The organism is Streptomyces sp. NPDC005533, from assembly GCF_042871845.1.
Lineage (GTDB): Bacteria > Actinomycetota > Actinomycetes > Streptomycetales > Streptomycetaceae > Streptomyces.
In genome coordinates this window covers 1-54,062 of sequence record NZ_JBIAJH010000039.1, presented here as the reverse complement: position 1 = coordinate 54,062, position 54,062 = coordinate 1, and the positions used below count along the sequence as shown (strand labels likewise).

55 protein-coding genes (1 of these 55 running past the window's edge) are annotated in these 54,062 nt (G+C 73.6%); 30 read left to right on the top strand and 25 right to left on the bottom strand.

Features of this window, described 5'->3' with window-relative positions; all coding sequences use genetic code 11:
- Positions 1 to 57: the 3' end of a DUF397 domain-containing protein gene (locus ACFYP3_RS29700; protein ID WP_376614895.1), read on the top strand. The gene continues 165 nt to the left of window position 1, outside the view; the window shows 57 of its 222 coding nt (coding positions 166-222); the start codon falls outside the window, past its left edge; its stop codon occupies positions 55 to 57.
- 7 nt (positions 58 to 64) lie between these two features.
- Here ACFYP3_RS29700 and ACFYP3_RS29695 read toward each other — a convergent pair whose 3' ends face one another.
- Positions 65 to 1,237, bottom strand: a complete 1,173-nt coding sequence (locus ACFYP3_RS29695; RefSeq protein ID WP_388839011.1) for an 8-amino-7-oxononanoate synthase — start codon at positions 1,235 to 1,237, stop codon at positions 65 to 67.
- 156 nt (positions 1,238 to 1,393) lie between these two features.
- On the opposite strand from ACFYP3_RS29695, the gene bioB reads away from it, so the two are divergent.
- The 4 genes from bioB (at position 1,394) to ACFYP3_RS29675 (ending at position 5,886) form a co-directional block, all read left to right on the top strand.
- Positions 1,394 to 2,647, top strand: coding sequence for a biotin synthase BioB (gene bioB / locus ACFYP3_RS29690; protein ID WP_388839008.1), 1,254 nt, complete (start codon positions 1,394 to 1,396; stop codon positions 2,645 to 2,647).
- Positions 2,640 to 3,971 (top strand): adenosylmethionine--8-amino-7-oxononanoate transaminase, encoded by a 1,332-nt coding sequence (locus ACFYP3_RS29685; protein WP_388839005.1) that lies wholly within the window; start codon positions 2,640 to 2,642, stop codon positions 3,969 to 3,971. Before bioB ends, ACFYP3_RS29685 begins: the two co-directional genes overlap by 8 nt.
- A gap of 1 nt (position 3,972) precedes the next feature.
- Entirely contained in the window at positions 3,973 to 4,716 is a 744-nt protein-coding gene (gene bioD, locus ACFYP3_RS29680; protein WP_388839002.1) for a dethiobiotin synthase, read from the top strand.
- Positions 4,717 to 5,199: 483 nt separating this feature from the next.
- Entirely contained in the window at positions 5,200 to 5,886 is a 687-nt protein-coding gene (locus tag ACFYP3_RS29675; protein WP_388838999.1) for a class I SAM-dependent methyltransferase, read from the top strand.
- Here ACFYP3_RS29675 and ACFYP3_RS29670 read toward each other — a convergent pair.
- Positions 5,858 to 6,292: a GNAT family N-acetyltransferase gene (locus tag ACFYP3_RS29670; RefSeq protein WP_388838996.1), complete on the bottom strand. Its 435-nt coding sequence runs from the start codon at positions 6,290 to 6,292 to the stop codon at positions 5,858 to 5,860. The genes ACFYP3_RS29675 and ACFYP3_RS29670 overlap by 29 nt on opposite strands.
- A 206-nt stretch (positions 6,293 to 6,498) precedes the next feature.
- On the opposite strand from ACFYP3_RS29670, the gene ACFYP3_RS29665 reads away from it, so the two are divergent.
- The 5 genes from ACFYP3_RS29665 (at position 6,499) to mug (ending at position 11,760) form a co-directional block, all read left to right on the top strand.
- Entirely contained in the window at positions 6,499 to 7,833 is a 1,335-nt protein-coding gene (locus tag ACFYP3_RS29665; RefSeq protein WP_388838993.1) for a hemolysin family protein, read from the top strand.
- Positions 7,830 to 8,855 (top strand): hemolysin family protein, encoded by a 1,026-nt coding sequence (locus ACFYP3_RS29660; RefSeq protein WP_388838990.1) that lies wholly within the window; start codon positions 7,830 to 7,832, stop codon positions 8,853 to 8,855. The genes ACFYP3_RS29665 and ACFYP3_RS29660 overlap by 4 nt, the downstream gene beginning before the upstream one ends.
- 66 nt (positions 8,856 to 8,921) lie before the next feature.
- Entirely contained in the window at positions 8,922 to 9,704 is a 783-nt protein-coding gene (locus ACFYP3_RS29655) for an SGNH/GDSL hydrolase family protein (protein ID WP_388838987.1), read from the top strand.
- Positions 9,705 to 9,775: 71 nt separating this feature from the next.
- Complete coding sequence (gene purB, locus ACFYP3_RS29650; protein ID WP_388838984.1) at positions 9,776 to 11,209, top strand: adenylosuccinate lyase; 1,434 nt, start codon at positions 9,776 to 9,778, stop codon at positions 11,207 to 11,209.
- A complete protein-coding gene (mug, locus tag ACFYP3_RS29645; protein WP_388839037.1) occupies positions 11,206 to 11,760 on the top strand; it encodes a G/U mismatch-specific DNA glycosylase in 555 nt (184 codons plus the stop codon). Before purB ends, mug begins: the two co-directional genes overlap by 4 nt.
- Positions 11,761 to 11,819: 59 nt before the next feature.
- Here the strand turns inward: mug and ACFYP3_RS29640 are convergent, their stop codons facing one another.
- The 3 genes from ACFYP3_RS29640 to ACFYP3_RS29630 are packed head-to-tail and all read right to left on the bottom strand — an operon-like array spanning position 11,820 to position 13,991.
- Positions 11,820 to 12,257 (bottom strand): hypothetical protein, encoded by a 438-nt coding sequence (locus tag ACFYP3_RS29640; RefSeq protein WP_388838981.1) that lies wholly within the window; start codon positions 12,255 to 12,257, stop codon positions 11,820 to 11,822.
- 40 nt (positions 12,258 to 12,297) lie between these two features.
- Positions 12,298 to 13,047 carry an ABC transporter permease subunit gene (locus ACFYP3_RS29635; RefSeq protein WP_388838978.1) on the bottom strand — a complete coding sequence of 250 codons (750 nt, stop codon included), beginning with the start codon at positions 13,045 to 13,047 and terminating at the stop codon, positions 12,298 to 12,300.
- A 32-nt stretch (positions 13,048 to 13,079) separates the two neighbouring features.
- Positions 13,080 to 13,991, bottom strand: coding sequence for an ABC transporter ATP-binding protein (locus ACFYP3_RS29630; protein WP_388838975.1), 912 nt, complete (start codon positions 13,989 to 13,991; stop codon positions 13,080 to 13,082).
- Between the two features lie 108 nt (positions 13,992 to 14,099).
- Between ACFYP3_RS29630 and ACFYP3_RS29625 the strand changes: the two genes are divergently transcribed.
- The 3 genes from ACFYP3_RS29625 (at position 14,100) to ACFYP3_RS29615 (ending at position 17,184) form a co-directional block, all read left to right on the top strand.
- Positions 14,100 to 15,275: a sensor histidine kinase gene (locus tag ACFYP3_RS29625; protein WP_388838972.1), complete on the top strand. Its 1,176-nt coding sequence runs from the start codon at positions 14,100 to 14,102 to the stop codon at positions 15,273 to 15,275.
- Between the two features lie 4 nt (positions 15,276 to 15,279).
- Positions 15,280 to 15,930: a response regulator transcription factor gene (locus ACFYP3_RS29620; RefSeq protein ID WP_030711480.1), complete on the top strand. Its 651-nt coding sequence runs from the start codon at positions 15,280 to 15,282 to the stop codon at positions 15,928 to 15,930.
- A 99-nt stretch (positions 15,931 to 16,029) separates the two neighbouring features.
- On the top strand, positions 16,030 to 17,184 hold the full coding sequence (locus ACFYP3_RS29615; protein ID WP_388469996.1) for an ROK family transcriptional regulator: 1,155 nt from the start codon (positions 16,030 to 16,032) through the stop codon (positions 17,182 to 17,184).
- Positions 17,185 to 17,257: 73 nt separating this feature from the next.
- On the opposite strand, the gene ACFYP3_RS29610 is transcribed toward ACFYP3_RS29615, so the two are convergent.
- Positions 17,258 to 18,028 (bottom strand): GntR family transcriptional regulator, encoded by a 771-nt coding sequence (locus tag ACFYP3_RS29610; RefSeq protein WP_388838968.1) that lies wholly within the window; start codon positions 18,026 to 18,028, stop codon positions 17,258 to 17,260.
- Positions 18,029 to 18,328: 300 nt separating this feature from the next.
- Between ACFYP3_RS29610 and ACFYP3_RS29605 the strand changes: the two genes are divergently transcribed.
- The 4 genes from ACFYP3_RS29605 (at position 18,329) to ACFYP3_RS29590 (ending at position 24,400) form a co-directional block, all read left to right on the top strand.
- On the top strand, positions 18,329 to 19,180 hold the full coding sequence (locus ACFYP3_RS29605; RefSeq protein WP_388838965.1) for an alpha/beta fold hydrolase: 852 nt from the start codon (positions 18,329 to 18,331) through the stop codon (positions 19,178 to 19,180).
- A gap of 190 nt (positions 19,181 to 19,370) precedes the next feature.
- Positions 19,371 to 20,939 (top strand): alkaline phosphatase D family protein, encoded by a 1,569-nt coding sequence (locus ACFYP3_RS29600; protein WP_388838962.1) that lies wholly within the window; start codon positions 19,371 to 19,373, stop codon positions 20,937 to 20,939.
- 167 nt (positions 20,940 to 21,106) lie between these two features.
- Positions 21,107 to 22,567 (top strand): GNAT family N-acetyltransferase, encoded by a 1,461-nt coding sequence (locus ACFYP3_RS29595; protein ID WP_388838959.1) that lies wholly within the window; start codon positions 21,107 to 21,109, stop codon positions 22,565 to 22,567.
- A 129-nt stretch (positions 22,568 to 22,696) separates the two neighbouring features.
- Positions 22,697 to 24,400 (top strand): DUF885 domain-containing protein, encoded by a 1,704-nt coding sequence (locus ACFYP3_RS29590; RefSeq protein ID WP_388838956.1) that lies wholly within the window; start codon positions 22,697 to 22,699, stop codon positions 24,398 to 24,400.
- A 153-nt stretch (positions 24,401 to 24,553) separates the two neighbouring features.
- On the opposite strand, the gene ACFYP3_RS29585 is transcribed toward ACFYP3_RS29590, so the two are convergent.
- Positions 24,554 to 25,069: a rhodanese-like domain-containing protein gene (locus ACFYP3_RS29585; protein ID WP_388838953.1), complete on the bottom strand. Its 516-nt coding sequence runs from the start codon at positions 25,067 to 25,069 to the stop codon at positions 24,554 to 24,556.
- A gap of 95 nt (positions 25,070 to 25,164) precedes the next feature.
- Here ACFYP3_RS29585 and ACFYP3_RS29580 point away from each other — a divergent pair, with 95 nt between their 5' ends.
- The gene (locus ACFYP3_RS29580; RefSeq protein ID WP_388838950.1) at positions 25,165 to 25,611 is read left to right on the top strand and encodes an Lrp/AsnC family transcriptional regulator; all 447 of its coding nucleotides are present in this window, start codon (positions 25,165 to 25,167) and stop codon (positions 25,609 to 25,611) included.
- Here ACFYP3_RS29580 and ACFYP3_RS29575 read toward each other — a convergent pair.
- The 3 genes from ACFYP3_RS29575 to ACFYP3_RS29565 all read right to left on the bottom strand — a co-directional run bounded on the left by ACFYP3_RS29575 (position 25,601) and on the right by ACFYP3_RS29565 (position 30,490).
- Positions 25,601 to 28,612: an AAA family ATPase gene (locus ACFYP3_RS29575; protein ID WP_388838947.1), complete on the bottom strand. Its 3,012-nt coding sequence runs from the start codon at positions 28,610 to 28,612 to the stop codon at positions 25,601 to 25,603. The two genes, ACFYP3_RS29580 and ACFYP3_RS29575, sit on opposite strands and share 11 nt — an antisense overlap.
- Positions 28,609 to 29,778: an exonuclease SbcCD subunit D gene (locus ACFYP3_RS29570; protein ID WP_388838944.1), complete on the bottom strand. Its 1,170-nt coding sequence runs from the start codon at positions 29,776 to 29,778 to the stop codon at positions 28,609 to 28,611. Before ACFYP3_RS29570 ends, ACFYP3_RS29575 begins: the two co-directional genes overlap by 4 nt.
- Positions 29,779 to 29,863: 85 nt before the next feature.
- Entirely contained in the window at positions 29,864 to 30,490 is a 627-nt protein-coding gene (locus ACFYP3_RS29565) for a YigZ family protein (RefSeq protein ID WP_388838941.1), read from the bottom strand.
- A 106-nt stretch (positions 30,491 to 30,596) separates the two neighbouring features.
- Here ACFYP3_RS29565 and ACFYP3_RS29560 point away from each other — a divergent pair, with 106 nt between their 5' ends.
- Positions 30,597 to 31,001, top strand: coding sequence for a CoA-binding protein (locus tag ACFYP3_RS29560; RefSeq protein ID WP_388838939.1), 405 nt, complete (start codon positions 30,597 to 30,599; stop codon positions 30,999 to 31,001).
- Here ACFYP3_RS29560 and ACFYP3_RS29555 read toward each other — a convergent pair.
- A complete protein-coding gene (locus tag ACFYP3_RS29555; protein ID WP_388838936.1) occupies positions 30,998 to 31,591 on the bottom strand; it encodes a helix-turn-helix domain-containing protein in 594 nt (197 codons plus the stop codon). The two genes, ACFYP3_RS29560 and ACFYP3_RS29555, sit on opposite strands and share 4 nt — an antisense overlap.
- 118 nt (positions 31,592 to 31,709) lie before the next feature.
- On the opposite strand from ACFYP3_RS29555, the gene ACFYP3_RS29550 reads away from it, so the two are divergent.
- Positions 31,710 to 32,576 (top strand): EamA family transporter, encoded by an 867-nt coding sequence (locus ACFYP3_RS29550; RefSeq protein WP_388838933.1) that lies wholly within the window; start codon positions 31,710 to 31,712, stop codon positions 32,574 to 32,576.
- A gap of 15 nt (positions 32,577 to 32,591) precedes the next feature.
- On the opposite strand, the gene ACFYP3_RS29545 is transcribed toward ACFYP3_RS29550, so the two are convergent.
- Positions 32,592 to 33,353 (bottom strand): acyltransferase, encoded by a 762-nt coding sequence (locus ACFYP3_RS29545; protein WP_388838930.1) that lies wholly within the window; start codon positions 33,351 to 33,353, stop codon positions 32,592 to 32,594.
- 143 nt (positions 33,354 to 33,496) lie between these two features.
- Here ACFYP3_RS29545 and ACFYP3_RS29540 point away from each other — a divergent pair, with 143 nt between their 5' ends.
- Entirely contained in the window at positions 33,497 to 34,051 is a 555-nt protein-coding gene (locus ACFYP3_RS29540) for a gamma carbonic anhydrase family protein (protein ID WP_388838927.1), read from the top strand.
- Here the strand turns inward: ACFYP3_RS29540 and ACFYP3_RS29535 are convergent.
- From ACFYP3_RS29535 to ACFYP3_RS29515, 5 genes are all read right to left on the bottom strand, one after another.
- A complete protein-coding gene (locus tag ACFYP3_RS29535; RefSeq protein ID WP_388838924.1) occupies positions 34,048 to 34,749 on the bottom strand; it encodes an ankyrin repeat domain-containing protein in 702 nt (233 codons plus the stop codon). The two genes, ACFYP3_RS29540 and ACFYP3_RS29535, sit on opposite strands and share 4 nt — an antisense overlap.
- A complete protein-coding gene (locus ACFYP3_RS29530; RefSeq protein ID WP_388838921.1) occupies positions 34,746 to 35,417 on the bottom strand; it encodes a DedA family protein in 672 nt (223 codons plus the stop codon). Before ACFYP3_RS29530 ends, ACFYP3_RS29535 begins: the two co-directional genes overlap by 4 nt.
- Positions 35,418 to 35,474: 57 nt before the next feature.
- Positions 35,475 to 38,003 carry a beta-glucosidase gene (locus ACFYP3_RS29525; protein WP_388838918.1) on the bottom strand — a complete coding sequence of 843 codons (2,529 nt, stop codon included), beginning with the start codon at positions 38,001 to 38,003 and terminating at the stop codon, positions 35,475 to 35,477.
- A 116-nt stretch (positions 38,004 to 38,119) separates the two neighbouring features.
- Positions 38,120 to 38,320: a type II toxin-antitoxin system VapB family antitoxin gene (locus ACFYP3_RS29520; RefSeq protein ID WP_030711446.1), complete on the bottom strand. Its 201-nt coding sequence runs from the start codon at positions 38,318 to 38,320 to the stop codon at positions 38,120 to 38,122.
- A 162-nt stretch (positions 38,321 to 38,482) separates the two neighbouring features.
- A complete protein-coding gene (locus ACFYP3_RS29515; protein WP_181382609.1) occupies positions 38,483 to 38,935 on the bottom strand; it encodes a DUF4442 domain-containing protein in 453 nt (150 codons plus the stop codon).
- Between the two features lie 96 nt (positions 38,936 to 39,031).
- Between ACFYP3_RS29515 and ACFYP3_RS29510 the strand changes: the two genes are divergently transcribed.
- Together ACFYP3_RS29510 and ACFYP3_RS29505 are read left to right on the top strand one after the other, a co-directional pair.
- Complete coding sequence (locus ACFYP3_RS29510) at positions 39,032 to 40,051, top strand: hypothetical protein (RefSeq protein ID WP_388838915.1); 1,020 nt, start codon at positions 39,032 to 39,034, stop codon at positions 40,049 to 40,051.
- A gap of 71 nt (positions 40,052 to 40,122) precedes the next feature.
- Positions 40,123 to 41,472: an MFS transporter gene (locus tag ACFYP3_RS29505; RefSeq protein ID WP_388838912.1), complete on the top strand. Its 1,350-nt coding sequence runs from the start codon at positions 40,123 to 40,125 to the stop codon at positions 41,470 to 41,472.
- Positions 41,473 to 41,551: 79 nt separating this feature from the next.
- On the opposite strand, the gene ACFYP3_RS29500 is transcribed toward ACFYP3_RS29505, so the two are convergent.
- The 4 genes from ACFYP3_RS29500 to ACFYP3_RS29485 form a co-directional block, all read right to left on the bottom strand.
- Positions 41,552 to 42,343 (bottom strand): spermidine synthase, encoded by a 792-nt coding sequence (locus ACFYP3_RS29500; protein ID WP_388839034.1) that lies wholly within the window; start codon positions 42,341 to 42,343, stop codon positions 41,552 to 41,554.
- A 131-nt stretch (positions 42,344 to 42,474) separates the two neighbouring features.
- Positions 42,475 to 43,347, bottom strand: a complete 873-nt coding sequence (locus tag ACFYP3_RS29495; RefSeq protein ID WP_388838909.1) for a patatin-like phospholipase family protein — start codon at positions 43,345 to 43,347, stop codon at positions 42,475 to 42,477.
- 76 nt (positions 43,348 to 43,423) lie between these two features.
- The gene (gene tuf / locus ACFYP3_RS29490; protein ID WP_388838907.1) at positions 43,424 to 44,605 is read right to left on the bottom strand and encodes an elongation factor Tu; all 1,182 of its coding nucleotides are present in this window, start codon (positions 44,603 to 44,605) and stop codon (positions 43,424 to 43,426) included.
- Positions 44,606 to 44,903: 298 nt separating this feature from the next.
- Positions 44,904 to 45,629 carry a DNA alkylation repair protein gene (locus ACFYP3_RS29485; protein ID WP_388838904.1) on the bottom strand — a complete coding sequence of 242 codons (726 nt, stop codon included), beginning with the start codon at positions 45,627 to 45,629 and terminating at the stop codon, positions 44,904 to 44,906.
- Positions 45,630 to 45,678: 49 nt separating this feature from the next.
- Between ACFYP3_RS29485 and ACFYP3_RS29480 the strand changes: the two genes are divergently transcribed.
- The 5 genes from ACFYP3_RS29480 to lnt all read left to right on the top strand — a co-directional run bounded on the left by ACFYP3_RS29480 (position 45,679) and on the right by lnt (position 49,804).
- Complete coding sequence (locus ACFYP3_RS29480; protein ID WP_388838900.1) at positions 45,679 to 46,407, top strand: TVP38/TMEM64 family protein; 729 nt, start codon at positions 45,679 to 45,681, stop codon at positions 46,405 to 46,407.
- A gap of 48 nt (positions 46,408 to 46,455) precedes the next feature.
- Positions 46,456 to 47,334, top strand: coding sequence for an undecaprenyl-diphosphate phosphatase (locus ACFYP3_RS29475; protein WP_388838897.1), 879 nt, complete (start codon positions 46,456 to 46,458; stop codon positions 47,332 to 47,334).
- Between the two features lie 125 nt (positions 47,335 to 47,459).
- Positions 47,460 to 47,636 (top strand): hypothetical protein, encoded by a 177-nt coding sequence (locus ACFYP3_RS29470; RefSeq protein WP_319729209.1) that lies wholly within the window; start codon positions 47,460 to 47,462, stop codon positions 47,634 to 47,636.
- A 69-nt stretch (positions 47,637 to 47,705) separates the two neighbouring features.
- Positions 47,706 to 48,173 (top strand): nuclear transport factor 2 family protein, encoded by a 468-nt coding sequence (locus ACFYP3_RS29465; protein ID WP_388838893.1) that lies wholly within the window; start codon positions 47,706 to 47,708, stop codon positions 48,171 to 48,173.
- 44 nt (positions 48,174 to 48,217) lie between these two features.
- On the top strand, positions 48,218 to 49,804 hold the full coding sequence (gene lnt / locus ACFYP3_RS29460) for an apolipoprotein N-acyltransferase (protein WP_388838890.1): 1,587 nt from the start codon (positions 48,218 to 48,220) through the stop codon (positions 49,802 to 49,804).
- On the opposite strand, the gene ACFYP3_RS29455 is transcribed toward lnt, so the two are convergent.
- Complete coding sequence (locus tag ACFYP3_RS29455) at positions 49,749 to 50,654, bottom strand: Gfo/Idh/MocA family protein (RefSeq protein ID WP_388838888.1); 906 nt, start codon at positions 50,652 to 50,654, stop codon at positions 49,749 to 49,751. The two genes, lnt and ACFYP3_RS29455, sit on opposite strands and share 56 nt — an antisense overlap.
- An 85-nt stretch (positions 50,655 to 50,739) precedes the next feature.
- On the opposite strand from ACFYP3_RS29455, the gene ACFYP3_RS29450 reads away from it, so the two are divergent.
- Together ACFYP3_RS29450 and ACFYP3_RS29445 are read left to right on the top strand one after the other, a co-directional pair.
- Entirely contained in the window at positions 50,740 to 51,264 is a 525-nt protein-coding gene (locus tag ACFYP3_RS29450) for a DinB family protein (RefSeq protein WP_388838885.1), read from the top strand.
- A 97-nt stretch (positions 51,265 to 51,361) separates the two neighbouring features.
- The gene (locus tag ACFYP3_RS29445; RefSeq protein WP_388838882.1) at positions 51,362 to 51,880 is read left to right on the top strand and encodes a hypothetical protein; all 519 of its coding nucleotides are present in this window, start codon (positions 51,362 to 51,364) and stop codon (positions 51,878 to 51,880) included.
- A 17-nt stretch (positions 51,881 to 51,897) separates the two neighbouring features.
- Here ACFYP3_RS29445 and ACFYP3_RS29440 read toward each other — a convergent pair whose 3' ends face one another.
- The 3 genes from ACFYP3_RS29440 to ACFYP3_RS29430 all read right to left on the bottom strand — a co-directional run.
- Positions 51,898 to 52,434, bottom strand: coding sequence for a hypothetical protein (locus ACFYP3_RS29440; RefSeq protein WP_388838879.1), 537 nt, complete (start codon positions 52,432 to 52,434; stop codon positions 51,898 to 51,900).
- 96 nt (positions 52,435 to 52,530) lie between these two features.
- Complete coding sequence (locus tag ACFYP3_RS29435) at positions 52,531 to 53,199, bottom strand: uracil-DNA glycosylase (RefSeq protein WP_030722329.1); 669 nt, start codon at positions 53,197 to 53,199, stop codon at positions 52,531 to 52,533.
- Positions 53,200 to 53,309: 110 nt separating this feature from the next.
- A partial coding sequence (locus tag ACFYP3_RS29430) for an ABC transporter substrate-binding protein (RefSeq protein ID WP_388838876.1) occupies positions 53,310 to 54,062 on the bottom strand: 753 nt, incomplete at its 5' end.

The window sequence follows — 54,062 nt, the reverse complement described above, 5'->3', positions numbered from 1 at the left end:
ACCGGGCCGGCCTGGGACGGCTTCCTCGCCTCCGTACGGGCGGACGCCCGCGCCTAGCCCGGGCCTAGCGTTCCGTGGCTCCGGCCGGCGCGGTCCGCAGGATCGTCCCGACCGCCCGGTCGATCTCGTCCCCCGTGAGATCGGCCCGGGCGGTCAGCCGCAGCCGGGAGATGCCGTCCGGCACCGACGGCGGGCGGAAGCACCCCACGGACAGACCTGCCTCGCGGCAGTCGGCGGCCCAGCGCAGTGCCGCCGACGCCGACGGGGCCCGCACCGACACCACGGCCGCGTCCGGCCGGGCAGCGGTCAGGCCGGACGCGGTGAGCCGCCCGTACAGCCGGTCGGCCACCTCGCGGGCGCGGCCCGCCCGCTCCGGTTCCCGCCGCAGCAGGCGCAGGCTCGCCAGCGCCGCGCCCGCGGCGGCCGGGGCCAGCCCGGTGTCGAAGATGAAGGTGCGCGCCGTGTTGATCAGGTGTCGGATCACCTTGGCCGGACCGAGCACGGCTCCGCCCTGGCTCCCCAGGGACTTCGAGAGGGTCAGCGTCGCGACCACGTAGGGCGCGCCCGCGAGCCCGGCGGCGTGCAGCGCGCCGCGGCCGCCCTCGCCGAGCACGCCCAGTCCGTGGGCGTCGTCCACGATCAGGGCCGCGCCCTCGTCGCGGCAGGCGGCGGCGTACCCGGCGAGCGGGGCGGCGTCCCCGTCCACGGAGAACACCGAGTCGCTGACCAGCAGCGCCCGGCCGTCGTGCGCGGCGAGCGTCTTGCGCGCGGTGTCCGGGTCGGAGTGCGGGATCACCGCGGTCTCGGCGCGCGAGAGCCGGCAGCCGTCGACGATCGAGGCGTGGTTGCCGGCGTCGGAGACGACCAGCGTCCCCCAGTCGCCGAGCGCGGTGACGGCGGCGAGGTTGGCCGCGTACCCGGAGGAGAGGACCAGCGCGGCCTCGAAGCCGCAGAAGTCGGCGAGCTCCCGCTCCAGCTCCGCGTGCAGCTCCGTCGTCCCCGTCACCAGACGGGAACCGGTGGCTCCGGCGCCCCAGCGTTCGGCCGCCTCCCGCGCCCCGCGGATCGTCTCGGGGTGCCGGGACAGACCGAGGTAGTCGTTGCTCGCGAGGTCCAGGAGCGGCGACACCGGCGGCCGCGGGCGGAGCGTGCGGACCAGCCCCGCCTGTTCCCGCGCGCTCTCCGCGGCATCGATCCAGGCGAAGACATCCTCGGGCTCGGGGGTGTGCTGGGGCATCGGCATGTCCTCGTGTTTTGTCGGCAGTCCACAGACCTGCCCGACCCTAGCGGCCGTGACTTGTGCGCCAGGTGTGGTGATACACACACACCCATCCGGCCATGTTGTGCGATCTCTCCTTGGCCGGGATGGGTGGTGTGGTCCAGGATCGGGTGCATGGACCTGCTGAACACCCTGGTGGACAAGGGGCTGCGGCGCGAGCTGCCGACCCGCGAAGAAGCGCTCGCCGTACTGGCGACTTCTGACGACGAACTGCTCGACGTGGTGGCCGCGGCCGGCAAGGTGCGCCGCCAGTGGTTCGGGCGTCGGGTCAAGCTGAACTACCTGGTCAACCTGAAGTCGGGCCTGTGCCCGGAGGACTGCTCCTACTGCTCCCAGCGCCTGGGGTCGAAGGCGGAGATCCTCAAGTACACGTGGCTGAAGCCCGAAGAGGCCTCCGAGGCCGCCGCCGCCGGTGTCGCGGGCGGCGCGAAGCGGGTCTGCCTGGTCGCGAGCGGCCGCGGGCCGACGGACCGGGACGTGGACCGGGTCGGCAAGACCATCGAGGCGATCAAGGAGCAGAACGAGGGCATCGAGGTCTGCGCGTGCCTCGGACTGCTCTCGGACGGGCAGGCGGAGCGGCTGCGCGACGCGGGCGCGGACGCCTACAACCACAACCTCAACACGTCCGAGGCGACGTACGGGGCGATCACCAAGACCCACACCTACGCGGACCGGGTCGACACCGTACAGAAGGCGCACGCCGCCGGCCTGTCCGCGTGCTCCGGTCTGATCGCGGGCATGGGCGAGACCGACGAGGACCTGGTGGACGTCGTCTTCTCGCTGCGCGAGCTGGACGCGGACTCGGTCCCGGTCAACTTCCTGATCCCCTTCGAGGGCACCCCGCTGGCCAAGGAGTGGAACCTCACCCCGCAGCGCTGCCTGCGGATCCTGGCGATGGCGCGGTTCGTCTGCCCCGACGTCGAGGTCCGCCTCGCCGGCGGCCGCGAGGTGCACCTGCGTTCGCTGCAGCCGCTGGCCCTGCACGTGGTGAACTCGATCTTCCTGGGCGACTACCTGACCAGTGAGGGCCAGGCCGGTCAGGCCGACCTCGACATGATCGCGGACGCCGGTTTCGAGGTGGAGGGCGCCGGTACGTCGACCCTTCCCGCGCACCGCTCCGACGCGGCGGCCGCGGCCGCCACCGGAGGCTGCGGCTCGAACGGCGGCGCCTCGGTCTGCGGTTCGGGCGCGGCCCCGGCCGACGACGCCCAGGCGGCGGGCTGCGGCTCGGCGTGCGGCGGCTGCTCCGGGCACGGACCGGCGGAGGCGAAGCCCGTACCGGCCCAGGCCGAGGCCGGCGAGGTCCGGCCGGAGCTGGTGGCCGTACGCCGCCGCGGCGCGGGAACGGACATCGCCCCCAATGCCTGATCGGCTCCACCCGCTCGACGCGCCGTCGTCGGGCGCGGAACTGCTGGCACTGGACCGGCAGCACGTCTGGCATCCGTACGGTCCGATGCCCGGGCGGCAGGAGCCGCTGGTCATCGCCTCCGCCTCGGGGGTGCGGCTGCGCCTCGCCGAGCCCTCCCAGGGGGAGGGCCACGAGGAGCTGGTCGACGGCATGTCCTCCTGGTGGTCGGCCATCCACGGCTACAACCACCCGGTGCTCAACGAGGCCGTGACCGCGCAGCTGGGCCGCATGTCGCACGTGATGTTCGGCGGGCTCACCCATGAGCCCGCCGTCCGGCTCGCCACGAAGCTCGTCGAGATCACCCCGCCGGGGCTGGAGCACGTCTTCCTCTCCGACTCGGGCTCGGTGGCCGTCGAGGTCGCGGTCAAGATGTGCCTGCAGTACTGGCGTTCGCTGGGCCGGGCGGGCAAGACCCGGCTGCTGACCTGGCGCGGCGGGTACCACGGGGACACCTGGCAGCCGATGGCCGTCTGCGACCCCGAGGGCGGCATGCACGAGCTGTGGCAGGGTCACCTGCCGCGGCAGGTCTTCGCGGACGCGCCGCCCGGCGGTTTCGACACGCCCGTGGATCCGGCGTACGCCGACCACCTGCGGTCCCTGATCGCCGCGCACGCCGACGAACTGGCCGCCGTCATCGTGGAGCCGGTGGTGCAGGGCGCGGGCGGGATGCGCTTCCACCACCCCGCCCACCTCCGGGTGCTGCGCGAGCTGTGCGACGAGTACGGCGTCCTCCTGATCCTGGACGAGATCGCGACGGGCTTCGGCCGGACCGGCGCGCTCTTCGCCGCCGACCACGCCGGGATCACCCCGGACGTGATGTGCCTGGGCAAGTCGCTGACCGGCGGCTACCTCACCCTCGCGGCGACCCTGTGCACGGAACGGGTCGCCGACGGGATCTCGCAGGGCGAGGTGCCCGTCCTCGCGCACGGTCCGACCTTCATGGGCAACCCGCTCGCCTCGGCGGTGGCGCTCGCCTCGATCGACCTCCTCCTCGGGCAGGACTGGGCGGCCGACGTCAAGCGGATCGAGGCCGGGCTGCGCGAAGGCTTGGCCGACGCGGCCGCGATCCCCGGCGTGCGGGACGTACGCGTCCTGGGCGCCATCGGCGTGGTGCAGCTGGACCACGAGGTCGACGTGGCCGCCGCGACCCGGGCGGCGGTGCGCGAGGGCGTGTGGCTGCGCCCGTTCCGGGACCTGATCTATGTGATGCCGCCGTTCGTCACCGGCGAGGCGGATGTGACCCGTATCTGCCGCGCGGTGTGCGCGGCCGCGCAGGAAGGCTGAGATGTCCGTAGTGATGGTGTCCGGGACGGGCACCGAAATCGGCAAGACGGTGGTCACCTCGGCGATCGCGGCCGCCGCGCTCGCGGCCGGCCGCTCGGTGGCGGTGCTCAAGCCCGCGCAGACGGGCGTCGGTCCGCAGGAGCCCGGGGACGCCGCGGAGGCGGTCCGCCTGGCCGGCTCCGCGGTCACCGCCGTGGAACTGGCCCGCTACCCGGAGCCCTTGGCCCCGCACACGGCGGCCCGCCGCGCGGGGCTGCCGGCCCTCTCCCCGGCGCAGATCGCGGAGGCCGCGCGGCAGCTGTCCGAGGCGCACGACCTGGTCCTGGTGGAGGGCGCGGGCGGGCTGCTGGTGCACTTCGACGACGAGGGCAACACCCTGGCCGACGCGGCCCGGCTGCTCGGCGCACCGACCGTGATCGTCGCGCCGGCGGGCCTCGGTACCCTCAACGCCACCACCCTCACGGCGGAAGCCCTGCGGGCCCGCGACCTGACCCCGCTGGGCGTGGTCGTCGGCAGCTGGCCGCGGAACCCGGACCTGGCGGCCCGCTGCAACCTGGCGGACCTCCCGACGTCCTCGGCCGTGCCCCTGCTGGGCGCGATCCCCGAGGGCTCGGGCGCCCTGTCCCCCGCCGAGTTCCGCGCGTCGGCCCCCACCTGGCTGGCCCCGCCCCTCTCGGGCACCTGGTCGGCGCAGTCCTTCCTCACCACCTGGTCCCCCCCGGCCTACACCCTCACCCCCGCCTGACCCGGCCCCCGCCCCCGCGCCCCCAGCCCCGCCGGCTCATCCAGCCCCGCCGGCGCTTGAGGCGCGGGGCCAGGGGCGGAGCCCCGCTCTCTCACCTCAGCCACACACCCCACCCCCACCCGCCTCAACCAGCCCCGCCGGCACCATCCAGCCCCGCCGGCGTTTGAGGCGCGGGGCCCGGGGCGGAGCCCCGATCTCCCGCCCCGGCCACACAACCCACCGCCGCCAGCTCATCCACCCCACCCGCTCATCCAGCCCCGCCGGCGCTTGAGGCGCGGGGCCCGGGGCAGAGCCCCGCTCTCTCACCTCAGCCACACGACCCACCCCTGCAAACCTCATCCAGCCCAGCCGGCTCGTCCAGCCCCGCCGGCGCTTGAGGCGCGGGGCCCGGGGCCGAGCCCCGGCAGGCGAACCGCGAGGGATGAGGCCCCGCCGACCGGGCACGCTGAAGGTACCCGCACACCCGCCCCCGGGAGGTCCGTCATGCCGCGCCCCCGCAAGAACCGCCCCACCCACACCGCCCCACCCCACGACCCCGTCCACCACCCGGTCTTCGCCCGCTTCTACGCCCGCGCGAGCAAAACCGTCGAGACCCGCGCCGGCATCGCCCCCCTCCGCCGCGAGCTGCTGCACGGCGCCTCCGGCCGCGTCATCGAGATCGGCGCCGGCAATGGCCTGAACTTCCCGCACTACCCCCGCGCCGTCTCCGAGGTCGTCGCCGTCGAACCGGAACGCACCCTCCGCCGCCTCGCGGCCTCCGCCGCGCTCCGCTGCGAGGTCCCCGTGGACGTCGTACCGGCCGCCGCCGAGGCCCTCCCTGTCAAGAGCGAGGCCTTCGACGTCGCCGTCGCCTCGCTGGTGCTGTGCACCGTACGGGACCTGCACCGTTCCCTCGCCGAGCTGCACCGCGTGCTCCGCCCCGGAGCCGAGCTGCGCTTCTTCGAGCACGGCCGCGCACCCGGCCCCGGCATGGCCGCCGTCCAGCGCACCCTGGACCGGACCCTCTGGCCCCGCCTCTTCGGCGGCTGCCACACCGCGCGCGACCCGCTCGCCGCCATCGAGGCGGCCGGTTTCCGGATCGTCTCGCAGCGGCCCCTGCGGCTGCCCGAGCGCGGTCCGGCCCTGCCGACCTCCTACTGCGTCATCGGGTCGGCCCGTCGAGAGGCTTGACCCAGCGCCTCCATTGGTCCTGGGGCTCGTAGCCCGCGGCCTCCCAGGTCAGGTGGGCCCGCTCGTTGCGGACGAGCACCATGGCGTCCGCCCGCCGTCCGCCGAGCGCGACGAAGCGCTCCTCGGCGGCGGCCAGCAGCGCGGTCCCGATGCCCTGGCGCCGGTGGCCGGGGTGCACCGCGAGCCGGTAGAGGTGGCAGCGCCAGCCGTCGAACCCCGCGATCACCGTGCCGACGAGCTCTCCGTCACGCCGCGCGAGCAGCAGCGCCTGCGGATCGCGTTCGTGGAGGCGCTCGACCCCGGCGAGGTCGTCGCTGATACTCGTTCCTTCGGCGGCGGCCTTCCAGAAGTCCAGCACGGCGCCCAGGTCGGCGGCCGCCGCCGGTCCGATCTGAAGATCACTCATCTCCGGATCCCATCATCCGGCCACGCTCCACCAAAAGAATGATCCGTTCTCTTTGCCCGTCCTTTACCATGTGTGCAAAGGTCCCTCTTGAGTGAAAGGTGTGAGCGTCCGCCCATGGGCGAGCCTCCCGGTCCCCGACACAACCGTCCGCGACATCGCGCGGTCCCCCTCCTCCTGGCCGATCATGGGACGGAGGTGATCGACCGATGACCGAGGTGCTCCTGCTCGTCCTGGCACTGCTGCTCTGCATCGCCTGCGGAGTCTTCGTCGCGGCCGAGTTCTCGCTGACGACCGTGGAGCGGAGCGAGCTCGAGCGGGCCGTCGAGCGCGGTGAGCGCGGGGCCGACAGTGCCCTGGCCGCCGTCCGCACGCTGACGTTCCAGCTCTCCGGCGCCCAGCTCGGCATCACCGTGACCGGCCTGGTCATCGGCATGATCTCCAAGCCGTCGATCTCCACCCTGCTCCGGGGCCCGTTCGAGGCGATGGGCCTGTCGGCCGCCGCCGCCTCCTCCACCGCCCTGGTCCTCGGCACCATCGTGTCGACCGTGGTGCTGATGGTCGTCGGCGAGCTGGTGCCCAAGAACTGGGCCATCTCCTCCCCGCTGGCGATCGCCAAGCGGGTGGCGACGGCGCAGCGCGTCTTCAGCCGGGCCTTCCGGCCCCTGATCAGTCACCTCAACACCACCGCGAACCACATGGTGCGGCGCCTGGGCATGGAGCCGGCCGAGGAGCTGGCCTCCGCGCGCACCCCGCAGGAGCTGGTCGCCCTGGCGCGGCACTCCGCGAAGGAGGGCGCCCTGGAGAAGGACACCGCCGAGCTGTTCGTGCGGACCCTGAACCTGGCCGACCTGACCGCGGAGAACGTCATGACCCCGCGCGTCCAGGTCACCGCCCTCGACGTGCAGGCCACCGCCGAGGACGTGGCGAACGCGACGCTCGCCACCGGCCTGTCCCGCTTCCCGGTCTACCGGGGGAGCCTGGACACCGTCGTCGGCACCGTCCACATCAAGGACGTGCTGGCGCTGCCCGCCGAGGAGCGTCGCCTCACCCCGGTGTCGCAGCTGCTGCGCGAGCCCCTCCTCGTACCGGAGTCCCTGACCGTGGACCGGCTGCTGGACCGGCTGTCCGGCAAGCAGACGATGGCCGTGGTCATCGACGAGTACGGCGGGACGGCCGGCGTGGTCACGCTGGAGGACATCGTCGAGGAGGTCGTCGGCGAGGTCCGCGACGAGCACGACCCGCACGAGACCCCGGACCTGGCCCCGGCCGGTACGGACGAATCCGGCCGCCTCCTCTACTCCGCCGACGGCGCCGCGCGCACCGACCAGCTCCGGCGGATCGGCCTGCGGGTGCCGGACGGTCCGTACGAGACCCTCGCCGGTCTGATAGCGACCGAGCTGGGCCGGATCCCGGCCGTCGGCGACCAGCTGGAACTGGACGGCTGGCGTCTGGACGTGGTGGACGCCAACGGACGCCGTGCGGCGCGGGTGCTCCTGCACGCGCCGGCCGGGCGCGCCGGGGGGACGGAGGAGGCCCGATGACCGTCATCCAGCTGCTGATCGGCCTGGCGACCCTGGTCGTCAACGCCTTCTTCGTCGGTGCGGAGTTCGCGCTGATCTCGGTCCGGCGCAGCCAGATCGAATCGCACGCCGAGCAGGACGACCGGCGGGCCCGCGCCGTCCTGTGGGGCCTGGAGCACGTGTCGGCGCTGATGGCGGCGGCGCAGCTGGGCATCACGCTGTGCACCCTGGTGCTGGGTGTGGTGGCCGAGCCGGCCATCGCGCACCTGCTGACCCCGCTGTTCGACCTCGTCGGGGTACCCGAGGGGCTGACGCACGCGATCTCCTTCGCGGTGGCGCTGTCGCTGGCGACGTACCTGCACATGCTCTTCGGCGAAATGGTGCCCAAGAACGTGGCGCTGTCCGAGCCGGTGCGCACCGCGCTGCTGCTGGGGCCGCCGCTGGTGGCCCTCACCCGGGCGCTGCGGCCGGTGATCTTCGCGATCAACGCCTTCGCCAACGTCCTGCTGCGACTGCTGCGGGTGGAGGTGAAGGACGAGATCGCGGCGAGCTTCTCGGACGACGACCTGGCCCGGATGGTCAAGGACTCCAGTGACGCGGGTCTGCTCGACGACCGGGCGAGCGAGCGTCTGCACGACGCCCTGGAGCTGGGGCGCCGACCGGTGACCGATGTGGTGCTGCCCGCGGACCGGGTGGTGACGGCCCGGCTGGGCATCACTCCCGCGGGCCTGGAGCGGCTGTCGGCCGAGTCCGGGTACTCGCGGTTCCCCGTGGTCGACGAGCAGGACCGGATCCTGGGCTACCTGCACGTGAAGGACGCCCTGGACGCGGACGGGGACGCTCGGAACGAGCCGTTCCCGGTGTCGGAGCTGCGGCCGATCGCTCAGGTGCGGGCGGACACCCCGCTGGACGACGTACTGACCGCCATGCGGCGCAGCCGTACGCACCTGGCGGCGGTGCTCGGGGAGGACGGCGCCATGGCGGGCCTGGTGACGATGGAGGACGTGCTCAGGGAGCTGTTCGGGCGGGCCGCGTCCGCCTGATGCCGGCGTGAGGTGTGGTCCCCGGCCCCGCGCGGCCGGGGTACCACGCGGTAACATCACTCCGCCATGGAGATGAATGCCTCTTACACCAGTTTCGTCGCGGTCGGCGACTCCTTCACCGAGGGCATGTCGGACCTGCTGCCGGACGGCTCCTACCGGGGCTGGGCCGATCTGCTGGCCGCCCGCCTCGCCGCGCGCGAGCCGGGCTTCCGCTACGCCAACCTCGCGGTCCGCGGGAAGCTGATCGGCCAGATCGCCGAGGACCAGGCCCCGGTGGCGGCGGCGATGGGCGCCGACGTGGTGACCCTGGTGGGCGGGCTGAACGACGCGCTGCGCCCCAAGGTGGACATGGGCCGGGTCCGCGGCCACCTGGAGGCGGCGGTGGAGACCCTCGCGCCCTCCTGCAAACACCTCGTCCTCATGCGCTCCCCGGGACGCAACGGTCCGGTGATGGAACGCTTCCGGCCGCGCATGGAGGAGCTCTTCGTCATCATCGAGGAGCTCGCCGCCCGGCACGGAGCCCTGGTGGTCGACCTGTACGGGGCCTCCGCACTCGGCGATCAGCGGATGTGGGACGTGGACCGGCTGCACCTGACGGCGGAGGGGCACCGCCGGGTCGCCGAGGCCGTCTGGCAGACCCTGGGGCTGCCCGCCGAGGAGGACTGGCGCACGGAACTGCCCGCCGCCGCTCCCCCCGGCTGGACGGTGCGCCGGGCCCAGGACGTGAGCTTCGCCCGGCAGCACCTGATCCCCTGGATCGGCCGCCGTCTGACGGGCCGCTCCTCCGGGGACGGCCGCCCGGCCAAGCGCCCGGAGCTGCTGCCGTACGGGGACGCACCGCTCTCGTAGCAAGCCACAATCACGAGCGGGGGCCCTACCTGCGTAAACGCACAGCGGTAGCCCAAGTAGAATCCCTCCACGTGACTGCCAAGCCCCGCATCCCCAATGTCCTGGCCGGCCGCTACGCCTCCGCGGAGCTCGCCGTCCTGTGGTCCCCCGAGTACAAGGTGACGCTGGAGCGGCGGCTGTGGCTCGCCGTGCTGCGCGCCCAGAAGGACCTCGGTATCGAGGTCCCGGACGCGGCCCTCGCCGACTACGAGCGCGTCCTGGAGACCGTCGACCTCGCCTCCATCGCCGAGCGCGAGAAGGTCACCCGGCACGACGTGAAGGCCCGCATCGAGGAGTTCAACGCCCTCGCCGGTCACGAGCACGTCCACAAGGGCATGACCTCGCGCGACCTCACCGAGAACGTCGAGCAGCTGCAGATCCGGCTCTCGCTGGAGCTGGCCCGCGACCGCACGGTGGCGGTCCTCGCCCGCCTCGGCAAGCTGGCCGCTGAGCACGCCGAGCTGGTCATGGCCGGCCGCTCCCACAACGTGGCCGCGCAGGCCACCACGCTGGGCAAGCGCTTCGCCACCGCGGCCGACGAGCTCCTCGTGGCCTACGACCGCCTGGAGAACCTCCTCGGCCGCTACCCGCTGCGCGGGATCAAGGGCCCGGTCGGCACCGCCCAGGACATGCTCGACCTGCTCGGCGGCGACGCCGCCAAGCTCGCCGACCTGGAGCAGCGGATCGCCGCCCACCTCGGCTTCGCCCAGGCCTTTACCTCGGTCGGCCAGGTCTACCCGCGCTCGCTCGACTACGACGTCGTCACCGCGCTGGTGCAGCTGGCCGCGGCCCCCTCGTCGATCGCCAAGACGATCCGCCTGATGGCCGGCCACGAGCTGGTCACCGAGGGCTTCAAGCCCGGTCAGGTCGGCTCCTCCGCGATGCCGCACAAGATGAACACCCGCTCCTGCGAGCGCGTGAACGGCCTGATGGTCATCCTGCGCGGCTACGCCTCGATGACCGGCGAGCTGGCCGGCGACCAGTGGAACGAGGGCGACGTCTCCTGCTCCGTGGTCCGCCGGGTCGCCCTGCCGGACGCGTTCTTCGCCTTCGACGGCCTGCTGGAGACCTTCCTGACGATCCTCGACGAGTTCGGCGCCTTCCCGGCCGTCGTCGCCCGCGAACTGGACCGCTACCTGCCCTTCCTCGCGACCACCAAGGTCCTGATGGGCGCGGTGCGGGCGGGCGTCGGCCGCGAGGCCGCCCACGAGGTCATCAAGGAGCACGCGGTGGCCTCCGCGCTCGCCATGCGCGAGCAGGGCGCCGAGCGCAACGAGCTGCTGGACAAGCTGGCCGCCGACGAGCGGATGCCGCTGGACCGGGCCCAGCTCGACGCGCTCATGGCCGACAAGCTGTCCTTCACGGGCGCCGCGGGCGACCAGGTCGCGACCGTGGTCTCCCGGATCGAGGCGATCGCCAAGCAGCACCCGGAGGCCGCCGGGTACACGCCGGGGTCGATCCTCTGACCCCCGAAGAGCTGAGCGCCGCCCGTGACCGCGTCCTCCCGGACGTGGTCGCGGGCGGTCTGCGTGTGTTGTTCTGCGGGATCAACCCCGGCCTCCTCTCCGCCGCGACGGGCCACCACTTCGCCCGCCCCGGCAACCGTTTCTGGCCCGTCCTGCACCTCTCGGGCTTCACCCCCCGCCGACTGGCTCCGGCGGAGCAGGAGGAACTCCTCACCTACCGCCTCGGCATCACCAACGTCGTGGCCCGGGCCACCGCCCGCGCGGACGAACTGAGCGCCGAGGAGTACCGCGAGGGCGGCCGCCTCCTGACGGCCAAGGTGGAACTCCTGCGCCCCCAGTGGCTGGCCGTGGTCGGAGTGACGGCCTACCGCACCGCCTTCGGCGAGCGGAAGGCGCAGATCGGCCCCCAGGAGCGGACCATCGGCTCCACCCGCATCTGGGCCCTCCCCAACCCGAGCGGCCTCAACGCCCACTGGACCGCCGAGTCCATGGCCCAGGAGTACGCCCGCCTGCGCGCCGCCGCCGAGACTCCCGAGCTCCCCGAGGGCTAGGCCGTCTCTTCCGGATCTTGCCTCGCCCGCGCCGCCCGGCAAGATCCGAAAGAGACGACCTAGGGCGGGTCGATCACGGTGACCCCTGCCATCAGCAGGTAGGGGTCCCCCTCGGTCCCCTGCGCCACGTAGGCCACCAGCCACTGCTCGCCGGCCCGCCACAGGTGCACGTGGTCGGTGCTGTTGCTCAGCTCGTCCCACGGCTCCGGTATCTCCTCCCCGTCGAGCCCCCTTTCCAGCAGCGATCCGAGGCTGAAGACCTGGGGGTCTCCCCACCGGTCGGAGAGCGACTGGGTGAGCGCCCCGTACTCGGCGTTGATCTGGTCGGTCGCCTCGGTGCGGCCCGCGCCGCCGTCCTCCCGGAAGTCCGCGGTCCGGCCGACCTCGACGAGGTGGTAACCCGGGCCGCTGCTCTGCCCGCCGGACCAGACCGGCTCGGTGGGGAACTCCCGCACCCGGAGCCGGTCGATCATGTCGAGATGCTCTGCCGTGGTCATACCGTCAGTATCCCGACCACCACTGACAACTGGCCTGGCGTCACGCGTCGCGGCGCCGCACCGAGACCCACCCGCCGATGACCGCGACGGCCGCCCACAGCGCCATCACACCGAGCCCCGTCCAGGGTCCGACGAGGTCACCCGCCTCCATGCGCATCATCATCTGCCCGGCGCGGTCCGGCAGGAGTTGGGCGACGCCCTCGGCACTCGCACCGATGACGAAGGACACCAGCAGCACGAAGGGTATGAGCAGGCTCAGGACGACCGCCGCGCTGCGCAGGACAGCCGTCAGTCCCGCGGCGAACAGCGTCATGAGCGTCAGGTACATCCCGCAGCCGAACACGGACCGGACGGTGCCCGGGTCACCCAACTCCATGGCGTACGGCCCCATGAACGACTGGCCGGCCACGAAGGTGACGAGGGCGGTGACCTGCCCCATCACGAAGGCGAGTGCCCCCACCACGGCCATCTTCGACAGGTAGAAGCGGGTGCGGTTCGGCACCGCCGCCAGCGAGGTGCGCAGGGCTCCGTTGTGGAACTCGGCGGACAGCGCGTTCGCTCCGAAAGCCATCGCCGCTATCTGGCCGAAGTTGAGCCCGTAGTAGGCCGCGAGGAGCCTGTCGTCGCCCATGCTGCCCTCGTCGGACTGGCCTATCGCCGCGGCGGTGAGCGCCTGTATTCCGGCGGTGGCGACGAAGACGGCAATGTAGGCGCCTATGGTGCCGCGGAGCGATCGCAGCTTGATCCATTCCGAGTGCAGGACGGGCAGGGTGGGCAGAGCGGCGCTCATGGCGAACCTCCTGAGTGGGGAAGAGGGGAAGATCAGCGGGTTGCGGTGAACTGGGCGTGGTCGACGGTGAGATCCAGGTAGGCCTGCTCCAGCGAGGCGCGATCGTCGGCGAGTTCCAGCACGGGCACGCCTTCTCGGGCGGCCAGGCCGCCGACTTGTTCGGCCTGTATGCCCTCGACGGTCCATCGCCCGTCGTCCGCGGTCACCAGCTCGAACCCGTCCCGGGCCAGCGCGGCCCGCAGCCGAACCGGGTCGGAGGTGCGCAGGCGCACCCTCGGGGTGCTGCGGGCCTCAATGAACTCCTCCATCGAGGTGTCGGCCAGCAGCCTGCCGTTGCCGAGCACGACCAGGTGGTCGGCGAGCGCCGAGGTCTCCGACATCAGATGGCTGGAGACGAAGACGGTACGTCCCTCGGCGGCGAGGGCGCGCATCAGCTCGCGGATCCAGATGATGCCTTCGGGATCGAGGCCGTTGGTGGGCTCGTCCAACAGCAGCACCCCGGGGTCGCCCAGCAGCGCCGCGGCTATCCCCAGGCGCTGGCGCATGCCGAGTGAGAAGGACTTGATCCTCCGCCCGGCCACGGAGGCCAACCCGGCCTGCTCCAGGACCTCGTCCACCCTGCGCATCGGGATCCGGTCGGCCGCCGCGAGAAAGCGCAGGTGGTCCCGGGCGGTACGCCCGCCGTGAGCCGCCTGTGCGTCCAGCAGCGCGCCGACCCGGTGCAGCGGGTCGGGGAAGTCGGTGAAGCGCTGCCCGCCGATCGTGGCCGTACCGGACGTGGCCCGGTCCAGGCCCAGCAGCAGGCGCATCGTGGTGGACTTGCCGGCGCCGTTGGGGCCGAGGAAGCCGGTGACCCGTCCGGGCAGGACATCGAAGGTGAGGCCGTCCACCGCACGGCGGGTGCCGTACGCCTTGGTGAGTTCGCGGATCTCGATGCTGTTCATGGCTCAAGACTCGCCGCCGGCCCCACACCCTTCCCTCCCCCATGCGAGGGTCCCGTCTCCCCCACGTGGGGGAGACGGACGCCGGCCGCCGGCTGTCACGATGAGCGCATGTACCGACTGCTCCGTGCCCCGCTCCAACCGGTGACCTACTCACGCTGGTTGCACCTCTGCGTGCCCGCCCTGCTGGTGGCCCTGTGGATGTTCATAGGGCCCGAGATGCCGTGGGTTCCGCTGCTCATCGCGGCACCGCTCGGTCTGGTCCCCTGGGTGCGGCTGGTCGAGGGGCTGCAGGCGCGGTTCCTGCTGACCCCGCACGACTGGGACCGCTCGGAGAGCGCCATCAGCGCGGTTCCCTCCAAGCGGTGGAACGACCGGTGGCGGACCCTGCTGTGGCTCGAGGTGCGGTTCGTCCTCGCGGCGGGCGCCTGGGTCCCGACGGTGTGGCTCCCGGCCCTGACGGTCGAGTTGGTCTCGATCGCGATGGGGCATCCGCTGGGTGGGGACCTCATGCTTCCCTTCGCGCCCCCGCGGTGGGCCGCCGCGCTGCTGGTGCCGGTACCCCTGGTCCTGCTCGTCGCCATAGTGGTCCTGCTCGGGGAGCTGATCACCGCGATCGCCCGGCGGCTGCTGGGGCCTTCGGCGGCCGAGCGGCTCACCGCGCTGGAGGAGCGGACCGAACAGCTGCTGGAGCGGAACCGGATCGCCCGCGAACTGCACGACTCCATCGGGCACGCGCTGACGGTGGCGGTGGTGCAGGCGGGAGCCGCCCGGGCGGCCGGCGACCCGGAGTTCACGGACCGGGCGCTGTCCGCGATCGAGGAGACGGGCCGGGCCGCGCTGGAGGATCTGGAACGGGTCCTGGGAGTCCTGCGGGAGTCCGGGCAGCGGCCGTCGCAGCGGCCGACGCTTGTGGAGGCGGACCGGTTGCTGGAGTCGGCCCGGGCCTCCGGCGCGGCGGTGGACGCGCAACTGACCGGGCCGCTCGACACGTTGCCGGGGCCGGTCACCCGGGAGGGGTACCGGATCCTTCAGGAGGCGCTCACGAACGTGCTGCGGCACTGCGGCCCAGTGCCCGTCCGGGTGAGGATCGAGATGGCCCGGGGGCGTCTGGACCTGGAGGTGTCCAACCCGCTGCCGGCGGGGCCGGCCCTGACACACGGCGGGGGGAGCGGGCTGCGCGGGATGCGAGAGCGGGCCGCGCTGCTCGGAGGGGAGGCCGAGACCGGTCCGTACGAGGGCAGTTGGAGGGTGCGCGCCCGGCTTCCGCTGGAGCGAATACGCTGACCGGATGCCGGTTACCGTACTGCTCGTCGACGACGAACCCCTCGTGCGCGCGGGTCTGCGCGCCGTCCTGGACTCCCAGCCCGACATCGAGGTGGTGGGTGAGGCCGCGGACGGGGCCTCCGTGGTCCCGCTCGTCCGGCAGCTCAGGCCGGACGTGGTGGCGATGGACGTGCGGATGCCGCTGCTCGACGGGATCGAGGCGACCCGTGCGGTCCTGAAGTCGGTGGACTCCCCGCCGAAGATCCTCGTGGTCACCACCTTCGAGAACGACGAGTACGTCTACCAGGCGCTGCGGGCCGGAGCCGACGGGTTCCTGCTGAAGCGGGCGAGGCCTTCGGAGATCGTGCACGCGGTGCGGCTGGTGGCGGAGGGCGAGACGCTGCTCTTCCCGGCGGCGGTGCGGGCCCTGGCCGCGGAGTACGGGAACCGGAAGGCCCGGGCGGTGCTGGAGCGGGCCGCGCTGACCGAGCGGGAGGAGGCGGTCCTGCGGCTCATGGCACGCGGCCTCACCAATGTGGAGATCGCGGCCGACCTGATCATCGGGACGGAGACGGTCAAGTCCCACGTCAGCGCGATCCTGGCGAAACTGGGGGCGCGGGACCGCACCCAGGCCGTGATCATGGCGTACGAGTCGGGCTTCGTCTCGCCGGCCTGAGGGGGAGCTGATTCCGGCCGATGGGGGGCCGCTTCTCGCCGCCGCACCGGGGGCGCAGTACGATCCGGCTGACAAGCTCGCTAGCTGGGAGGACACACGTTGGGGCAGCTGACCGGCGGGGACCCCTCTCTGCTCCGGCGGATCAATTCGGCCGTCGTGCTGCGTGCGCTGCGCACGGCCGGATCGCCGACCCTCACCGACCTCACACGGCTGACCGGGCTCTCCCGGCCGACCGTCGAAGGGGTCGTTGAGGGGCTGATCGGGACCGGGCTCGTCGTCGAGGCCGAAGCGGAGGAAGGCGCGCGACGCCAGGGACGGCCGGCGAGGCGGTTCCGTTTCCGGGCCGAGGCGGGACACCTGCTGGGCATCGAGATCGGCTCGCACCGGATCGCGGTGCTGCTGTCCGGACTGGACGGGCGCGTCATCGGCGCCGGCACCAAGGACGTCGCGGAGGACGCGTCCGCGGACGAGCGGCTGGAGCGGGTGCGGGCGGCCGTCGCCGATTTGCTGCGCCGCGCGGGCGTTCCTCGGGACTCCCTGCGGGCGGTCGGGGTCGGCAGCCCCGGGATCGTGGAGGCGGACGGCACGGTCCGCCTCGGCACGGCGCTGCCCGGCTGGACCGGGCTGCCGCTCGGGGAGCGGCTGCGCCGCTCGTTCCGCTGCCCCGTGCAGGTGGAGAACGACGCCAACGCGGCAGCGGTCGCCGAGCACTGGAAGGGCGCCGCGCGGGACACCGGCGACATGGTCTTCGTGATGGCCGGACTCAGTCCCGGCGCCGGCTCACTGATCGGCGGCCGGCTGCACCGGGGCTTCGGCGGAGCGGCCGGTGAGATCGGCGCCCTGCACCTGCTGGGCCGCGAGGTCACTCCCGAGCGGCTGCTGTCCACCACGGGCGAGCCGCTGCACCCCCTGGACGAGCCCGCCGTCGCCGAGGTCTTCGCGATGGCCCGGCGGGGCGACGAGCGCGCGGTGGCGGCCGTGGAGCGGTTCCTGCAGCGGCTGGTCCACGACGTGGCGGCCCTGGTCCTGGCGATGGATCCGGAGCTGGTGGTCGTCGGCGGCTGGGCGGCCGGGCTCGACGGGGTCCTGGAACCCCTGCGCCGGGAGCTGGAACGCTACTGCCTGCGCCCGCCCCGGGTGGCCCAGTCCCTGCTCGGCGAGGCCGCGGTGGCGACGGGCGCCCTGCGGCTCGCGCTGGACCACGTCGAGGAGGAGCTCTTCGCCGTGGAGAAGACGGTCACGGCCCGCCGCTGACCGCTGCCCGGCGGTCCCCCGGCTCTCCGCGGCCGACCGGGCCGCCAGGGCCCGGCCCGGCTCGGGCCGCGGGTCAGGAGGCGACGCGGGGTTCGTGGGTGATCTCGACGTTGCCCGAGTCGCCGAAGGTGAGGCGGCAGGTGTCGGCGCGGTACGTGGCCACCGACACGGCGGCGGTGCCCGCGGCGGTGAAGTAGCGGGTGGTGACGAGGAGGACCGGGGCGCCGGGCAGGCGGTCCAGTTCCTTGGCGTCGTCGGCGCGCGCGGAGCCGAGCTCCACCGAACGGTCCTGGCCGTCGAGGACCAGTCGCTGCAGCTCGCGCAGGACGGCGCGGGCACGGGCCGGTCCGGACGGGGCCTCGATCGCGGGGAGTCCGGGCACCGAGGCGGCCGGGACGTAGAGCAGCTCGGCGGCGACGGCCTGGCCCTGCGCGACCCGGGTGCGGCGCACCGTGTGCACCGGCTGGTCGGCGGCGAAGTCCCCACCGGTAGCGAGGAGCTTGCGCACCGCGGCGGGCGGCACGCTCTCGGCCGCGTCCACCGGCTGCCAGTCGTCGGCGCCGTCGCCGGGCCAACTGTGCTGCGCGGTGCCGACGGAGACGCCCACGCGCGGCGGGGCGACGGTGGTGCCGACTCCGCGGCGACGCTGCAGCCGGCCTTCGAGCTCCAGCTGCTCCAGCGCCTGACGCAGGGTCGCACGGGCGACGCCGAAACGGGCGGCGAGTTCACGCTCGTTGGGCAGGACCTCACCGACGGCGAAGTCCTGGTCGAGCGCCTCGCTGAGGACGGTCTTGAGGTGCCAGTACTTCGGCTCCGGCGCCGTTTCGAGCTGCGTGGTCCCCACCCTGACTCCTCCTGCCGTCGCTGCACTCGCCGTGTGTTCCAGCGGCAGTTCCGCGCCCTTGTTTATTAAAGGTTCCTGCACTATCCCTGCGACGATAGGACGGTGCACCCCCTTGGTCAAGACCAATGCTCATCCCTTTGCCGGGCAGATCGGGCATACGCATCAAGCCGTTCACGGGATGTTCTCGTGGTTCTCGTGTGCTCCGAAGGCTTGTAGTCAAGGGCTACCGGACGGTAATCATGGCGGTAGGCCTTACTGACAGCCTGTCTCGCACGCGTCCCACCGACGAGGAGCAGCAGCATGACCGCCACGGTCTCCTTCACGTTCGATTCGCCGCTCGGCCCCCGCACCACCACCGTCGCCTACGAGCGCAAGGGCTCCGGCGAACCGATTCTCCTGTTGCACGGCATCGGCCATCACCTCCAGGCCTGGCAGCCGGTGACCGACATCCTGGCCGTCGAGCACGACGTGATCGCCGTCGATCTGCCGGGCTTCGGCGCCTCGGAGCCCCTGCCGCAGGGGGTTCCGTACACGCTGGGGACCGTGGCTCCCGCGCTCGGGGCGCTCTGCGCGGCCCTCGGCGTCGAGCGCCCGCACGTCGCGGGCAACTCGCTCGGCGGGCTGCTCGCCCTCGAAATGGGCCGGAACAAGCTCGTCCGCTCGGTCACCGCCCTGTCCCCCGCCGGGTTCTGGACGGAGGGCGAGCGCCGCTACGCCTTCGCCGCCCTCCTCGCGATGCGGGCCGGCGCCAAGGCCCTGCCCCTGCCCGCGGTACGGCGGCTCTCACTCAACGCCGCCGGCCGTGCCGCGCTCACCGGCACCATCTACGCCCGCCCGGCCCGCCGTTCGCCCGACGCCGTGGTCGCGGAGACCCTCGCCCTGCGCGATGCCACCGGTTTCGAGCAGACCCTGGCCGCCGGCGGTTCCGTACGGTTCACCGAGGACGTGCCCGGTCTGCCGGTCACCATCGCCTGGGGGACGCGCGACCGGCTGCTGCTGCGACGCCAGGGCGTGCGCGCCAAGCACACCGTCCCCGAAGCCCGGCTGATCCGGCTCCCGGGCTGCGGTCACGTCCCGATGAACGACGATCCGGCGCTCGTCTCCCGGGTGATCCTGGACACGGCCCGCCGCGCGAGCCTCGTGACGGCCTGAACGGCCGCCCGCGCGACCACCCGCGGCGCCTCCCGGAGTACGGGACGACGTACAGGACGACGGGCCGGGCCGCTGAACGGATGAGCGGCTGACGGCTGTTCATCCGAGGTTCGCGTGGGCGACGCGGCCGGGCCGGGGTGCGACGGCACGCTGGTCCGACCCGTCCTCGCCGGCCCCTGGAGACGCACCGATGGCATCGCTGCCGCACACCCGACGGACCCTCATCGGGGGTTCCCTCGCCCTGTCCTCCGCGCTGTTCGCCGCTCCGGCACTCGCCGCCCCCGCCTTCGCCCGCTCCGGCCGGCCGAAGGCGCTCTGGGGCGTCCAGTCCGGCGAGATCACCGCCCACTCGGCCACCGTCTGGACCCGTTCCGACCGCCTCGCGCGGATGTACGTCGAGACCTCCCCGAGCGAGGCGTTCCGCTACGCCGTACGCCGCCACCGCGGTCCGCTGCTCGGCCCGTCGAGCGACTTCACCGGGACCACCGTCCTGCGCGACCTCCCGCCCGGGCAGCAGATCCACTACCGCGTCGTGCTGGCGGATCCCGACGATCCCCGCCGCACCGCCGAGCCGGTCCACGGCACCTTCCGGACCGCACCCGCCTCCCGCCGCCACGACGTGCGCTTCTTGTGGTCGGGAGACCTGGCGGGCCAGGGCTGGGGCATCAACCCCGACCTCGGCGGCTACCGCGTCTTCGACGAGATGCGGCTGCGCAACCCCGACTTCTTCCTCTTCAGCGGCGACACGATCTACGCCGACGGGCCGATCAAGGAGTCCGTTCCCCTGCGCGACGGCAGCCTGTGGCGCAACGTGACCACGGAGGAGAAGGCGAAGGTCGCCGAGACGCTCGCCGAGTTCCGCGGGAACTTCCGCTACAACCTGCTCGATCGCAACCTCACCGCCTTCAACGCCCAGGTCCCCGTCCTCGCCCAGTGGGACGACCACGAGGTGCGCAACAACTGGTACCCGGGCCAGCTGATCGACGACCCCCGCTACACCGTCAAGGAGGCCGACACCCTCGCCGGCCGCGCCCGCCAGGCCTTCGGCGAGTACTTCCCCGTCACCGACCTGCGCGGCGGCCGCGCCGAGGGCCGGATGTACCGGGTGATGCGGTACGGCCCGCTGCTCGACGTCTTCGTGCTCGACATGCGCACCTACCGGGACGCCAACTCCCCCGGCACCCAGACCGAGGACTCCATCGGCATCCTCGGCGCCGAGCAGCTGGCCTGGCTCAAGCGCGAGCTCTCCCGCTCGCGCGCCACCTGGAAGGTCATCGCCGCCGACATGCCGCTCGGCATCGTCGTCCCCGACGGCGCCGCGAACTTCGAGGCCGTCGCCCAGGGCGACCCGGGGGCTCCGCTGGGCCGCGAGCTCCAGATCGCCGAACTCCTGCGCCACATCAAGCACCAGCGCATCACCGGCACCATCTGGCTCACCGCCGACGTGCACTACACCGCCGCCAACCACTACGCGCCCGAGCGGGCCGCCTTCACCGACTTCGCGCCGTTCTGGGAGTTCGTGTCCGGCCCGATCGGCGCCGGCGGCTTCCCGGCCGGGCGGCTCGACGCCACCTTCGGCCCGGAGACGGCGTACGTCCAGTCGGCACCCTTCGCCAACATGTCGCCGTCCGAGAACCCTCCGTACTACGGTGAGGTCGACATCGACGGCGGCAGCGGGGAGCTCACGGTCCGGCTGCGCCGCCAGGGCGGCGGCGTACTGTTCACCAGGACGCTCCAGCCCGGCCGCGTGAGCCAGTAGGGCGCGGGCCGGTAGGTCACAGGCCGGTAGGGCGCGCGCCCCGGGGTTCACCTGCTCGTTTCCGGAAATGGCTCGGAAAACTGGATGAAATCGGCCAGATGGACACTTAACCAGTCGGTCACAGATCGTTCGTGATCACGCAACACCCCTGGGCCACAGTGGTGTGCATGACTGACCGTAGCCCCGCCTCCGCCCAGCGTCCCCACCGCCACCACTGGCGCCGCGACCTCGTCGAACTCGCCGCCCTGTTCTGCGCCGTCGCGGTGGCCGACGGCATCGCCAATCTCGTCGTGCACGGTCCGAGGGGCCCGATCCTGCTGGTCGCCTCGGCCGTCGCACTCCTGGTGACCGCGGCGTTCCACACCTGGTGGGCGCGGCGGCACAGCCATGCGCCGCCGCCGCAAAGCACAGCACCCGGTGATCCGACGCCGGCCCCGACCCCGGCCGCGGCCTCCGCCCCGACCGCGACCGCGACCGCCGCCACCAGCCTGTGGCGGATGCGCACGACCGTTCGGGACGAGCCCGGCTCCCTGGCGGCCGTCTGCACCGCGCTCGCCCGCAGCGACGTCGACATCCTGACCCTCCAGACGCACCCGCTGCCCGAGGGCGGCACGGTCGACGAGTTCCTGCTGCGCGCCCCGCAGCAGCTGGCCTCCGCCGACCTGGCCCGCGCCATCGCCGCGGCCGGCGGCCACAGCACCTGGATCGAGCGGGCCGACGCCCACGACCTCGTCGACACCCCGACCCGCGTCCTGGGGCTCGCCACCCGGACCGCCCTGGACGCCGCCGAGCTCCCCCTCGCGCTGCGCCAGTTGCTCGGCCGCTGCACCATCCACTCGATCCCGGCGACCACCCTCTCCGGCCGCCCCAACCTCGGCGCCGACGCGCCCGTCGAAGGCGTCCTGGAGGCCACCGTCATGCGGCTGCGCGACCCCTCGGGCGGCGCGATCACCGTGGAGCGCCCCTACCTGCCCTTCACCCCGACCGAGTTCGCCCGGGCCCGCGCCCTGGTCGAGCTCGACGCCCGGCTGGGCCCCCGCGTCCCGCGCAGCCAGGACGTGCTGACCCTGCCCGAGGGCAACGAGATCACCGTGCGCCGCGCCGACGGCTCCGACCAGGCGGCGGCCCGCGCCATGCACGACCGCTGCTCCGAGCGCACCCTCGGGCTGCGCTACCACGGGCCGGTCGCCGACGCCGACCGCTACCTCGGCCACCTGCTGAGCCCCCGCTTCGGCCGCACCCTCGCCGCCACCACCGCCTCCGGGAAGCTCGTCGCCCTCGGCCACCTGCTGTGGGACGGCGACGAGACCGAGGTCGCCCTGCTCATCGAGGACGACTGGCAGCGCCGCGGCATCGGCTCCGAGCTGCTGCGCCGGCTCATCGCGATGGCCGTCGAGGCCGGCTGCGACAGCGTGTACGCCGTCACGCGGGCCGCCAACACCGGCATGGTCGCCGCCATGCGCGGCCTCGACCTCCCCCTCGACTACCAGATCGAGGAGGGCACCCTGGTGATCACCGCCCGGCTCGACGCCACCCCGGTCACCTCGCGCCTGCCCTACGAGTTCCCCCGCGAGCTGCCGTACGACCTGCCGCGCGACCAGCAGGTCGCCGCGCGCCGCCCGCGCTGAGGCCCGTCACCCCGAACGCCCGGCCCGGGGCCGGCCCGCGCACCCGCCGCGGGCCGGCCCCGCCCCACGCGGGAAGGCCGATGGCAATCTGTGATGACGGGAGCACGTCCCCCGTACGAAGATGGCCGCATGTCAGAGATCCTCCAGAACGGCAGCGCACCCCAACTGCCCCGCCAGGTGGCCGACGCGTACGTCGATGCCCTCATCGCCCTCGACCCGATCACGGGCACCTACCTCGGTGTCGCCGCGAGCTCCACCAAGCTTCCGGACTTCTCGCCGGCGGGTCGCGCGGCCGTCGCCGAGCTGGCCCGCGACACGCTCGCCCGCCTCGACGCCGCCGAGGCGCTGCCGGGCGGCGACAGCGACGCCGAGCGCCGCTGCGCCCGTCTGCTGCGCGAGCGCCTCACCGCCGAGCTCGCCGTCCACGAGGCCGACGAGCACCTGTGCGCCGTCAGCAACATCCACGGTCCCGCGCACGAGGTCCGTGAGGTCTTCACCCTGACCCCCTCCGACACCGAGGAGGACTGGGCGGCGATCGCCGAGCGGCTGCGCGCCGTCCCGGCCGCCTTCGCCGGGTACCGCGAGAGCCTGGGACTCGGCCTGGAGCGCGGCCTGTACGGAGGCCCGCGCGCCACGACGACCATGATCGGCCAGCTCGGCGCGTGGGCCGGTGAGGACGGCGAAGGCGGGCCCTTCTTCGAGGAGTTCGTCGCCGCCGGCCCGGACGCCCTGCGCTCCGAGCTGGACGCGGCCGCCGCCGGCGCCACCGCCGCCGTCGTCGAACTGCGCGACTGGCTGCGCGCGGTCTACGCCCCGGCCGTCGAGGACAAGCCGGACACGGTGGGCCGCGAGCGCTACGCCCGCTGGTCGCGCTACTTCAACGGCACGGACCTCGACCTGGACGAGGCCTACGCCTACGGCTGGGCGGAGTACCACCGGCTGCTCGCCGAGATGAAGACCGAGGCCGCCAAGATCCTCCCGGGCGCCGGCCCCTGGGAGGCGCTGAAGCACCTGGACGAGCACGGCACCCACATCGAGGGCGTGGACGAGGTCCAGGCCTGGCTGCAGGGCCTGATGGACGAGGCCATCGAGAACCTCGACGGCACCCACTTCGAACTCGCCGAGCGGGTGCGCAAGGTGGAGTCCCGGATCGCCCCGCCGGGCGGTCCCGCGGCCCCGTACTACTCCTCCCCCTCGGAGGACTTCTCCCGCCCGGGCCGTACCTGGCTGCCCACCATGGGCCAGACCCGGTTCCCGGTCTACGACCTGGTCTCCACCTGGTACCACGAGGGCGTGCCGGGCCACCACCTGCAGCTCGCGCAGTGGACGCACGTGGCGGACCAGCTCTCCCGCTACCAGGCCACCGTCGGCTGGGTCAGCGCCAACTGCGAGGGCTGGGCCCTGTACGCGGAGCGGCTGATGGACGAGCTGGGCTACCTCAAGGACGCCGAGCAGCGCCTGGGTTACCTGGACTGCCAGATGATGCGCGCGGCGCGGGTCATCGTGGACATCGGCATGCACGTGGGGCTGCCGATCCCGGCCGACTCGCCGTTCCACCCGGGCGAGAACTGGACCGTCGACCTGGCCCAGGAGTTCTTCGGCCTGCACAGCGGCCGGCCGGCGGACTTCATCGAGAGCGAGCTGACCCGCTACCTGTCGATGCCGGGGCAGGCGATCGGCTACAAGCTGGGCGAGCGCGCCTGGCTGCTGGGCCGGGAGAACGCGCGGGCGGCGCACGGCGAGTCCTTCGACCTGAAGGCCTGGCACATGGCGGCGCTGTCGCAGGGCTCGCTGGGGCTGGACGACCTGGTGGACGAGCTGTCGAAGCTCTGACGGCGCGGTTCGTGCCGGCCGGTGCGAACGACTGACGGGCCGCTCGTCTCCCCTGGGGGACGAGCGGCCCGTCCGCCTGGGCCGCGTACGCCGCCTGGGCCGCGTACGCCGCTTGGGCGGCGCACGGCGCGCACGCCCCGTAAGGCGTTCACCTCAGCAGCCGCAGTCGTCCGAGTCGGTGGGCGCGGTCAGCGGGTCGGCCTCGGCGCGCTGCTCGCTGCCCTGCCACGTCTCGACCTCGAAGCCCTCGCGGATCCAGTACTCGATGCCGCCGAGCATCTCCTTGACCTGGAAGCCGAGTTCGGCGAGGGCGAGGGCGGAGCGGGTGCCGCCGTTGCAGCCGGGACCCCAGCAGTACGTCACCACGGGGACGTTCTTGTCGAGGAGCCGCTCGGCCTGCTCGGGGATGAGGGCGGTGGGCAGGTGGACGGCTCCGGGCACGTGGGCCTGGTCCCAGGACGGGGTGGATCGGGAGTCGACGAGCTGGAAGCCGAGCTCGACGCCCTGCTCCCGGTGGGCCTTGAAGGCGCTCGCGACGTCCGAGACGTCCGCGTGGAAGGCCAGGCTCGCGGCGAAGTAGGCGGCGGCCGCGGCCGGGGAGGCCGGGGGCACCCGGAGCACGGGGTTGGCGGTGGCGGGGGCGGTGGCGGTGTTCTTCGTCGTCGTCATGGCAAGAAATCTATGATTTGTTGATCACTTACCGGAAGTGACTTTCCCCGGCCTTTTCCTTGTCCTGCCGGTGAATCCCCTGCTAGACCTGCACCATGACCGACTATTCCCCTGACGCCACCGACTGGCGCATCCTGGAAGCCCTCCAGCGGGACGGCCGCGCCAGTTTCACCGAGCTCGCCCGGTCCGTGTCCATGTCCGCGAGCGCGGTCACCGAGCGGGTCCGCCGGCTGGAGGAGACCGGCATCATCACCGGCTACACGGCGGTGGTGGACCCGGAGAAGCTCGGGAAGTCGATCCTCGCCCTGGTGCGGCTGCGCTACCCGCACGGCAACTACAAGCCGTTCCACGACTTCCTGGACGTCACGTCCGAGATCCTGGAGGCCCATCACGTCACGGGGGACGACTGCTTCGTGCTCAAGGTCGCGGCCCGCTCGATGGGGCACCTGGAGGAGGTCACGGGCCGGATCGGGGGCCTCGGTCCGGTCACGACGAGCATCGTCTACTCCTCGCCCCTGCCCAGGAGGCCCCTCAGTCCGTGAGCGCCGCCGTGCGGTGGCGCACGACGGAGCCGCCGCGCTGCTTGACGATCTCCAGCTGGGTCTGGACCCGCGTCCGCAGGTCGGCGACGTGGCTGACGATGCCGACGCTGCGGTCGCGCTCGCGCAGCGAGTCCAGTACGTCGAGCACCTCGTCCAGGGCCTGGTCGTCGAGGCTGCCGAAGCCCTCGTCGATGAAGAGGGTGTCGAGGCGCATGCCGCCCGCCTCGTCGGTGACCACGTCGGCGAGGCCCAGCGCGAGGGCGAGCGAGGCGAAGAAGGTCTCGCCGCCCGACAGGGTGGCGGTGTCCCGCTCGCTGCCGGTCCAGGCGTCGACGACGTGCAGGCCGAGGCCGGAGCGCCCGCGTCCGCCCGCCCGGGCGTCGGAGTGGACCAGGGTGTAGCGGCCGCCGGACATGCGCAGCAGCCGTACCGTCGCGGCGGCGGCCACCTGTTCCAGGCGGGCCGCCAGCACGTAGGCCTCCAGCCGCATCTTGCGCTCGTTGTCGGCGGAGGTGCCCGCGGTGAGTCCGGCCAGCCGGGCGACGCGGTCGTAGGCCTCCCGCAGCGGTCCCAGCGCGCGCAGTTCCTGCTCGGCCTGCCGGGAGAGGCGGTCCAGCTCGACGCAGCGCTCCCGGGCCGCGTCGGCGGCCGAGCCCGCCGTACGCAGCCTTGCCGCGGCCTGGGCGGCGTACGCCTCGGCCCGTTCCGGTTCGGCCGGGGGCAGTGCTGCCGCTTCGGCGGCGCCGGTTTCGCCGCGGCGGTCCGCGAGGAGGGCCTCCTCCGTCTGCCAAGCGTCCAGCCGGTGTTGGAGCGCGGTGCGTTCGTACTCGGGGAGCACCGCGTCGGCCGCGGCCTCGATGGTGTCGAAGCCGGCTTTGAAGGCGGCGTCGGCGAGCTGGTCGTCGGCCTCCTTCAGCCGGGCGGCGGTGGCCTCGGCGCGGCGCAGCGCCGCGGCGGCGGAGGAGACCATCCGGACCCGGTCCTCCAGGGTGCGGGCGCGGGCCGCGACAGTGGGCGCGCCGTCCCGTACGAGGGTCAGTTCGGCCTCCAGGGCGGCCTGTTCCCGGTCCAGGGCCTCGCGGCGGGAGGCCCGGGCGGCGGCCCGGGTCTCGGCGCCCTGCCGCTCGGAGCTGCGCGTGGCGTGCTCCCGTTCGGCGCGGGCGAGCTGTTCGCGGGCGGAGTGCAGACCGGCGGCAGCGGCGTGGGCAGCGGCGTGCCGGGCGCTCAGGTCCGAGGTGAGGGCGAGGAGTTCGGCGGTGGTGGCGTCCCCGGCGGCGGCCGCGGCCTCGGCGCGGGCCTCCCGGGCGGCGGCGAGCCGGCGTTCGACGGCGGCCCGGGCCTGCTCGGCCCGCTCGAAGAGGCCGTGGGCGGCGTCCTCGGCGGCGCGGTCCACGTGGCCGGGGGCCGGGCGGGCCGGAGCAGGGTGTTCCGCGGACCCGCACACCGTGCAGGCCTCCCCCGCCACCAGCGCCTCGGCGAGTTCGGCGGCGATGCCGCGCAGCCGGGCCTCCTTGAGCTCCAGCCAGCGCTCCCGGGCGGCGGCCGACTCCTCGCGCAGGGTGAGCAGTTCGGCCTCGGCGCGCTCGGCCCCGGCATCGAGCTCGTCGCGCCGGCGGGCGGCGTTCAGCTGCATGCGGACGGGTTCCAGCCGGCCCGCGAGCTGTTCGGTGAGGGTGGCGGCCTGCTGGGCGGCGTCCACGCGCTCCTGCAGCGCCGCTCGGGTCGCCTCCCAGCGCTCCAGCCACTCGGCGGACTCCTGGTGCTGTTCCTCGGCGGCCCGTGACTCCCGCTCCAGGTCGGCGCGCTCGCGGCCGATCTCGGAGCTGCGCTGTTCGGCGCGGTGGGCGGCGCCGAGCGCGCCGAGGTCCTCGCGCAGCCGCTGTTCCACGGCGGCCAGCTGTTCGGTGCCCGCCTCCTGCAGCTGCGGCGGGAGTTCCGCGCGGGTGGCCGCCTCCGCGTGCGCGGCGGCGAGGTGGGCGGCGGAGGCGGCGCCGCGCAGTTCCAGGGCGGGGGCGACCGTGGCGCCGCGCCGGGCCCGGTCCAGCAGGTCGCGCACCCGCTCCCGCTCGGGCTCCGCCTCGACGAGCAGGGCGGCCCGGCGGAGGGTCTCCGCGTGCCGGCGCTGGAGCCGGTCGAGCTCGCGCGCGTCCTCGGCGGCCCGACGGGCGGCGTGGTGGCGGCTCTCGACGGCGGCGAGCGCGTACTCGGCGACGTCCAGCCGTTCCCGGGCCGAGCAGCGGGCGACGGCGGCCCAGGCGCGGATCGCGTCGGCGAGCCCGGGATCCCCGGGCTGGTGTCCGGGCAGCGGCCAGGCCCGCAGGTCAGCGCTGTCCCCGGCGGCCTGGGCGAGTCGCTGCGCGGTGTGCAGCACCTTCTCGTCGCCCGCCCGGACCTTGGCCTCGGCGGCCCGGCGGCGCTCTCCGAGCAGGGCCTCGACTGCGGCGAAGCGGCGGGTGTCGAAGAGACGGCCGAGGAGTCGGCCGCGGGCGGCCTCGTCCGCCCGCAGGAACTTCGCGAACTCCCCCTGCGGCAGCAGGACGACCTGGCAGAACTGCTCGCGGCTCATGCCGAGCAGCTGCTCGATCTCCTCGCCGATCTCCTGGTGGGAGCGGCTGAGCGGTTCCCAGCCCTCGCCGGTGTGTTCGCGCAGCCGGCTCTGGGCCTTGTCCTTGGTGGTGCCGGTGCCGCGCTTCTTCGGGCGCTCCTGCTCGGGGCGGCGGGTGATCTCCAGGCGGCGGCCGCCCGCGGTGAGTTCGAGGGTGACCTCGGTGGGGGTCCCGGCGGCGGCGTGGTCGCTGCGCAGGCTGGTGCCGGGGGCCTGGCGGGGGCCGGGTACGGAGCCGTAGAGCGCGTAGCAGACGGCGTCGAGCACGGAGGTCTTGCCCGCTCCGGTGGGGCCGTGCAGCAGGAAGATCCCTGCGCCTGACAGGGCGTCGAAGTCGATCACCTGGGGCTCGGCGAAGGGCCCGAAGGCGGTGACGGCCAGCCGGTGGAGTCTCATCGGTGGGTCTCCTGACGGCTGTCGTCGGCCCGTACGTCGTCGAAGGCGCCCTGGAGGACGGCCCGTTCGGCCTCGTCCGCCCGGCCGCCGCCGCGTACGTGGGCGACGAAGTCCTCGGCGATCTCCTGGTCGCTGCGGCCGCGCAGCCGCTGGGCGTAGGAGGAGCCGGACTCCTCCTCGCGGCCCTCGGGGTCGAAGGCGAGGGCGAGGGTGTGCGGGAAGCGGGCGGCGAGCCGGGCCATGGGGTCGTCGGGGCGTACCGGGTCGGTGAGGGTGGCCTCGACCCAGGCGTCCTCGTGGACCGCGTGCGCCGGGTCCGCCAGCAGGTCGTCGAGGCGTCCGCGCAGCCGTGCGAGGGGGCGCGGTACGGGGGTGTCGATCCGCTCGGCGCCGGTGATCTCCCCGTCCGTGCCCAGTTCGATCAGCCACATGGTCTTGCGGTGGTGGACTTCCGAGAAGGAGTAGGCGAGCGGGGAACCGGAGTAGCGGACCCGTTCGTTGATGGTCTGGCAGCCGTGGAGGTGGCCGAGGGCGGCGTAGTCCACTCCGTCGAAGACGGAGGCGGGCACCGCCTCGACCCCGCCGACGGTGATGTCGCGCTCGCTGTCGCTGGGCTGCCCGCCGGTGACGAAGGCGTGTGCCAGGACGACGGAGCGGGTGCCGGGCGGGCGGGCGGCCAGGTCGGCCCGGATCCGGTCCATGGCCGCGCCCAGTACCGCCTCGTGGCTGACCTTGTCCGCGCTGAACTCGTCCTTGACCAGGGCCGGTTCCAGGTAGGGCAGCCCGTACAGCGCCACCGCGCCGTGCGCGTCGGCCAGGACGACGGGGTGGGCGCAGCCGGCCGGGTCGGTCCGCAGGTGGATCCCGGCGCGGTCGATCAGCCCGGCGCCGACGCCGAGCCGGCGCGCGGAGTCGTGGTTGCCGGAGATCATCACGGTGGGCACGCCGAGGTCGGCGAGCCGGTGCAGGGTGCGGTCGAACAGCTCGACGGCGGGCAGCGGGGGCACGGCCCGGTCGTAGACGTCGCCGGCGACGAGGACGGCGTCGACCTCGCGCTCGCGGACGGTCTCGACGAGGTGGTCGACGAAGGCGGCCTGGGCGCCGAGCAGGTTCACCCGGTGGAAGGCCCGGCCGAGGTGCCAGTCCGAGGTGTGCAGGAACTTCACTCGCCGGCCCCGCCGCGCATGCCGTCTCCCCCTGGTCGTCTCCCGTTCGCTGAACCCCTCTACGCTAACCCGTCCCCGGGGGCGCTCAGGGCGCGTACGTCTCTCCGCCGAGGGTGAGGCCGGCGGTGCCCGCCGTGCTGTCGGCGAGCCAGGCCTCGAAGGCGGGCAGGTCCGCCTCCGGGAGGGCGACCTCGATCTCCACCGCCGAGCCGTAGCGCAGGTCCACCACGGTCCGGCCGGTGGCGCGCAGGTCGTTCTGGGTCTTGCCGGCCCGCTGGTGGTCGACGGTGACGGTGGCCAGCCGGTAGCGGCGCCGGGTGACGGTGCCGAGCTCGTCGAGGGCCTCGCCGACGACGCCGCCGTAGGCCCGGATCAGACCGCCGGCGCCGAGTTTCACGCCGCCGTAGTAGCGGGTGACCACGGCGACGGCGTAGCGGATGTCGCGGCGCATGAGCATCTGCAGCATCGGGACCCCGGCGGTGCCGCCCGGCTCGCCGTCGTCGCTGGCCTTCTGGACGGAGGCCTCGGCGCCGATCACGTAGGCGAAGCAGTTGTGCGTGGCGGTGGGGTGCTCCTTGCGGACGCGTGCGACGAACTCCTGCGCCTCCTGCTCGGTCGCGGCGGGCGCGAGCGAGCACAGGAACCGCGAGCGGTTGATCTCGGACTCGTGCACGCCCTCGCGGGCCACCGTCGCGTACTGGTCTGCCTTCACCGCTCCACCCTACGGGGAATCGGACATGTGTCCTTTCGGTTGATCAGGCTGAACGGGAACGGCAGCAGATTCGAACGACGGACGAGAACCACAGGAGGCGGCGCCCGTGTACGGCGACCCGGCAACCATCCGCAAGATCCTCACCGAGCTCGGCGACACCTGGGCCGTGGTGGGTCTCTCGAACAACCAGGACCGGGCGGCCTACGGGGTGGCGCGCGTGCTCCAGCGGTTCGGCAAGCGTGTGATCCCCGTGCACCCCAAGGCCGAGACGGTGCACGGCGAGCCCGGGTACGCCTCGCTGGCGGAGATCCCGTTCAAGGTGGACGTCGTCGACGTCTTCGTGAACAGCGAGCTGGCCGGACCGGTGGCCGACGAGGCGGCCGCCATCGGCGCCGAGGCCGTCTGGTTCCAGCTCGGCGTGATCGACGAGGCCGCCTACGAGCGCACGCGCGCGGCCGGGCTGAGCATGGTCATGGACCGCTGCCCCGCGATCGAGATCCCGGCGCTCTAGACGCCGGGCGGGCCGGCCGGACGAACGGGTGGGATGGAGACGGCCATCGTCATCTCCATCGGCCCGGGTCCGTCGTTGCGGTAGGCGTGCGGCAGGTTCGCCTCGAAGGAGACGGCCCCGCCCGCGGGGACCGCGTACCGCTCGCCGTCCACGTCGAGCGTCAGCTCCCCCTCGGTGACGTGCAGCATCTCGAAGGTGCCGGCCGGGTGCGGGTCCGAGGCGGTCCCGTCCCCGGGCTCCAGTCGGTAGATCCACATCTCCACCGGCCCGCGCCGGTCGTCGCCGAGCAGCATGCTCGCGGCGCTGCCCGCCGGGGACGACCACATCCGCACCCCCTGCCCGGGCAGCACCACGCGCACCTGCGGGGTGCGGTCGTGGTCCAGCAGCGTGGTGATGCTGACGCCGAGTGCGTCGGCCAGCTTCACGGTGGTCCCGACGCTGGGATTCGTACGGGCCTGCTCGATCTGGATGATCATCCCGCGGCTCACCCCCGCCCTGGCGGCCAGCCCGTCCAGGGTGAAGCCGCGCTCCCCGCGCCACCGCTTGAGGTTGCGCGCGAGCGCCTGGGTGAGCTCTTCGAGATCGGACACGGACCCCCCACTCCATTTCGTCCAACATAGTGGATGACACGGTCCATTAGACTGAACTATCGTGCCGTGTATTCGATGCTGCACTCCACCGTTCACTGCACTGTACTGCGAGGCCCCCATGACCGCCCTCTTCGCCCTGGCCACAGCCGTGCTGTGGGGCCTCGCCGACTTCGGCGGCGGGCTGCTGACCCGCCGGATACCGGCGCTCACGGTGGTGGTCGTCTCGCAGGTCGTCGCCGTCCTCGTGCTCGGCGCGCTCGTCCTCGGCACCGGCGCGTGGCGGGAGGCCGGACCGCAGCTGTGGTTCGCGGTCGGCGCCGGTGCGGTCGGGCCGGTGGCGATGCTCAGTTTCTACAAGGCGCTGGCCCTCGGCCCGATGGGCGTGGTCTCCCCGCTGGGCTCCCTCGGCGTGGTCGTGCCCGTCACCGCGGGTCTGGTCCTGGGCGAGCGGCCCGGCCCCGGCCAGTTCGCGGGCATCGCGGTCGCCGTCGTCGGCATCGTCCTCGCGGGCGGCCCGGAGCTGCGCGGCGCGCCCGTCCAGCGGCGGGCCGTCGTCCTCACCCTGGTCGCCGCCTTCGGGTTCGGCGCGGTGATGGCCCTGATCGCGGAGGCGTCCACCACCCTCACCGGGCTGTTCCTCGCTCTGTTCGTCCAGCGGGTGACCAACGTCGCCGTGGGCGGCGCCGCCCTGTGGGCACAGACCCGGCGCGGCGTGCCGGCCCTGCCGGCGGGCACCGGCCCGCGGATCCTGTGGGGGCTGCTGCCCGCCCTGGCCTTCGTCGGCCTCGCGGACGTCGCTGCGAACGGCACGTACTCCCTCGCCGCCCAGAGCGGCCCGGTCACCCTGGCCGCCGTACTGTCCTCGCTCTACCCGGTGGTCACCGCGCTCGCCGCCTTCGCCGTCCTCAAGGAACGGCTGCGCGGCATCCAGGCGGCGGGCGCCGGCCTGGCCCTCGCGGGAACGGTCCTCCTGGCCGCGGGCTGATCCGAAAGAGACGAACTAGGCCGGCTCGACCTGCGCCTGCTCCGCCTCCGCCAGCCGGGCCAGACCGCGCAGCTGCTCCGGGGTCATCCCGTCCGGGATCGGCACCGGCGCCGGCGTGCGCAGCGGCGGCTGCCAGCCCGTCTCCGGCTCCCAGCGCCGCACGATGCGCGCCGGCGCGCCCGCCACCACGGCGTGGTCCGGCACCTCGCCCCGTACGACGGCCCCCGCGGCCACCACGACGTTGCGGCCCAGTCGCGCGCCCGGGAGGATCACCGCGCCGGTGCCGAGCCAGCACCCCGGGCCGATCTCCACGGGCGCGCTGCGCGGCCACTGCCGGCCGACGGGCTCGTGCGGATCGTCGTAGCTGTGGTTCGTGGACGTGATGTAGACGCCGGGGCCGCAGAAGGTGTTCGACCCGATGGTGATCCGGGCGTCGGCGATGACATGGCTGCTCCGGCCGATGACGACCCCGTCGCCGAGCACCAGCATCGGTTCCGCGCCCAGGTCGAGGTCCGGCATCATCCCGGCGGTCAGGGTGACCTGTTCGCCGATGATGCAGTGCCCGCCGAGCCGGATCCAGGGCTCGCCGAAGATCGTGCCCTGCGGGAAGGCGAGCCGGGTGCCGTCGCCGATCGCCCCGAACCGCAGGGGCCCGGGGGTCTGCGCGGTGACCGCGCCGGCCCGCTGCATCCAGCGCCAGCCGGTGTGGACCGCGCGGCTCGCCAGCCGGCGGCGCAGGGCCGTCAGAGATGAGAACGTGTTCTGCTTTTTCGGCACCCGGCCACGGTAATGCGCCGGGCGGCGGTCGTCCGGGCCACCCTCCTGTGATCTTCACCCCATCGCCGGTACGCCGGGCCGCGTGCCCTACGGTGCTGTTGGCGCGGCACCCGGACCACATCCAGACGGCGGAGGAAGAGAACATGACGCACCAGGCGGCCCAGGCACTCGTGGCGGGTGTCGGCGGAAAGGACCCGGACATCGACGCGACGGCGTTCACCGCGCCCACCTCGGTCGTGGTCGGCGACGTCACCCTCGCCGCCGGCGCGAGCATCTGGTACTCGGCGGTGCTGCGCGCCGACTGCGGCCCGATCACGCTCGGCGCCGACAGCAACGTGCAGGACAACTGCACGGTCCACGTGGACCCGGGCTTCCCCGTCTCGATCGGCGAGCGGGTCTCCATCGGCCACAACGCCGTCGTGCACGGCTGCACCGTCGAGGACGACTGCCTGATCGGCATGGGCGCGACCGTGCTGAACGGCGCGGTCATCGGTGCCGGTTCGCTGGTCGCCGCGCAGGCGCTGGTCCCGCAGGGCATGGTCGTGCCGCCCGGCTCGCTCGTGGCGGGCGTCCCGGCCAAGGTGCGCCGCGAGCTGTCCGAGGAGGAGCGCGAGCACATCCGGATCAACGCCCTGATGTACGTGGAGCTGGCCAAGCAGCACCGGGCCTCGGTGACCCCGGAGGCACGGCCCCGCTAGCGGGACTCCCCCGCCGCCGGCAGCAGGGCGCTGACCGCCCGGTAGTCGTGGCGGCGCGGCCCGGGGCCCGGCCAGCCGGGGCCCTTCCCCTCGTTCGCAGTGCGCAGCCGGCCCGCCCTCCCCTCGCGTACGGTCCGCTCGGTGAGGGTGGCGCCGCGCGCGAGGAGCCGCTCCACCGTGTCCGGGAACCCCCAGTGGGCGGCCCAGTCGAGGGGGGTGCGGCCCTTCATCGGCTCCTCGATGTCGGCGCCCCGGTCCAGCAGCAGGTCGACGAGGTCCGGGTTCCCGCTGTCCAGGGACGTGGCCGCCAGCACCAGCGGTACGTAGCCCAGCTTGCCGGCGGGCCCGCCCGGCGGGGCACCGGCGTCGAGGAGGGCCCGGGCGACTTCCGTGTGCTCGTTCATCGCCGCGAGGGCCATCGGCGTCGTCTCGTGGTACGGGCCGGCCTGCAGCAGGGGGTCGGCGCCCGCCGCGAGGAGCAGCCGGACGATCTCCGCGTGGCCCGCGCACACCGCCAGGTCCAGTGCCCTGCGGCCCCCCACGATCCAAGCGTCCGCCTCGGCGCCCTCGGCCAGCAGGCGCCGCACCCGGGCGGTGTCACCGGCCTCGGCGGCCCGCCCCAGGCCGTTGGCCGGCGGGTGGTAGTGGTCCTTCCTGCCCTCGTCCGACCAGTCGTCGCCGGGTCGCGGCGCCGTCATTCGCCGACCGTCGCCCGCGCCTCCGACTGCGCGGGGATCCCGGCCCCGGCCGCGCCCGCCTCGGCGGCCGCCTTCTTCATCCGGCTGCGCACCACCAGGGTCACCACGAGGCCGAACAGCACGGCGAGGCCCAGGGCCAGCCAGGAGAACCGCTTCAGCCACGGCTCCGCGACGATGCCGACCGTGTAGATGACGGCCGTGGTGCCGCCCGCCCAGAGGATCCCGCCGAGGACGTTGGCGACGAGGAACCGCCAGTACGGCATGTGCAGCACGCCCGCCAGCGGTCCCGCGAAGATCCGCAGCAGTGCCACGAACCGTCCGAAGAAGACGGCCCACATGCCCCACTTCTCGAAGGAGCGTTCCGCCAGCGCCACCTGCTGCGGGCCGAAGTGCTTGGGGAAGCGCCGCCCCAGCTTCTCCAGCAGCGGCTTGCCGCCCCGGCGGCCGATCGCGTAGCCGATCGAGTCCCCGACGATCGCGCCGGTGATCGCGCAGAGCCCCAGGATCACGGGGTCGATCTCGCCGTGCTGTGAGGCCAGCAGTGCCGAGCTGACCAGGATGATCTCGCCCGGCAGCGGAATGCCGAGGCTCTCCAGCCCGATGACCAGACCCACCAGGAGATAGATGCTGACCGCCGGAATCGTCTCCAGCCATTCCTGGATGTGCACCGGTACGTCCTCCCGTGTCGTCCCGGCGCGCCCCCTGTGACACGCCGAACGGGCAGCCTATCGGCTCCCCACCACCACCCTCGTCTTCAGCGGCAGCTCGCGGGAGGAACGGCCCGCGAACACCTCCCGGCGGCCGGAACCCAGCACCCAGGCGTGCCGCTCCGGGTCCCAGGAGGACAGCGTCCGGGCGTCGACGTCGACGGTGACCCGCTGCGCCTCGCCGGGCGCCAGGGTGAGCCGCCGGTAGCCGGCCAGTGCGCGCACCGGCTGGTCGAGCCGGAGCTCCGGGGACGGGCCGACGTACACCTGGGCCACCTCGGTGCCCTTGCGGCGGCCGGTGTTGCGGACGGTGAACTCCGCGCGCAGCCCGCCGCGCTCGGGCCGGACGGTGAGCTGCTCGTAGTGCCAGGTCGTGTACGAGAGCCCGTGCCCGAAGGGGAAGAGCGGGTCCACCTGCCGGGCGTCGTACCAGCGGTGGCCGACGTGGACGCCCTCGGTGTACTCCTGCCGGCCGCCCACGCCCGGGTAGCGCAGCGGGTCGCCGCCGACCGGGGTCGCCCGTTCGTCGGCCGGGAAGGTCTGGGTGAGGCGGCCGCCCGGGTCCACGTCGCCGAAGAGGACGTCGGCGGTGGCGCCCGCGCCCTCCTGGCCCGGGTAGTACATCTGGAGGACCGCCCCGGTCCGCGCGAGCCACGGCATGGTCGTGGCGGAGGGGGTGTTGAGCACCACGGTCGTACGGGGGTTCGCGGCGGCCACCGCTTCGATCAGCCGCTCCTGCCCGCCCGGCAGGGCCAGGGAGGTCCGGTCCCGGCCCTCGGTGGCGTCCTCGTAGGCGAACAGGACCACGCTGCGGGCCGACTTCGCGGTCCGCACGGCCTCGTCGAGGTCCGCGGCCCGGGTCGCCCCGGTGGTGTGCCGGAGCCGGAAGCGCTGGCCCGCGTCCCCGCCCCGGGCGGTCACGGTGAGCCGGTGCGGGCCCGCCTTGAGGGCGAGGGTGCGGCGGCGGACGGCCATGCCGTCGGGTGCGGAGCCGAGCAGTCCGCCGGCGAAGTGCTCGGCCATGCCCTGCCGGACGGGGAAGAGCTCCTCGCCGTCGAGGCGTACGGCGGGCCGCTGCCCGGTGTAGTGGACGATCAGGGTCCACTCGTCGTCCGCCGCCAGCCGGAACTCGCCCGCGTGGGTCCACTCCCGCCCGGCGGCCACCCGCTGGTCGTCCAGGCCGGCGGCCGGGGTGAGCAGGCTCGCGGGCAGCGGCCGTCCGTACAGGTCCTCGCCGAGGGCGTGGCGCACGGCGGAGCCGTTCCCGGCCCGCTGCCGGATGGCGGTGAGCGGGGCGGCCGCCCCGTCGGGGACCACGTGGGCGCTGCCACCGCCGCCGACGAACGGCACCTGGGCGGTGGGGCCGATCACCGCGACCGAGCGGGCGGCGGCGCCGGTCAGGGGCAGGGTGCCGGCCTCGTTGCGCAGCAGCACGGCTCCGGCGGTGGCGACCCTGCGGGCGAGACGGGCCCCGGCGGCGGGGTTGCGCGCGGGCCGGGCGGTGGGGCGGGCCGCCAGCAGCCCGAAGCGGTCCATGGTGGTCAGGATCCGGTGGACGGCGAGGTCTACGGTGGCCTCGGTCACGGAACCGCCGCGCACCGCCTCGCGCAGCGGCCCGCCGAAGTGGGTGCCGCCGGGCAGCTCCATGTCGAGGCCGGCGGCGATGGCGGCGACGGTGCTGTGGGTGGCGTTCCAGTCGGACATCACCCAGCCGTCGAACCCCCAGCTCCCGCGCAGCAGTTCGTCGAGCAGCGGTTTGTTCTCGCAGGCGTGGACGCCGTTGACCCGGTTGTACGCGCCCATCACGGCGCCCGCGCCGGCCGCCACGGCGGCCTCGAAGCCCCGTAGCTCGGTCTCGTGCAGGGTCTGCTCGGTGGCGATCACGTCGACGGTGTCCCGGCCGTGTTCCTGGTTGTTGAGGGCGAAGTGCTTGACGGTCGCGATGAGCCCTTCGTCCTGGACGCCGCGGACCACCTCCGCGACCAGGTCCGCCGTCAGCCTCGGGTCCTCGGCGAAGGTCTCGAAGTTGCGGCCCGCGTAGGGGGTCCGGATGAGGTTGGCCATGGGCGCGAGCAGGACGTCCTGGCCGAGCGCGCGGCCCTCGCGGCCGAGGACCCGCCCGTACTCGCGGGCCAGCGCGGGGTCGAAGGCGGAGGCGAGCAGGACCGGCGCCGGCAGTGCGGTGGCGGGCTTGGCGACGTGCACCCCGGCGGACCCGTCGGCGAGGCGCAGCGCCGGAACGCCCAGGCGCGGGACGCCGGGCACGTAGCCGGCCTGGCCGAGGGGGGCGGGGTCCCGGGCACCGTGCAGCAGGGCGGTCTTCTCGTCGAGGGTGAGCTGCTCCAGCAGCGCTTCGACGCGGGCGGCGCCCGAGCCCGCGGGCCCTGCGGCGGGCCCGGCCGGGGGCCCCGTCGTGGCTGCGGTCGTGCGGGGCCCCGCGCCCGGCGGGACGGTCGGCGCGCAGGCCCCCGTGGCGAAGGCCGCTCCCACCCCGCCCGCCGCCGCGAGCAGCCGCATCGCCCGACGTCTGGACACGGCCTCGCTCATCGGCGCTCCCTGCGGCGGGGTCGGGCGGGAGCGGCCCGCGCCGGACCGCTCCCCCGCCCACTGTGCGCCGCGCCTGCGCGAGGTCCGTCGAGACGCGCCCTCGCGGTCGTGCAGGTTCAGCCCTCCGGCAGCGGCGGCAGGCTGTCGGCGGCCCGCCGCGGCTCGTCCTGCCGCTGGATCCTCGCCTCGGTGCGGTGCCCGCGCGCGATGTAGTCCCGTACGACGGCCTCCACCGCGTCCTGCGGCGAGCCGACCCCGGCGAGCACCATCACCTCCACCACGAGCTCGGCATCGAGGCTGATGTTGACCTTGGCCACGGGCGCTCCCTCCATCGTCGTGCGAGGGACTCTAGCCGTCGCACACCCGCGGATCGCATGGTTCCGCCGGTTCGTGGAGCCCTCGCCCGGCCACGGGACCACGGGCACGCGAAAGGCCCCCGCGCGGCAGGGGCGGGGGCCTTTCGCGGTGGCGCGGGGAGCCTAGGCGTTGGGGCGCAGGGTCCAGACGACGGTCATCTCACCGGTCACGGCCTCGTCCTCGCGCTGGATGGCGATGGTGACGGGGAACTCGGGGCGGCCGCCCGCGTCGAGTTCGGCGATGACCTCCGCGGCCGGGCGGCCGAGGGTGGCGGTGGCGGTCACGACGCCCTTGGCGAGCTTCTTGTAGCCGATCTCGGCCTTCACGGCGAGGGGCACGGCGCGCGAGAGCTGGTCGCCGAAGGCGGCCAGGACGATCGCGCCGCTCGCGGACTCGGCGAGGGTGAACATGGCGCCGGCGTGCGGGCCGCCGACGTGGTTGTGGTAGTCGGGCTGGTCCGGAAGCCGGACGACCGCACGCTCGGGGGTGGTCTCCAGGAACTGGAGGTTCAGGGTCCGGGCCATCGGCACCGTCGCGGCGAGCAGTTCGCCCACGTTCATCTGGTCTGCGCTCATGGAACGCGATGTTACCCGCGAGTAGATGTCCTTGGCCAGAGCCCTTGAGGGGGCGGCCGTGGCTCCCGTGGTCGGCTCCCACTATCGTTACCGGCCATGTGGCCAGGACAGCAGCAGCCCCCCGGGGGCGAACAGAACCCTCAGGACGCGCACCAGAACCCGTACCAGCAGCAGCAGCCGGGACAGCCGAACCCGTACGCGCAGGAGGCCGGTTACGGATATCCGCAGCAGCCGGGCTACCAGCCGCCCGCGGGCGCTCCCGGCCAGCAGTGGAGCCCGCCCCAGCAGCCCCAACTGCCTCAGCAGCCCCAAGGCGGCGGCGGGAGCCCGTATTCGACCAAGACCGTGGCCATCGTCGCGGCGACCGCCGTCTTCGTGGCCGCCGCCGCGACCGGCGCGTACGTCCTGACCCGGGACGACAAGAAGACCGAGGCCAACGACAAGCCGCCGGTGGCCGCCTCCCCGTCGGCCACCGAGGCGCCCGCCCCGGCCGGCAGCAGCCCCAACCCGCGGGCCGGCGGCAGCATGCAGCCTGTCATCCCGGGCTGGAAGGTCGTCGTCAACACCAAGTACAACGTCGCCTACGACGTGCCCCCCGAGTGGAACGTCAACGACTCCGGGGTGTCCATCTCCATCGCCGACGAGACCGACGGCAAGCCGGTCGTCACGATGTCCGGGACCGCCACCCTCAAGCAGGAGTGGTGCACGGTCGACAAGAACGCGGACGGCACCATGGAGAAGTACTCGCTCGCGGACAGCGGCGTCAAGGGCGCCCAGGGTGCCAAGGACACGGCCCAGGTCGCGAGCGACAACACCGCCACCTGGGTCTGGGCGGGCTACGCCCAGAAGGAGCCCAAGGGGACGGTGAAGGTCGGCGAGGCCAAGGAGTACACGACCGCCTCCGGCCTCAAGGGCCACACGGTGGTCGTGACCGCCCCCGGCTTGAAGAAGGAGAACAAGTGCTCCAGCGACGGCAAGGGCATCGGCTTCGGCTTCAAGAACGCCGTCGGTGACTTCGCCAGCTTCGTGGTCTTCGGCGCGGCGGGCGTGAAGGACGAGGTCCCGACCGACGTCTCCGACAAGATGCTCAGCTCGATCCGGCTGTCCACCGGCTGATCTCCGCCTCCGCCGCCCCCCGGGCCGGGAATCCGTTTGGATTCCCGGCCCGGGGCGGGGATAGTCCGGGGGTGAGTTCTCCCCCCGCCGCAGCACCCGGTACGCCCGCGCCCCGTACGCCCGCGCCGCCTACGCCCGCACGCCGTCGCCGGCCCGCCTGGGCGGGCCGCAACTACACCCTGCTCACGGGTGCGGCGGTCGTCACGAACCTCGGCAGCCACGGAGCGCTCATCGCGGCCACCTTCGCGGTGATGGAGGCCGGCGGGTCCAGCGGCGACATCGGACTGGTCGCGGCCGCCCGTACGCTGCCGCTCGTCCTCTTCCTGCTCATCGGCGGAGCCGTCGCCGACCGCCTCCCGCGCCACCGCGTGATGGTCGCGGCCAACGCCCTGAACTGCCTCTCGCAGGCGGCCTTCGCGCTGCTCGTCCTCACCGGCGACCCCCGGCTGTGGCAGATGATGCTGCTGACCGCCCTGTGCGGCACCGGAACGGCCTTCTTCAATCCCGCGGCCGAGGGCATGCTGCTGTCCACGGTCTCCGGCGAGCACTCCAACCGGGCCTTCGCGCTCTTCCGCATGGCGGTCAACGGCGCGGGCATCGGCGGCGCCGCCCTCGGCGGGGCGATGATCGCCGTGCTCGGCCCGGGCTGGGTCCTGGCCGTGGACGCGGCCGCCTTCGCCGTCGCGGGCCTGCTGCGGGCGTTCCTCGACGTGAGCCACGTGCCCGAACGGGCCCCCGGCGGCGGCCTGCTGGCCGACCTGCGCGAGGGGTGGGTGGAGTTCCGGACCCGCCCCTGGCTGTGGAGCATCGTGCTCCAGTTCTCCGTCGTCGTCGCCGTCGTGGGCGCCGCGGAGGCGGTCTACGGTCCGCTGGTCGCCCGGGACCGGCTGGGCGGGGCGGCGCCCTGGGGCGTGGCCCTGGCCTGTTTCGGGGTCGGCACCATCGCCGGGGCCGTCCTGATGATGGCGTGGAAACCGCGCCGGCTGCTGCTGATCGGCACACTGTGCGTGTTCCCGCTGGCGCTGCCCTCCGCGGGCCTCGCCGTGCCGCTGCCGGTGTGGGGGCTGTGCGCGGTGATGTTCGTCAGCGGGGCCGCGATCGAGGTCTTCGGCGTGAGCTGGATGACCACGATGCACCAGGAGATCCCGGAGGAGAAGTTCTCCCGGGTCTCCGCCTACGACTGGTTCGGCTCGGTGTCGATGCTCCCCCTGGCCACCGCCCTGGCCGGCCCGGCCGAAACGGCCTTCGGCCGCACCGAGGCCCTGTGGGGCTGCGCGTCCCTGGTGGTCCTGGCCACGGCCCTGGTCCTGCTGATCCCGGACGTCCGCCACATGACCCGCAGGACCAGACCGACCGCCTTCACCGGGCAGCCCGCCACCGCGTCCGGCACCGCCGCACCCGCCAGCCAGGCCGGCGTGTGAGGCGCGGGGCGCGGGGCGCGGGGGCTGCTCGGCGGAGCCCCCGCACGGCGCGGGCGAGGCAAGATCCGAAAGAGACGACCTAGCCCACCGAAAACGCACCCTCCGGCGGAGCCGGCGAGGGCCGCGCGTCCGCGTCGGCCACCGGCACCGCCCCCTTCCTGAACCGCACCAGCCCGTCCCCGTACTCCACCCTCGCCGGGAACACGTCCCCCGCGCACCGCCGGGCCAGCGCGGCCACCGGCAGCCCCGCGTCGGAGGCCAGGAGCACCGCGTTCCCGAACCGCCTCCCCCGCAGCACCCCCGGTTCTGCGATCAGCGCCAGCTCCCCGAACGCGTCCGCGAAGTTCGCCAGCTGCGCCCTCAGGAAGTCGAACGGCGCCCCGTCCGCGAGGTTCGCCGCGTACAGCCCGCCGGGTCGCAGCACCCGCGCCGCCGCCCGCGCGTACTCCACCGACGTCAGTTGCGCCGGCACCCGTGAGCCGCCGAAGACGTCGGCCACGACCACGTCCGCGCTCGCCGCGGGCGCCGCCTCCAGCCAGGCCCGGGCATCGGCGGTGTGCACCGTGATCCCGGAAGCCGGCGGCAGCGGCAGGTGCTCGGCGACCAGCTCGACCAGGCCCGCGTCGAACTCGACGACCGCCTGCCGGGATCCCGCCCGGGTCGCCGCCGCGTACCGCGGCAGGGTGAGCGCGCCGCCGCCCAGGTGCAGGAGGTCCAGGGCGCGCCCCGGTTCCGCCGCGCAGTCCAGCACGTGCGCGAGGCGGCGTACGTACTCGAACTCCAGGTGCTGCGGATCGTCGAGGTCCACGTACGACTGCGGGGCCCCGTCGACGGTCAGCAGCCAGGCCCGTTCACCGTCCACGTCCGGCATCAGCTTGGCGGTGCCCTGGCCCACGTCCCGGACGACCGGGATCTGTTCGTCGCTCACCCCACCATTGTCGGGCCGGGCCGCAACGGGACGCCGCGCCGGGGGCGGGAGCCCGCGACCCGGCCGCCTCCGGCTCAGCCCGACCAGACCGCGGCGGCCGCCTCGACGTGCTCGGCCGCCTGCGCCAGACCGGCCCGCGCAGCGGGGTCCCGCCGGGCGGGGTCGAGTACGTTGCGGCCGAAGGCCTTGCGGGCCTGCGCCGACGGGCTGATCACCAGCACCCGCGCCCCCGCCTCCCGCAGCCGCGCCGCCTGCGCGGCCGGCGAGGGGACGAGCCCGGAGCCGAGCGAGATCGGCGCGATGACCACGACGCGCGCGTACCCCGCGGCGAGGTCGGCGTTGGTGGCGGAACGGACTCCTCCGTCGATGAACCGCCGTCCGCCGACCGTCACCGGCGGCCATACGCCCGGCACGGCGCAGCTCGCCGAGACCGCGTCGACGAGTCCGGTGCCGCTCTCGCGGTCGAAGTCGGCCGGTTCGCCGGTGAGCGCGTCCACGGCGGTGACCACGAGCCGCCGCTCGGGCCATTCGTGCGAGACCAGTCGGGCCGCGAGCACCTCGCGGCGCTCGGCCTCGGCCCCGGTGTCGGCGGCCAGGGCCATGGCGCCGACCCGCTGCCGGTAGGCCGTCGCGTCCCGGGAGCGGGCCATCGCGAGGGCGTACCGGGCGATGACGCCGGCCCCCAGCTTCGCGGGGATCTCCCCGGTGGCGTCGCCGAGCTGACGTTCGTACAGCTCCTGCACGGACAGCTGTCCGGAGGTGAGCTGGGCGCCGACGACCGAGCCCGCCGAGGTGCCGACGACGAGGTCGGCGGCGGTGAGGTCGACGCCCGCGCGGGCGAGCCCGTAGAGGATTCCGCACTCCCAGCCCACGCCCGTCAGTCCCCCGCCGCCCAGCACGAGTGCCGTGTCGCCGCCCATGTCGCCCGCCCCTCTGCTTCCGCGCATGCCTGTGGTGACGGCAGTCTGACGCAGCCGCTCCGCCGTCACCACAGGGGGGCCGGGGCGGCCCCGACCGTCCGCGTCAGCCCAGGACGGCCGTGACCGTGCCCGCGCCGACCGTCCGCCCGCCCTCGCGGATCGCGAAGCCGAGCCCCGACTCCAGCGGGACGTCCCGCCCGAGCTCGACGGTCATCGTGACCGTCTGCCCCGGCCGGGCCGTACCGGCCTCGCCCAGGTCCACGTCGCCCACCACGTCGGCGGTGCGGATGTAGAACTGCGGCCGATAGCCGGTGGCGACCGCAGTGGTACGGCCGCCCTCGCGCCCGGAGAGCACGTACACCTGCGCGGTGAAGCGCCGCTTGGGCGTCACGCTGCCGGGCGCGGCCACCACGTGTCCGCGGCGCACGCCGTCGCGCGGGACCCCGCGCAGCAGCAGCGCGACGTTGTCCCCGGCCTCGGCGGACTCCATCGGCTTCCCGAAGGTCTCCAGCCCGGTGACGACGGTCTCGGCGGGCTCGCCGTCGCCGCCGAGGACCGCGACGCGGTCGCCGAGGCGGACGCTGCCGCGCTCGACGGCTCCGGTGACGACGGTCCCGCGGCCGGTGATGGTCAGCACGTTCTCCACGGGCAGCAGGAACGGCGCGTCCGTGTACCGCACCGGCGTCGGCACGTACGTGTCCACCGCGTCCAGCAGCGCCTCGATCGCCCCGGTCCACCGCGGGTCGCCCTGCAGCGCCCCGAGCCCGGAGACCCGTACGACCGGCGCGGCGTCCCCGCCGTAGCCGTGCGCGGTGAGCAGCTCGCGGACCTCCAGCTCGACCAGGTCGGTCAGCTCGGGGTCCCCGGCGTCGGCCTTGTTGAGGGCGACGACGATGTGGTCGACGCCGACCTGCCGGGCGAGGAGCACGTGCTCGGCCGTTTGCGGCATGACCCCGTCGAGGGCGGAGACGACGAGGATCGCCCCGTCGAGCTGCGCGGCCCCGGTGACCATGTTCTTGATGTAGTCCGCGTGCCCGGGCATGTCCACGTGGGCGTAGTGCCGGGTGTCGGTCTCGTACTCGACGTGCGTGAGGTTGATGGTGATCCCGCGCCGGGCCTCCTCGGGGGCCCGGTCGATGCGGTCGAAAGGCACGAAGGACGCGCCGCCGCGCTCGGCGAGGACCTTGGTGATGGCGGCGGTGAGGGTGGTCTTGCCGTGGTCGACGTGACCCATGGTGCCGATGTTGAGGTGCGGCTTGGTCCGCACGAAGGCCGTCTTGGCCATGATCGCTTGTCTCTTCCCGTTGCTCGAAGCGTGGACGGGACCCCTGAACCGAGCCGACCCTCCCCCTGCGGGGTCCGCCGGACGATCCGGGAAGGGTCAGCTTCGTGCGCCGTCGAATGCGGCGAAGGCCTCTGCGGGGAAAGCGAATGCGGCAGCCTTCGGCGCGTCCGCGACTGCGGACGGCGCTGCGGGGAAGGCGAACCGGGACATGCCCCAGATCCTGCCGGACCACCCCGGGCCCGTCGAATGAATTACCCGGGCGGACCGGTGGCGGGCCGTCTGGGTGGTCGGGCGGCCGTCAGGAAGGGGGCAGGTTCCTGAGCGCCTCGCGCACGGACAGCGGGGACAGGGTGCCGCTCTCGGACGCGACGAAGGCGCGCACCGCGTGGGGGTCGGTCTTCGCGTACTCGCGCAGCGACCAGCCGATGGCCTTGCGCAGGAAGAAGTCGGGGTCGCCGGCCCGGCGGCGGCAGTAGGCGAACAGGCGCCCGGAATCGGTGGCGCCCCGGTAGCGGAGCTGGTGCAGCAGGGCGGCGCGCGCGAGCCAGAGGTCCTCGTCCTCGATCCACTCGTCCATCACCCGCGCCAGCTCCGGGTCGGCGGCCACGAGCGGGCCGACCGCGTGCGCGGCCAGCAGGTCGACGGTGTCCCACCAGGGGACGGTGACGATCAGGTGCCGGACCACCGGCAGGAGGCCGGAGGAACACCGGGAGACGTGCCGGCGCAGGTAGTCCACCGCGAAGTAGTGGTACTCGCGCTCCGGGAGCCGCCAGCAGCGCAGCGCGAGCGCCGCGCAGTCCGCCTCGGACGGCTCGGGGGTGTTCCGGAGCACCGCCTTCGACAGGTCCCGGCGCTCCGGTGTCGGGATGCCGAGGAAGGGGGCGACGTCCTTCATGTACGCGGTCATCGCCCCGGCGCGCACGGGGTCGGCGGCTGCCGCGTACGTCCGCGTCAGCCGCTCCAACAGGGTGTCCGCGAGGGCGCTGTCGGGAACCCTCGGGGGTCGTCGGCCGTTCGACGGCATGAGGCACAGATTACGGCGCGACGCCGCATACGTCGGCTAGTCTCCCGGGATGTCCCTCCTCCTCGCGCCGTGGACCCGGCTGTCGCTGCTCGTCGTGCTGCTCGGGGCGGCCGGCGTGTGCGTGCTGCTGTTCGAGCCCCAGCGCCTGCTCTCGGAGGGCTGGCCGCCGGGACTGCCGGTGGGCACGGCGGTCCTGCTGTTCGCGGCCGCGTACGGGGTGTGCGCGGCGGCCTTCGTACCGCGCCCCCTGCTGAACCTGGCCGCGGGAGCCGTCTTCGGCACCCAGTTCGGCCTCGTCGCCGCCGTCGCCGGCACCGTCCTGGGGGCCGGGATCGCCTTCGGCCTCGGGCGGATCATGGGCCAGGAGGCCTTGCGTCCGTATCTGCGCGGCCGCTGGCTGGAGGCGGCGGACGGCCAGCTCAGTCGGCACGGCTTCCGCTCGATGCTCGCCGTCCGGCTCTTCCCCGGGGTTCCCTTCGTGGTGGCCAACTACTGCGCGGCGGTGTCCCGCTGCGGCTGGGGCCCGTTCCTCCTCGCCACGGCGATCGGCGTCGTGCCGAACACCACCGCGTACGTGATCGCGGGGGCCAGCGCCTCCTCCCCCGGCTCGCCCGCGTTTCTCCTCTCCTTCGGCTTCATCGTGGTGTCGGTGGTGGGGGCCGGAGCCGTCGCCTGGCGCAAGCGGCACCGCCTGGCGCCCCCGCGAACCCGGGAGTCGTCGTACGAACTCGCGCCCCAGCACCCCCCAGTGGTCAGCGGCACTTCGCACGGGCCCTAGCATCGGGGGCGAACTGCCCGACGATCACAAGGACGAGCGCACCCCGACATGAGCTGGTTCGAATCCCTAATCCTCGGTCTCGTCCAGGGGCTTACGGAGTTCCTCCCGATCTCCTCCAGCGCCCACCTGCGGCTGACCGCGGCGTTCGCCGGCTGGCACGACCCAGGAGCGGCCTTCACGGCCATCACCCAGATCGGCACCGAGGCCGCGGTGCTGATCTACTTCCGCAAGGACATCGCGCGGATCATCTCCACGTGGTTCCGCTCCCTGTACACGAAGGCCCTGCGCTCCGAGCAGGACGCCAAGATGGGCTGGCTGGTGATCGTCGGCTCGATTCCGATCGGCGTCCTCGGCCTGGTCTTCAAGGACGCGATCGTGGGCCCGGCCCGCGACCTGCGGCTGACGGCGACCACCCTCATCGTGATGGGCGTCGTGCTGGGCGTCGCCGACCGGCTGGCCGCCCGCGACGAGGAGGGCGGCCGGCACCGCGCCATCCGCGAGCGCAAGACGCTCCAGCAGCTGGGCGTCAAGGACGGTCTGATCTTCGGTATCTGCCAGGCGATGGCGCTGATCCCGGGCGTCTCCCGGTCCGGCGCGACGATCTCCGGCGGTCTGCTGCTGGGCTTCACCCGCGAGGCCGCGGCGCGCTACTCCTTCCTGCTGGCCATCCCGGCCGTGCTGGCCTCCGGCGCGTTCGAGATCAAGGACGTGATCGAGGAGCCGGGGCACATCTCCTGGGGGCCGACGGTCTTCGCGACGATCATCGCCTTCTTCGTGGGCTACGCCGTGATCGCGTGGTTCATGAAGTTCATCACCACCAAGAGCTTCATGCCCTTCGTGATCTACCGGATCCTGCTGGGCATCCTGCTGTTCGCGCTGATCGGCGCGGACGTGCTGAGCCCGCACGCGGGTGAGTCCGGCTCCTAGCGGGAGCCCGCACCACCGCTTCGGGTGAACCGGAAGCCGCTCGGGAACGTTCCCGGGCGGCTTCCGCGTCGTTGTGCCTGAAGAGACCTGAAGAGACCGGAAGGCAAGCAAGCAGGGGGTGTCCCATGGGTCGAGTGGTGCTGGAGCGTTTTCCGGCCGGAAGTCCGCGGGGGAGCTGGCCCGCGGAGGAGTACGCGGCGCAGCGGATGCGGGAGGGGGTTCCGGCCGAGGTGGTCATGGACCTGGACAGTGACGCGTTCCTCGTCGTGGTCCGGCAGCGGGAGGCCCGTTCCGGTCACTGAGGGACCGCGGGAAGATCCGGTCCGCGCACGCCCCTTGGCCTCGGGCACGCGCAGCCCCACACTGACCCGATGACTCAGCGTGTGGATCTCTCGACGGTGATGGACCGGATGGCGATCGACGAGGTGGTCACGGGGTACGCGGTGGCCGTCGACGACGGCGACTGGGACGCCTACCGGGCCCTCTTCACCGCCTCGGGCCGGGTCGACTACAGCTCGGCGGGCGGGATCGAGGGGTCGGTCGGGCAGGTCTCGGACTGGCTCGCGGAGACCATGAGGCTCTTTCCGGTGCGTCAGCACCTGATCGTCAACCGGCTGGTCAGGCTGGAGGACCTGGGCGGTTCGCCCGGCGACAGCGCCGAGGTCCGGGCCGACTTCCTCAACCCGATGCGGCTGGCGGGTCCGGAGTTCGACGGCACGGTCACCGCGCCCAACTTCGTCGCCGCCGGACGCTACTCCTTCGCGCTGGCCCGCACCCGTGACGGCTGGCGGCTCACGCGCGTCACCGTGCACGAGACCTGGCGGCACACGTCCGCCTGAGCCCGCCCGGCACTGCACTGCCAGACTGGAAGCGGAGGCGCGCCATGGTCACGAGGGTCACGATGCGGAACGAGGGGGTGCCCCGGTGGCGCGCGCCCGCCGCGATCGCCGCCGGAGCGCTGCCCGCCCTCGCCTTCCCCGCCCCCGCGCTCTGGTGGTTCGCCTACGTCGCCCTCGCGCCCTGGATGCTGCTGCTGAGGTCGGCCCCCACCGGGCGGCGGGCCGCCCTGGAGGGCTGGCTCGGCGGCGCGGGGTTCATCGTGGCCGTCCACCACTGGCTGTGGCCCAGCCTGCACGTCTTCCTGGTGCCGGTGGCCGCCCTGCTGGGGCTGCTCTGGATCCCCTGGGCGCTCCTGGTACGGGAGTTGCTCGGCGGGGTCCCGTCGGCGGGCCGGGCGCTGTCCGCGCTGGTCCTCGTACCGGCGGGCTGGCTGCTGTCGGAGCTGGTCCGGTCCTGGCAGGGGCTGGGCGGGCCGTGGGGGCTGCTGGGGGCGAGCCAGTGGCAGGTGCCGCCCGCCCTGCGGCTGGCCTCCGTGGGCGGGGTGTGGCTGGTGAGCCTGCTGGTCGTGGCGGTGAACTGCGCCGTGGTGCTGCTGGTCGCGGTGCCGGGGGCGCGGATCCCGGCGGTGGCGGGGATGTCGGGGTGCGCGGTGCTGACCGCGGTGGTGTGGGTGTGGGCGGCGGTGCCCGCGGAGTACGGCCGGCTGCGCGTGGCCGTCGTACAGCCGGGTCCGGTGGCGGACGGCCCGGACGGCGCGGAGCGGCGGTTCGCGGTCGGGGAGCGGCTGACGCGGCCGCTGGCGGGGCAGCGCGTCGACCTCGTGGTGTGGGGCGAGAGCAGCGTCGGCGAGGACCTGACGGCCCGCCCGGACCTGGCCCGGCGGCTGGCCTCGCTGTCGGCGGAGGTCGGGGCTCCGCTGCTGGTGAACGTGGACGCGCGGCGGGCGGACCGGCCGGGAATCTACAAGAGCGCGGTGCTCGTGGGCCCCGGCGGCCCCACCGGCGACCGGTACGACAAGATGCGGCTCGTCCCGTTCGGGGAGTACGTACCGGCCCGGGCGCTGCTCGGCTGGGCCACGTCGGTCGGCAAGGCGGCGGGCGAGGACCGGGTGCCCGGCACGGCTCCCGTGGTCATGGACCTGCCCGCCCGGGCGGACGGGGCGGGCGGCGCCCCCGGCGCTGTCCGGATCGGCCCGCTGGTCTGCTTCGAGTCGGCCTTCCCCGACATGAGCCGGCGCCTGACCCGGGACGGGGCCGCGCTGCTGATCGCCCAGTCGGCGACCTCCAGCTTCCAGGAGAGCTGGGCCCCGGCCCAGCACGCCTCGCTGGCGGCCCTGCGCGCCGCCGAGAACGGCCGCCCGATGGTGCACGCCACCCTCACGGGCATCAGCGTCGTGCACGGTCCGTCCGGCGAGCGGATCGGCGCGGCGCTGCCGACGTCCGCGAGCGCGGCGGCGGTGTACGAGGTCCCGCTCGCCCGCGGCACGACCCTCTACGGGCGCTTCGGGGACTGGCCGGTGGGGGCGGCCCTCGCCGCGCTCGCGGCGTACTGCGCGGTGGCGGGCGTCCGTTCGCTCAGGAGGCCTGCTCCAGAGCCGACTTCACCACCCGCTCGCACAGCCGGTGGGTGAGGAGCGCGTCCCGGGCGCTGAGGGTCCTGCCCGTCTCGACGGCCTCCAGGAAGTGGTCCACGACCTGCTCGATGCCGCGCTGACGGGCCACGGACACCCAGTCCCCGCGGCGCCGGACGGTCGGCTGGCCCTTGTGGTCGATGACCTCGGCGAGGTTGACGACCTGGCGCTTGGTGTCCCGGCCGGAGACCTCCAGGATCTCCTCGGTGGAGCCGGACAGCCGGTTCATGATGCCGAGCGCGGTGAAGCCGTCGCCGGACAGCTGGAGCACCACCTGGTGCATCAGCCCCTCGCGCACCACGGCCCGGACGTCGACGTGCTCGGCCTCGCCGGGCAGCAGGAAGCGCAGGGTGTCGACCACGTGGATGAAGTCGTCGAGGACCAGGGTGCGCGGGTCCTCGGGCAGTCCGACCCGGTTCTTCTGCATGATGATCAGCTCGCGCGGGTGGTCGGCGCACTGCGCGTAGCCGGGGGCGTGGCGGCGGTTGAAGCCGACGGCCAGCGACACCCGGCGTTCCTCGGCCAGTTCCACCAGCCGCGCCGAGTCCGCGAGCTCGTAGGCGAGCGGCTTGTCCACGTACGTCGGCACGCCGGCCCGCAGGAGGCGCGTGACGATCTCGGGGTGGGCCGCGGTCGAGGCGTGCACGAAGGCCGCGTCGAGCCCCTCGGCGAGCAGCGCGTCGAGATCGGTGTGCCGGCGCGCGGCGGGGACGTGGTGGATCTCCCCGACCCGCTCCAGGGTGGCGGGAGTACGGGTCTGCAGGTGCAGCTCGATCCCGGGGCGGGTGGTGAGGACGGGGAGGTACGCCTTCTGCGCGATGTCGCCGAGTCCGATGCAGCCGATCTTCACCGGGGGAACCTCCAGGTTGATCCTTGTGGGACTTCCGCAGCTTAATCCCTGGTGGCAGGGGCCCCGTTCACCGAGGATGTCCCCCATGACCACCAGTTCCGGATCACATCGCACCGAGCCCGCGACCACCGCCGACGAGCGGGACATGCTCGACGGCTGGCTCGACTACCACCGCGCGACCCTCGCCTGGAAGTGCGAGGGCCTCCAGGACGAGCAACTGCGCCGCGCCGCGCTCGCGCCATCCGAGTTGAGCCTCCTGGGCCTCGTACGGCACATGGCGGAGGTGGAGCGGTACTGGTTCCGGGAGATCATGCTCGGCGAGGACCTTCCCGAGCTCTACTGCACCGAAGAGGACCCGGACGGCGACTTCCACTTCGCCGCGGACGCCACCTGGGCCGAGAACGAGCAGGTGTGGCAGACCGAGGTCGAACTGGCCCGCCAGGCGGCCGCGGGCCGCTCCCTGGACCTCGTGTCGCAGGCGGAGAGCCACCACCGCGGCGAGGTCTTCAGCCTGCGCTGGGTCTACACCCACATGATCGAGGAGTACGCGCGCCACAACGGCCACGCGGACCTGCTGCGCGAGCAGATAGACGGCGCCACGGGCGACTAGGCCGGATCCGCCGGACACCTGCTCCGCGTCACCCGTGCGGGGTGAATATCCACTCTGGGTTTTCGCAACGGGGTCCTCGCACAGCAGAGTTGCGCGGGTGCATCCAACCCGAACCACGACAACCCTGCTGCTCGGAGTCGCCTGTGCCGTTTCGGCCGTCTCCGGCTGTGTGAACGTGAGCCCCGGTCCCGTGCAGCCGGCGGCGGTCCCCGCCGCCGGCGAGCCGCCCCGTCACGAGCCGCGCGGCGGTCCTGGGGCCGCCCCCGTGGTCGTCCGGGCGCCCGCCCTGGAGGCGCTGGAGGCGGTCCCGGAGCAGCCCGCGCATCCGGTGGCCCCCGCGCCCGCCCGGAGGTCCGCCCAGCGCGCTGCCGGCGGGCCGGTGGCGGACGTGCCGCCGGTCCCGGACATCCCGGAGCCGCGGAAGCCGGCCGAGCCCGCGTCCGGGCGTCCCGGCGGGCGCCCGCACCACTCCCGGCCCGACGTCGAGGTGGAGCGCGAGCTGGTGCGGAAACTGCCCGTGCGGCCGGCCGACGTGTGCGCGCTGGGCCGCCGGCACGGCCGCTGGCACCCGGACAGCCCCGAGGCCCGCATCTGCGCGGGCGTCCACGACGGCTGACCGCCGGAAGCCCGCGCCTACGGCGACTGCTCGGGGAACGGGCGGGGCCCGGCGCCCGGATCCGTGGCCAGGCGCCGCTCCAGCCGCGCGATGGCCTCCCGTACGCCGTTCCCGTAGCCGTCGTCGGGCAGCGCCCCGGTGGCCGCGCGGGCCCGCGCCAGGTGGACCCGGGCGGCCTCGGGGCGCTGGAGCTTCAGGTAGTCGGCGGCCAGGCTGAGGTGCAGGGACGGGTAGAACACGCTCATCGCGAGGTGCGGTTCCCGCGGCGCGGTCCCCCCGGCCCGGGGCCCGGCGGCGGGCGGGTCGCGCAGGGCTTCGGCGGCGCTCAGGGCCCGCAGGTCCCAGGCCAGCTCGTCGGCGGGATCGTCCTGGGCGTCGGCCATGTAGTGGGCGAGGGTGCAGCGGTGGAGGTCGTCCCCCGCCTCGCCGATCTCCGACCAGATCGCGCCGAGCCGGTTGCGGGCCTCCTCGCGGTCCCCTGCGTGCAGCAGGATGACCGCCTGGCCGATCCTGGTCATGACGGCGTCCTCCGACGCCTCCTGCTGCTCCGTCACCGCGGCCTCCGGCTCGCTCCGCCAGACCTGCTCCGGGTCTGATCATCAAGAAGCTAACCGGAGGCACCGGCAATGGCGCCGAGGCGCGGTGGGAGGTCAGCCGAGGTCCGGGATCCGCCAGTCGATCGGCTCATGGCCCTGGGCGGCGATGGCCTCGTTGATCTGCGTGAAGGGCCGGGATCCGAAGAACTTCTTGGCCGACAGCGGGGAGGGGTGGGCCCCCTTGACCACGACGTGCCGCTCCTCGTCGATCAGCGGGATCTTCTTCTGGGCGTAGGCGCCCCAGAGGACGAAGACGGCCGGGTCGGGCCGCTCGGACACCGCGCGGATCACGGCGTCGGTGAACTTCTCCCAGCCCTTGCCCTTGTGCGAGTTGGGCTCGGCCTCGCGGACGGTGAGCACCGCGTTGAGCAGCAGGACGCCCTGCCGGGCCCACGGCATCAGATAGCCGTTGTCCGGGACGGGCAGGCCGAGCTCCTCCTTCATCTCCTTGTAGATGTTGCGCAGCGAGGGCGGGGTCTTGACCCCGGGCTGCACGGAGAAGCACAGACCGTGACCCTGGCCGGCGCCGTGGTAGGGGTCCTGGCCCAGGACGAGCACCTTCACCTGGTCGAAGGGGGTGGCCTCCAGGGCCGCGAACACCTGCTCGCGGGGCGGGTAGACCGGCCCGTTCGCCCGTTCCTTCTCGACGAACTCGGTGAGTTCCTTGAAGTAGGGCTGGTCCAGCTCCCCGCCGAGGACGGGGAGCCAGGACTCGGGCAGCATCTGGGTCACGGCGACAACCTCCGGTACAAGTTCGTGCAACTGCTCCAGAACCTACCGGGGGCCACTGACAACGCGTCGGCCGCCCAGGGCGGATGCCCCGGGCGGGGCCGCTACCAGCTGGTCTTGCGGTACAGCTCCCACATCTGCATGGCGGTCTGCGGGTCCAGCGCCCGCTCGGCGCCCGCGATGTCCTCCTGCGCGGCGACGTACAGCTTGCCCTGCCACAGGGGCAGCAGCCGGACGTCCTCGGCGAAGATCTGCTGCGCCTTCTCGAACTGCTGGACGCCGACGGAGCGGTCGCCGTCGCGGCGGGACTTGGGCAGCAGGTCGTTCAGGATCTCGGTGGGCTCGTACGGGGTGCCGACCGCGTTCTCCTTGCCGACGAACGGCGCGATGAAGTTGTCCGGGTCCGGGAAGTCGGGGAACCAGCCACGGCCGAAGACCGGGTACTCCTGGCCCTTGTAGCCCTCCTGGAAGGTCTTCCACGGCTGGCTGCGCAGGGTGATCCGGAAGAGTCCGCTCTCGTCCAGCTGGCGCTTGAGCTCGGTGAACTCCTCGGCGGTGGAGGAGCCGTACCGGTCGGTGGTGTACCAGAAGGTCAGGTCGACGGGCGTGGGCACGCCGGCGTCCTTGAGGATCTTCCTGGCCTTGGTGACGTCGGCGGGGCCGTACTTGTCGTAGTAGGGCGTCTTGTGGCCGACGACACCCTTGGGAACCATCGAGTACAACGGCTCCGCGGTGCCCTGGTAGACCTTGGAGACGAGGGTCCCGCGGTCGACGGTCTGGGCGATGGCCTGGCGGACCGCCGGCTTGGCGATGGAGGGGTCCTTGGGGTTGAAGACCAGGTAGCGGATCTCGGCGCC

What these genes read in the sequence shown, in the direction of transcription:
- ACFYP3_RS29465 (WP_388838893.1), top strand. Translation starts at nt 47,706, where the DNA reads ATGACTCAGCGTGTGGATCTCTCGACGGTGATGGACCGGATGGCGATC.
- ACFYP3_RS29535 (WP_388838924.1), bottom strand. Translation starts at nt 34,749, where the DNA reads ATGACGGCGCCGCGACCCGGCGACGACTGGTCGGACGAGGGCAGGAAG.
- ACFYP3_RS29585 (WP_388838953.1), bottom strand. Translation starts at nt 25,069, where the DNA reads ATGACGACGACGAAGAACACCGCCACCGCCCCCGCCACCGCCAACCCC.
- ACFYP3_RS29660 (WP_388838990.1), top strand. Translation starts at nt 7,830, where the DNA reads ATGACCGTCATCCAGCTGCTGATCGGCCTGGCGACCCTGGTCGTCAAC.
- ACFYP3_RS29635 (WP_388838978.1), bottom strand. Translation starts at nt 13,047, where the DNA reads ATGAGCGCCGCTCTGCCCACCCTGCCCGTCCTGCACTCGGAATGGATC.
- ACFYP3_RS29525 (WP_388838918.1), bottom strand. Translation starts at nt 38,003, where the DNA reads ATGAGCGAGGCCGTGTCCAGACGTCGGGCGATGCGGCTGCTCGCGGCG.
- ACFYP3_RS29655 (WP_388838987.1), top strand. Translation starts at nt 8,922, where the DNA reads ATGGAGATGAATGCCTCTTACACCAGTTTCGTCGCGGTCGGCGACTCC.
- bioB (WP_388839008.1), top strand. Translation starts at nt 1,394, where the DNA reads ATGGACCTGCTGAACACCCTGGTGGACAAGGGGCTGCGGCGCGAGCTG.
- ACFYP3_RS29685 (WP_388839005.1), top strand. Translation starts at nt 2,640, where the DNA reads ATGCCTGATCGGCTCCACCCGCTCGACGCGCCGTCGTCGGGCGCGGAA.
- ACFYP3_RS29495 (WP_388838909.1), bottom strand. Translation starts at nt 43,347, where the DNA reads ATGCGCGGAAGCAGAGGGGCGGGCGACATGGGCGGCGACACGGCACTC.
- ACFYP3_RS29580 (WP_388838950.1), top strand. Translation starts at nt 25,165, where the DNA reads ATGACCGACTATTCCCCTGACGCCACCGACTGGCGCATCCTGGAAGCC.
- ACFYP3_RS29480 (WP_388838900.1), top strand. Translation starts at nt 45,679, where the DNA reads ATGTCCCTCCTCCTCGCGCCGTGGACCCGGCTGTCGCTGCTCGTCGTG.
- ACFYP3_RS29485 (WP_388838904.1), bottom strand. Translation starts at nt 45,629, where the DNA reads ATGCCGTCGAACGGCCGACGACCCCCGAGGGTTCCCGACAGCGCCCTC.
- ACFYP3_RS29605 (WP_388838965.1), top strand. Translation starts at nt 18,329, where the DNA reads ATGACCGCCACGGTCTCCTTCACGTTCGATTCGCCGCTCGGCCCCCGC.
- ACFYP3_RS29600 (WP_388838962.1), top strand. Translation starts at nt 19,371, where the DNA reads ATGGCATCGCTGCCGCACACCCGACGGACCCTCATCGGGGGTTCCCTC.
- ACFYP3_RS29540 (WP_388838927.1), top strand. Translation starts at nt 33,497, where the DNA reads ATGACGCACCAGGCGGCCCAGGCACTCGTGGCGGGTGTCGGCGGAAAG.
- ACFYP3_RS29500 (WP_388839034.1), bottom strand. Translation starts at nt 42,343, where the DNA reads ATGCCGGACGTGGACGGTGAACGGGCCTGGCTGCTGACCGTCGACGGG.
- lnt (WP_388838890.1), top strand. Translation starts at nt 48,218, where the DNA reads ATGGTCACGAGGGTCACGATGCGGAACGAGGGGGTGCCCCGGTGGCGC.
- ACFYP3_RS29470 (WP_319729209.1), top strand. Translation starts at nt 47,460, where the DNA reads ATGGGTCGAGTGGTGCTGGAGCGTTTTCCGGCCGGAAGTCCGCGGGGG.
- ACFYP3_RS29450 (WP_388838885.1), top strand. Translation starts at nt 50,740, where the DNA reads ATGACCACCAGTTCCGGATCACATCGCACCGAGCCCGCGACCACCGCC.
- ACFYP3_RS29575 (WP_388838947.1), bottom strand. Translation starts at nt 28,612, where the DNA reads ATGAGACTCCACCGGCTGGCCGTCACCGCCTTCGGGCCCTTCGCCGAG.
- ACFYP3_RS29620 (WP_030711480.1), top strand. Translation starts at nt 15,280, where the DNA reads ATGCCGGTTACCGTACTGCTCGTCGACGACGAACCCCTCGTGCGCGCG.
- ACFYP3_RS29510 (WP_388838915.1), top strand. Translation starts at nt 39,032, where the DNA reads ATGTGGCCAGGACAGCAGCAGCCCCCCGGGGGCGAACAGAACCCTCAG.
- ACFYP3_RS29630 (WP_388838975.1), bottom strand. Translation starts at nt 13,991, where the DNA reads ATGAACAGCATCGAGATCCGCGAACTCACCAAGGCGTACGGCACCCGC.
- ACFYP3_RS29640 (WP_388838981.1), bottom strand. Translation starts at nt 12,257, where the DNA reads ATGACCACGGCAGAGCATCTCGACATGATCGACCGGCTCCGGGTGCGG.
- ACFYP3_RS29550 (WP_388838933.1), top strand. Translation starts at nt 31,710, where the DNA reads ATGACCGCCCTCTTCGCCCTGGCCACAGCCGTGCTGTGGGGCCTCGCC.
- ACFYP3_RS29675 (WP_388838999.1), top strand. Translation starts at nt 5,200, where the DNA reads ATGCCGCGCCCCCGCAAGAACCGCCCCACCCACACCGCCCCACCCCAC.
- bioD (WP_388839002.1), top strand. Translation starts at nt 3,973, where the DNA reads ATGTCCGTAGTGATGGTGTCCGGGACGGGCACCGAAATCGGCAAGACG.
- ACFYP3_RS29475 (WP_388838897.1), top strand. Translation starts at nt 46,456, where the DNA reads ATGAGCTGGTTCGAATCCCTAATCCTCGGTCTCGTCCAGGGGCTTACG.
- ACFYP3_RS29670 (WP_388838996.1), bottom strand. Translation starts at nt 6,292, where the DNA reads ATGAGTGATCTTCAGATCGGACCGGCGGCGGCCGCCGACCTGGGCGCC.
- tuf (WP_388838907.1), bottom strand. Translation starts at nt 44,605, where the DNA reads ATGGCCAAGACGGCCTTCGTGCGGACCAAGCCGCACCTCAACATCGGC.
- ACFYP3_RS29665 (WP_388838993.1), top strand. Translation starts at nt 6,499, where the DNA reads ATGACCGAGGTGCTCCTGCTCGTCCTGGCACTGCTGCTCTGCATCGCC.
- ACFYP3_RS29625 (WP_388838972.1), top strand. Translation starts at nt 14,100, where the DNA reads ATGTACCGACTGCTCCGTGCCCCGCTCCAACCGGTGACCTACTCACGC.
- ACFYP3_RS29590 (WP_388838956.1), top strand. Translation starts at nt 22,697, where the DNA reads ATGTCAGAGATCCTCCAGAACGGCAGCGCACCCCAACTGCCCCGCCAG.
- ACFYP3_RS29595 (WP_388838959.1), top strand. Translation starts at nt 21,107, where the DNA reads ATGACTGACCGTAGCCCCGCCTCCGCCCAGCGTCCCCACCGCCACCAC.
- ACFYP3_RS29435 (WP_030722329.1), bottom strand. Translation starts at nt 53,199, where the DNA reads ATGCTGCCCGAGTCCTGGCTCCCCGTCCTCGGCGGGGAGCTGGACCAG.
- ACFYP3_RS29515 (WP_181382609.1), bottom strand. Translation starts at nt 38,935, where the DNA reads ATGAGCGCAGACCAGATGAACGTGGGCGAACTGCTCGCCGCGACGGTG.
- ACFYP3_RS29695 (WP_388839011.1), bottom strand. Translation starts at nt 1,237, where the DNA reads ATGCCCCAGCACACCCCCGAGCCCGAGGATGTCTTCGCCTGGATCGAT.